51 protein-coding genes and 1 tRNA gene are annotated in these 49666 nt (G+C 58.7%); 28 read left to right on the top strand and 24 right to left on the bottom strand.

Features of this window, described 5'->3' with window-relative positions:
- The 6 genes from BSF79_RS18145 to BSF79_RS18120 all read right to left on the bottom strand — a co-directional run.
- The coding region (locus BSF79_RS18145) for an acetyl-coenzyme A synthetase N-terminal domain-containing protein (protein WP_139246490.1) at positions 1-524 on the bottom strand (524 nt) is incomplete at its 3' end.
- 44 nt (positions 525-568) lie between these two features.
- Positions 569-1324 (bottom strand): ABC transporter ATP-binding protein, encoded by a 756-nt coding sequence (locus BSF79_RS18140; RefSeq protein ID WP_090271251.1) that lies wholly within the window; start codon positions 1322-1324, stop codon positions 569-571.
- Positions 1325-1338: 14 nt separating this feature from the next.
- The gene (locus BSF79_RS18135; protein ID WP_090271250.1) at positions 1339-2094 is read right to left on the bottom strand and encodes an ABC transporter ATP-binding protein; all 756 of its coding nucleotides are present in this window, start codon (positions 2092-2094) and stop codon (positions 1339-1341) included.
- Positions 2095-2106: 12 nt separating this feature from the next.
- A complete protein-coding gene (locus tag BSF79_RS18130; protein ID WP_090271249.1) occupies positions 2107-3303 on the bottom strand; it encodes a branched-chain amino acid ABC transporter permease in 1197 nt (398 codons plus the stop codon).
- A gap of 3 nt (positions 3304-3306) precedes the next feature.
- Complete coding sequence (locus tag BSF79_RS18125) at positions 3307-4338, bottom strand: branched-chain amino acid ABC transporter permease (RefSeq protein ID WP_090271248.1); 1032 nt, start codon at positions 4336-4338, stop codon at positions 3307-3309.
- A 128-nt stretch (positions 4339-4466) separates the two neighbouring features.
- Positions 4467-5813, bottom strand: coding sequence for a substrate-binding protein (locus BSF79_RS18120; RefSeq protein WP_090271247.1), 1347 nt, complete (start codon positions 5811-5813; stop codon positions 4467-4469).
- A gap of 215 nt (positions 5814-6028) precedes the next feature.
- Between BSF79_RS18120 and BSF79_RS18115 the strand changes: the two genes are divergently transcribed.
- The 5 genes from BSF79_RS18115 to BSF79_RS18095 all read left to right on the top strand — a co-directional run bounded on the left by BSF79_RS18115 (position 6029) and on the right by BSF79_RS18095 (position 11947).
- Positions 6029-7336, top strand: coding sequence for a helix-turn-helix transcriptional regulator (locus BSF79_RS18115; RefSeq protein WP_090271246.1), 1308 nt, complete (start codon positions 6029-6031; stop codon positions 7334-7336).
- 68 nt (positions 7337-7404) lie between these two features.
- Positions 7405-7773, top strand: a complete 369-nt coding sequence (locus BSF79_RS18110) for a response regulator transcription factor (protein WP_090271245.1) — start codon at positions 7405-7407, stop codon at positions 7771-7773.
- Positions 7770-8039, top strand: coding sequence for a hypothetical protein (locus tag BSF79_RS18105; protein WP_090271244.1), 270 nt, complete (start codon positions 7770-7772; stop codon positions 8037-8039). The genes BSF79_RS18110 and BSF79_RS18105 overlap by 4 nt, the downstream gene beginning before the upstream one ends.
- Positions 8039-10723 carry an ATP-binding protein gene (locus tag BSF79_RS18100; RefSeq protein ID WP_090271243.1) on the top strand — a complete coding sequence of 895 codons (2685 nt, stop codon included), beginning with the start codon at positions 8039-8041 and terminating at the stop codon, positions 10721-10723. Before BSF79_RS18105 ends, BSF79_RS18100 begins: the two co-directional genes overlap by 1 nt.
- Positions 10724-10810: 87 nt before the next feature.
- Positions 10811-11947 (top strand): FliM/FliN family flagellar motor C-terminal domain-containing protein, encoded by a 1137-nt coding sequence (locus BSF79_RS18095; protein WP_175545374.1) that lies wholly within the window; start codon positions 10811-10813, stop codon positions 11945-11947.
- A gap of 33 nt (positions 11948-11980) precedes the next feature.
- Here the strand turns inward: BSF79_RS18095 and BSF79_RS18090 are convergent, their stop codons facing one another.
- The 4 genes from BSF79_RS18090 to BSF79_RS18075 form a co-directional block, all read right to left on the bottom strand.
- Positions 11981-12400, bottom strand: coding sequence for a protein tyrosine phosphatase family protein (locus tag BSF79_RS18090; RefSeq protein WP_090271241.1), 420 nt, complete (start codon positions 12398-12400; stop codon positions 11981-11983).
- A gap of 9 nt (positions 12401-12409) precedes the next feature.
- Positions 12410-12841, bottom strand: a complete 432-nt coding sequence (locus tag BSF79_RS18085; RefSeq protein WP_090271240.1) for a DUF6691 family protein — start codon at positions 12839-12841, stop codon at positions 12410-12412.
- Positions 12841-13266: a YeeE/YedE family protein gene (locus tag BSF79_RS18080; protein ID WP_090271239.1), complete on the bottom strand. Its 426-nt coding sequence runs from the start codon at positions 13264-13266 to the stop codon at positions 12841-12843. Before BSF79_RS18080 ends, BSF79_RS18085 begins: the two co-directional genes overlap by 1 nt.
- Positions 13267-13366: 100 nt before the next feature.
- Entirely contained in the window at positions 13367-14230 is an 864-nt protein-coding gene (locus BSF79_RS18075) for an MBL fold metallo-hydrolase (protein WP_090271238.1), read from the bottom strand.
- 150 nt (positions 14231-14380) lie between these two features.
- Here BSF79_RS18075 and BSF79_RS18070 point away from each other — a divergent pair, with 150 nt between their 5' ends.
- The 3 genes from BSF79_RS18070 (at position 14381) to BSF79_RS18060 (ending at position 17177) form a co-directional block, all read left to right on the top strand.
- Entirely contained in the window at positions 14381-14707 is a 327-nt protein-coding gene (locus tag BSF79_RS18070; protein ID WP_090271237.1) for a TraR/DksA family transcriptional regulator, read from the top strand.
- A 34-nt stretch (positions 14708-14741) separates the two neighbouring features.
- Positions 14742-14957: a hypothetical protein gene (locus tag BSF79_RS18065; RefSeq protein ID WP_090271236.1), complete on the top strand. Its 216-nt coding sequence runs from the start codon at positions 14742-14744 to the stop codon at positions 14955-14957.
- 111 nt (positions 14958-15068) lie between these two features.
- Positions 15069-17177, top strand: coding sequence for a 3-hydroxyacyl-CoA dehydrogenase NAD-binding domain-containing protein (locus BSF79_RS18060; RefSeq protein WP_090271235.1), 2109 nt, complete (start codon positions 15069-15071; stop codon positions 17175-17177).
- Positions 17178-17198: 21 nt separating this feature from the next.
- Here the strand turns inward: BSF79_RS18060 and BSF79_RS18055 are convergent, their stop codons facing one another.
- On the bottom strand, positions 17199-17414 hold the full coding sequence (locus BSF79_RS18055) for a hypothetical protein (protein WP_090271234.1): 216 nt from the start codon (positions 17412-17414) through the stop codon (positions 17199-17201).
- 139 nt (positions 17415-17553) lie between these two features.
- Here BSF79_RS18055 and BSF79_RS18050 point away from each other — a divergent pair, with 139 nt between their 5' ends.
- On the top strand, positions 17554-17814 hold the full coding sequence (locus BSF79_RS18050) for a DUF2312 domain-containing protein (RefSeq protein WP_090271233.1): 261 nt from the start codon (positions 17554-17556) through the stop codon (positions 17812-17814).
- A 67-nt stretch (positions 17815-17881) separates the two neighbouring features.
- Here the strand turns inward: BSF79_RS18050 and BSF79_RS18045 are convergent, their stop codons facing one another.
- Positions 17882-18757 (bottom strand): hypothetical protein, encoded by an 876-nt coding sequence (locus BSF79_RS18045; RefSeq protein ID WP_090271232.1) that lies wholly within the window; start codon positions 18755-18757, stop codon positions 17882-17884.
- An 87-nt stretch (positions 18758-18844) separates the two neighbouring features.
- On the opposite strand from BSF79_RS18045, the gene BSF79_RS18040 reads away from it, so the two are divergent.
- Together BSF79_RS18040 and BSF79_RS18035 are read left to right on the top strand one after the other, a co-directional pair.
- Positions 18845-20503 (top strand): ABC transporter permease, encoded by a 1659-nt coding sequence (locus BSF79_RS18040; protein ID WP_090271231.1) that lies wholly within the window; start codon positions 18845-18847, stop codon positions 20501-20503.
- A 201-nt stretch (positions 20504-20704) separates the two neighbouring features.
- A complete protein-coding gene (locus tag BSF79_RS18035; protein WP_090271230.1) occupies positions 20705-22309 on the top strand; it encodes an FMN-binding glutamate synthase family protein in 1605 nt (534 codons plus the stop codon).
- Here the strand turns inward: BSF79_RS18035 and BSF79_RS18030 are convergent.
- Positions 22306-22605 (bottom strand): DUF6476 family protein, encoded by a 300-nt coding sequence (locus BSF79_RS18030; RefSeq protein WP_090271229.1) that lies wholly within the window; start codon positions 22603-22605, stop codon positions 22306-22308. The two genes, BSF79_RS18035 and BSF79_RS18030, sit on opposite strands and share 4 nt — an antisense overlap.
- Between BSF79_RS18030 and BSF79_RS18025 the strand changes: the two genes are divergently transcribed.
- From BSF79_RS18025 to BSF79_RS18015, 3 genes are all read left to right on the top strand, one after another.
- The gene (locus tag BSF79_RS18025; protein WP_090271228.1) at positions 22604-23641 is read left to right on the top strand and encodes an RluA family pseudouridine synthase; all 1038 of its coding nucleotides are present in this window, start codon (positions 22604-22606) and stop codon (positions 23639-23641) included. The two genes, BSF79_RS18030 and BSF79_RS18025, sit on opposite strands and share 2 nt — an antisense overlap.
- Before the next feature lie 166 nt (positions 23642-23807).
- Positions 23808-24704, top strand: a complete 897-nt coding sequence (gene rpoH, locus BSF79_RS18020; RefSeq protein ID WP_090271227.1) for an RNA polymerase sigma factor RpoH — start codon at positions 23808-23810, stop codon at positions 24702-24704.
- 55 nt (positions 24705-24759) lie between these two features.
- Positions 24760-25068, top strand: coding sequence for a DUF4389 domain-containing protein (locus BSF79_RS18015; RefSeq protein ID WP_090271226.1), 309 nt, complete (start codon positions 24760-24762; stop codon positions 25066-25068).
- 72 nt (positions 25069-25140) lie between these two features.
- On the opposite strand, the gene BSF79_RS18010 is transcribed toward BSF79_RS18015, so the two are convergent.
- Positions 25141-26316, bottom strand: a complete 1176-nt coding sequence (locus BSF79_RS18010) for a dipeptidase (protein ID WP_090271225.1) — start codon at positions 26314-26316, stop codon at positions 25141-25143.
- 123 nt (positions 26317-26439) lie between these two features.
- Between BSF79_RS18010 and BSF79_RS18005 the strand changes: the two genes are divergently transcribed.
- On the top strand, positions 26440-26709 hold the full coding sequence (locus BSF79_RS18005) for a DksA/TraR family C4-type zinc finger protein (protein ID WP_090271224.1): 270 nt from the start codon (positions 26440-26442) through the stop codon (positions 26707-26709).
- A 209-nt stretch (positions 26710-26918) separates the two neighbouring features.
- Here the strand turns inward: BSF79_RS18005 and BSF79_RS18000 are convergent, their stop codons facing one another.
- A complete protein-coding gene (locus BSF79_RS18000; protein ID WP_090271223.1) occupies positions 26919-28739 on the bottom strand; it encodes a M3 family oligoendopeptidase in 1821 nt (606 codons plus the stop codon).
- 112 nt (positions 28740-28851) lie between these two features.
- On the opposite strand from BSF79_RS18000, the gene BSF79_RS17995 reads away from it, so the two are divergent.
- Positions 28852-29682, top strand: coding sequence for a fumarylacetoacetate hydrolase family protein (locus tag BSF79_RS17995; RefSeq protein ID WP_090271222.1), 831 nt, complete (start codon positions 28852-28854; stop codon positions 29680-29682).
- Between the two features lie 5 nt (positions 29683-29687).
- On the opposite strand, the gene BSF79_RS17990 is transcribed toward BSF79_RS17995, so the two are convergent.
- Positions 29688-30674 (bottom strand): alpha/beta hydrolase, encoded by a 987-nt coding sequence (locus BSF79_RS17990; RefSeq protein ID WP_090271221.1) that lies wholly within the window; start codon positions 30672-30674, stop codon positions 29688-29690.
- 1 nt (position 30675) lies between these two features.
- Complete coding sequence (locus tag BSF79_RS17985) at positions 30676-30966, bottom strand: SCP2 sterol-binding domain-containing protein (RefSeq protein ID WP_090271220.1); 291 nt, start codon at positions 30964-30966, stop codon at positions 30676-30678.
- A 192-nt stretch (positions 30967-31158) separates the two neighbouring features.
- Between BSF79_RS17985 and BSF79_RS17980 the strand changes: the two genes are divergently transcribed.
- The 5 genes from BSF79_RS17980 (at position 31159) to BSF79_RS17960 (ending at position 36067) form a co-directional block, all read left to right on the top strand.
- Complete coding sequence (locus tag BSF79_RS17980) at positions 31159-31617, top strand: tetratricopeptide repeat protein (RefSeq protein ID WP_245776450.1); 459 nt, start codon at positions 31159-31161, stop codon at positions 31615-31617.
- Positions 31618-31631: 14 nt separating this feature from the next.
- On the top strand, positions 31632-34487 hold the full coding sequence (locus BSF79_RS17975; protein WP_090271218.1) for a helicase-related protein: 2856 nt from the start codon (positions 31632-31634) through the stop codon (positions 34485-34487).
- 19 nt (positions 34488-34506) lie between these two features.
- A complete protein-coding gene (locus BSF79_RS17970) occupies positions 34507-34881 on the top strand; it encodes an RNA-binding S4 domain-containing protein (protein WP_090271217.1) in 375 nt (124 codons plus the stop codon).
- Between the two features lie 52 nt (positions 34882-34933).
- The gene (fdxA, locus tag BSF79_RS17965) at positions 34934-35272 is read left to right on the top strand and encodes a ferredoxin FdxA (RefSeq protein WP_090271216.1); all 339 of its coding nucleotides are present in this window, start codon (positions 34934-34936) and stop codon (positions 35270-35272) included.
- 285 nt (positions 35273-35557) lie between these two features.
- On the top strand, positions 35558-36067 hold the full coding sequence (locus tag BSF79_RS17960; RefSeq protein ID WP_090271215.1) for a CarD family transcriptional regulator: 510 nt from the start codon (positions 35558-35560) through the stop codon (positions 36065-36067).
- Between the two features lie 66 nt (positions 36068-36133).
- Here BSF79_RS17960 and cobS read toward each other — a convergent pair whose 3' ends face one another.
- Positions 36134-36898 carry an adenosylcobinamide-GDP ribazoletransferase gene (cobS, locus tag BSF79_RS17955; RefSeq protein ID WP_090271214.1) on the bottom strand — a complete coding sequence of 255 codons (765 nt, stop codon included), beginning with the start codon at positions 36896-36898 and terminating at the stop codon, positions 36134-36136.
- Between the two features lie 81 nt (positions 36899-36979).
- Here cobS and cobT point away from each other — a divergent pair, with 81 nt between their 5' ends.
- On the top strand, positions 36980-37990 hold the full coding sequence (gene cobT / locus BSF79_RS17950; protein ID WP_090271213.1) for a nicotinate-nucleotide--dimethylbenzimidazole phosphoribosyltransferase: 1011 nt from the start codon (positions 36980-36982) through the stop codon (positions 37988-37990).
- 9 nt (positions 37991-37999) lie between these two features.
- Here cobT and BSF79_RS17945 read toward each other — a convergent pair whose 3' ends face one another.
- Together BSF79_RS17945 and BSF79_RS17940 are read right to left on the bottom strand one after the other, a co-directional pair.
- Entirely contained in the window at positions 38000-39880 is a 1881-nt protein-coding gene (locus tag BSF79_RS17945) for a monovalent cation:proton antiporter-2 (CPA2) family protein (RefSeq protein WP_090271212.1), read from the bottom strand.
- A gap of 10 nt (positions 39881-39890) precedes the next feature.
- Positions 39891-40346 (bottom strand): Lrp/AsnC family transcriptional regulator, encoded by a 456-nt coding sequence (locus tag BSF79_RS17940; protein WP_090271211.1) that lies wholly within the window; start codon positions 40344-40346, stop codon positions 39891-39893.
- Positions 40347-40479: 133 nt separating this feature from the next.
- Between BSF79_RS17940 and hppD the strand changes: the two genes are divergently transcribed.
- The gene (gene hppD / locus BSF79_RS17935; protein ID WP_090271210.1) at positions 40480-41574 is read left to right on the top strand and encodes a 4-hydroxyphenylpyruvate dioxygenase; all 1095 of its coding nucleotides are present in this window, start codon (positions 40480-40482) and stop codon (positions 41572-41574) included.
- Between the two features lie 22 nt (positions 41575-41596).
- Here hppD and BSF79_RS17930 read toward each other — a convergent pair whose 3' ends face one another.
- A complete protein-coding gene (locus tag BSF79_RS17930; protein WP_090271209.1) occupies positions 41597-44005 on the bottom strand; it encodes a hypothetical protein in 2409 nt (802 codons plus the stop codon).
- A 160-nt stretch (positions 44006-44165) separates the two neighbouring features.
- Between BSF79_RS17930 and BSF79_RS17925 the strand changes: the two genes are divergently transcribed.
- Positions 44166-44852 carry an SIMPL domain-containing protein gene (locus tag BSF79_RS17925; protein WP_090271208.1) on the top strand — a complete coding sequence of 229 codons (687 nt, stop codon included), beginning with the start codon at positions 44166-44168 and terminating at the stop codon, positions 44850-44852.
- Positions 44853-44918: 66 nt separating this feature from the next.
- Here the strand turns inward: BSF79_RS17925 and BSF79_RS17920 are convergent, their stop codons facing one another.
- A complete protein-coding gene (locus BSF79_RS17920) occupies positions 44919-46214 on the bottom strand; it encodes an O-acetylhomoserine aminocarboxypropyltransferase/cysteine synthase family protein (protein ID WP_090271207.1) in 1296 nt (431 codons plus the stop codon).
- A 99-nt stretch (positions 46215-46313) separates the two neighbouring features.
- On the opposite strand from BSF79_RS17920, the gene BSF79_RS17915 reads away from it, so the two are divergent.
- Both BSF79_RS17915 and BSF79_RS17910 read left to right on the top strand, forming a co-directional pair.
- Positions 46314-46727: a VOC family protein gene (locus BSF79_RS17915; protein WP_090271206.1), complete on the top strand. Its 414-nt coding sequence runs from the start codon at positions 46314-46316 to the stop codon at positions 46725-46727.
- A gap of 87 nt (positions 46728-46814) precedes the next feature.
- Complete coding sequence (locus BSF79_RS17910; protein WP_090271205.1) at positions 46815-47408, top strand: hypothetical protein; 594 nt, start codon at positions 46815-46817, stop codon at positions 47406-47408.
- Positions 47409-47447: 39 nt separating this feature from the next.
- Here the strand turns inward: BSF79_RS17910 and BSF79_RS17905 are convergent, their stop codons facing one another.
- Positions 47448-48452, bottom strand: coding sequence for a hypothetical protein (locus BSF79_RS17905; protein WP_090271204.1), 1005 nt, complete (start codon positions 48450-48452; stop codon positions 47448-47450).
- Positions 48453-48567: 115 nt separating this feature from the next.
- Between BSF79_RS17905 and BSF79_RS17900 the strand changes: the two genes are divergently transcribed.
- Both BSF79_RS17900 and BSF79_RS17895 read left to right on the top strand, forming a co-directional pair.
- Positions 48568-48831, top strand: coding sequence for a hypothetical protein (locus BSF79_RS17900; RefSeq protein ID WP_090271203.1), 264 nt, complete (start codon positions 48568-48570; stop codon positions 48829-48831).
- Between the two features lie 107 nt (positions 48832-48938).
- Positions 48939-49014, top strand: a tRNA-Thr gene (locus tag BSF79_RS17895).
- Between the two features lie 100 nt (positions 49015-49114).
- Here the strand turns inward: BSF79_RS17895 and BSF79_RS17890 are convergent.
- Positions 49115-49510 carry a hypothetical protein gene (locus BSF79_RS17890; RefSeq protein WP_090271202.1) on the bottom strand — a complete coding sequence of 132 codons (396 nt, stop codon included), beginning with the start codon at positions 49508-49510 and terminating at the stop codon, positions 49115-49117.
- Between the last annotated feature and the right edge of the window lie 156 nt (positions 49511-49666).

Here is a 49666-nt window from a genome sequence, read left to right as displayed (position 1 = left end):
ATCCGGTTGGCCAGGGCATCGGGGGAAAACCCCGCAAAAACAATCGAATGCACCGCACCGATCCGGGCGCAGGCCAGCATCGCATAGGCCGCCTCGGGGATCATCGGCAGGTAAATCACCACCCGGTCGCCGCGCATCACGCCCTGCGACAACAGCACATTGGCCATCCGGCAGGTCTTTTCGTGCAGCGTTTTATAGCTGATATGCTGCGCCGGAGTGGCGGGATCGTCGGGCTCGAACAGGATCGCGGTCTGATCGCCGCGCGTCGCCAGATGACGGTCAATGCAATTGGCAGCGACATTCAGAACGCCGTCTTCGTACCATTTGATATCAATCTGACCCGGCGCAAAGGAGGTGTTCTTGACCTTCGTATAGGGCGTGATCCAGTCCAGACGCTTGCCCTGCTCGCCCCAGAACCCCTCAGGATCCGAAACCGACGCCGCATAAAGCGACGCATAACCAGACGCATCAACATGCGCATCACCCGCAAAAGCGGAAGGAACTGCGTGAGTTTTTTCGGACATTGGAAACCTCGGTCTTTGAGTGGCGTGTGGCGCTTTGGCGGAAACTAGATGGCTAGATATTCTTCGCGCAATTCCTTATTTTGCAGCACTTCGGCGGCAGATCCATCAAAAACGATGGTGCCAGTGTCAAGGATAACCGCGCGGTCGGCAAGTTCCAGCGCGCGCACGGCGTTTTGTTCGACAATAACGGTGGTGATGCCTTGTTCCTTGATGGTGCGCAGGGTTCGCTCGATCTCGTCTACAATCACTGGGGCAAGGCCTTCGTAGGGCTCATCCAACAGCAGAACCTTGATGTCGCGCGCCAAGGCACGGGCAATGGCCAGCATCTGCTGTTCACCACCCGAAAGCGTTACGCCCTCTTGGCTGCGCCGCTCGCCCAGACGCGGGAATAGCTCGTACAGGCGCTCGATCGACCAGCCGATGGGCGGGGCAATCTGTGCAAGTTTGAGGTTTTCTTCAACTGTCAGGCCGGGGATTATGCAGCGGTCTTCGGGCACCAGCCCGATGCCCAGTTGTGCCGCCTCATAGGCCCGTTTCAGGTGTAGTGGCTGGTGATCCAGCCAGACCTCGCCCTTGGTAATCTGCGGGTCATCCATCCGGGCGATCGCACGCAGGGTCGAGGTTTTGCCCGCCCCGTTTCGGCCTAGCAGTGCTAGAATTTCGCCCTCGTGCACGTTGAAGCTGACACCCTGAACGATATAGCTTTCGCCGTAATATGCGTGGATATCCCACACAGACAGAAAGGCGGGGGCGGTTTCGGCGAGGTTCTTGCCTTTGGAGAAATCGGGTTTGACGTTCATGTTGGTTTCTCCTGTTACGCGCTTTCGCCCAGATACGCTTCGCGTACCTTGGGATTGCCCTTGATGTTTTCCGGCGCGTCCTCGACCAAGGGCGTGCCCAAGGCCAGAACGGTGATCCGGTCGGCGAGCGAAAACACCACATGCATGTCATGTTCAATGATCGCCATGGTAATGTCACGCTTTGCCTTGATCTCTTTCAGCAGATCGATGGTGTTGTTGGTGTCGGCGCGCGCCATGCCTGCGGTGGGTTCGTCCAACAGCAGGAGTTTTGGTTCCTGTACCAGACACATCGCCATTTCCAGCCGCCGCTTGTCGCCGCGTGACATCGAGGCCGAATGCATGTTTCGCTTGTCTATCATATTGACGTCGATCAGCATTTGTTCGGCTTTTTCGATCAGATCTTTCTGGCCAAGCATATCACCGACGGCGTTCAGCTTGAACGCGCCGTCGCGCTTGGCAAAGCAGGGGATCATCACGTTTTCGAACACCGTCAGGTCGCCGAAAATCTCGGGCGTCTGAAATACCCGCGAAATGCCCATCTGGTTGATCTGATACGGCTTGCGCCCCAGCACAGACTGCCCGTCGAACATCACCGATCCCGTGTCGGGGATCAGCTTGCCCACCAGAACGTTCAGCAGAGTGGATTTGCCCGCACCGTTTGGTCCGATGATGGCGTGGACCGTGTTTTCCTTAACGCTGAGGTTCACATTGCCCAGAGCTTGCAACCCGCCGAAGCGTTTGTTGACGCCTTTGACTTCAAGGATACCCATGATGTGCTCTCCTTATTCCGCAGGTTTGGTTGTGGTGTCGGTCTGGTCGGCTTTGCCGCGGCGAAACAGCCGGGCAATGCGTTGACCACCTTCGACAAGCCCGCCGGGCAGGAAGATCACCACCAGCATGAACAGAATGCCCAGCGTCAGATGCCAGCCTTTGCCGATGAAGGGGTGGAGCACCCCGACAATTAGGTTTTCCAACCCATCAGGCAGCAGGCTGAACCAGCCATGCAGAACGTTGTCGTTGATCTTCGAGAAGATGTTCTCGAAATACTTGATGAAGCCTGCGCCCAGAACCGGACCGATCAGGGTGCCGGCACCGCCGAGGATGGTCATCAGAACGACCTCGCCCGACGCGGTCCATTGCATCCGTTCGGCACCTGCCAGCGGATCCATTGACGCCATCAGGCCACCGGCAAGACCGGCATACATGCCCGAGATCACGAAGGCCGCCAAAGTATAGGGCCGCGGATTCAGGCCGGTATAGTTGACTCGGTGCTGGTTCGATTTGATCGCGCGCAGCATCATGCCGAAGGGCGATCGGAAGATGCGGATCGCCAGATAGAAGGCAAGCAGCAGCATTACAGCACAGAGATAGTAGCCGACATTAAACTGGAACAGCCAGGCCCCCAGATCCATCTGATAGGTCGAGCGCAGCTCGATCCCGAACAGCGAGGTTACGGGGATGCCGCCGGTTTCGGACACCGACTGGCCCAGAACGCGCGGGTCCTGCAGTGTCAGTTGGAGGCCGGTTTCGCCGTTTGTAATGGGCGTCAGCACCGAATAGGCGAGATTGAAGCTCATCTGTGCGAAGGCCAGCGTCAGGATCGAGAAATAGATTCCCGAACGACGCAGGCTGACGAACCCGATCAGCAGAGCGAACAGGCCTGAGACGATGACCGACAGCATGATGGCGGGGATCACGTTCATGCTGAGCAGCTTGAACATCCAGACGGCGGAATAGGAACCGACGCCCAGAAAGGCCGCGTGACCAAAGGAAAGATAGCCCGTCAGGCCAAACAGGATGTTGAAGCCGATGGCAAAGATGCCAAAGATCACAAACCGCTGCATCAAGTCAGGGTAACCCGCGTTGAACTGCGCCATGGCGCTGCCTTCGGGGAAGGGGTTTAGGATAAAGGGCGCGCAGAGCGCCAGAACGGCGACGACCAGCAGCAAAGTGGCGTCTTTTTTGGTGAGACCCAGCATGGATTAGTCCTCCATCACGCCCTTGCGGCCCATCAGGCCACGCGGACGTGTCAGCAGAATGATAATAGCGACGAGGTAGATGATGATCTGGTCAATGCCGGGGAACAGCGATTTGATCTCGTTCATCGAGGAAAAGCTTTCCAGAATACCCAGCATGAAACCGGCCAGAACAGCACCGGGCAGGCTGCCCATGCCGCCGACGACCACCACAACAAAGCTGAGTACGAGGAAATCCATACCCATGTGGTAGTTCGGAGAGTTGATTGGCGCATACATCACCCCCGCAAGTCCCGCGACGGCTGCCGCAAGGCCGAACATGATCGTAAAGCGCTTGTCGATGTTGATACCCAGTAGGCCCACGGTTTCGCGGTCTGCCATGCCTGCGCGCACGACCATGCCGAAGGTGGTGAATTGCAGGAAGGCAAAGACACCGCCGATAATGACCGCAGAGAAGGCAAAATAGACCAGACGCCAGTAGGGATAGATGATCACGTTGGGATCAATCCCCAGAAGGGCGCCGAAATCGAACGAACCACGAAACGCGTCGGGCGCGGGGGTGGGAATAGGGTTGGCCCCATAGAAATACTTGATGACTTCCTGCAGCACGATGGCTAGGCCGAATGTCACGAGGATCTGATCGGCATGAGGGCGCTTGTAGAAGTGCTTGATCAGGCCGCGTTCCATGATGAAACCGATGCTGATCATTATCGGGATCGAAAACAGGATCGACAAAGGCACCGCCCAGTCGATGATCGCTGCCCCGGTTTCCGGGCCGAACCAGCTTTCGATATAGGGAGTTTTGATCTTGGCCGGATTGCCAAGAAAGTCAGTCCTTGTTGGATCGATGGTTTCGAAACTCAGGTTGAGGATTTTCGACAGAGTCACGGCACAGAACGAGCCGATCATGAACAACGCACCGTGGGCGAAGTTCACAACCCCCAATGTGCCGAAGATTAGCGTAAGCCCCAGCGCGATCAGCGCATAGGCTGAGCCCTTGTCGAGCCCGTTCAGGATTTGCAGGATGATTGCGTCCATTGTCCCCACCTTGGGTTTTTATAAATTGGCGACCGCCGTCGCAGACAGGCACACAGACAGAGCGCGCCCTTGGGCACGCTGTCTGAAACGGGGGCGCGCGCAAGGCGCGACCCCGAGTTGGCCGTAGATTAAGCGCCCGGGTTGCAGGCACCCAGCGCGCCGCCCGCGAACATCGGGTGATCAGGGGCGTATTCGACCTGACCGCGCGGTGTCACTTCGACGATTTCCAGCAGGTCATACTCGTTGGCAGGGTTTTCCTTGCCGCGCATCACCAGCACGTCTTTGAAGCACTGGTGGTCTGCACCGCGATAGAAGGTCTTGCCATTGCCCAGACCGTCGAACTCGAAATCTTCCAGAGCCTCGACAACGGCACAGGGGTTGAACGAACCGGCCCGCGCCACAGCATCCGCATAGAGGATGGTCTGTGCATAGCAGGTCTGAGCCGCGTTCGACGGCGGGAAGCCGTATTTAGTGCCGAAGGATTTCACGAACGCTTTGGTGCCCTCATCCTGCAGGGTCCACGACCAGTTGGTCGAGCCAAGGATGCCTTTAATGTTGGCACCAGCGCCTTTTGCCATCAGCTCGGAGTAGAGCGGCACGACGATTTCAAAGTTCTTGCCGTTCACCTGCTTGTCGCGCAGACCGAACTGTACAGCCGCAGTCAGCGAGTTGACCATGTTTCCGCCGTAGTGGTTCAGGACCAGAACATCGGCGCCCGAGTTCAGAACCGGCGCGATATAGGACGAGAAATCGGTCTGAGCCAGCGGGGTCAGCACGTTGTTGACGGTCTGCCATCCCATGGCTTCGGTCGCGGCTGCAATCGATTCCTGCTGGGTCCAGCCCCAAGTGTAGTCGGCCGTCAGGTGATAGGCGCGACGCTCAGAACCGTAGAGTTTCTGCAGCACGGGTGCCAGTGCGGCGCCCGACATGTAGGCGTTGAAGAAGTGGCGGAACCCGTTGGCTTTTTTGTCTTTGCCGGTCGTGTCGTTCGAGTGGGTCAGACCCGCCATGAAAATGATGCCAGCCTCTTGGCAGAGGCCCTGAACAGCCACAGCCACACCGGAGGACGATCCGCCCGAAATCATGATTGCGCCGTCTTTTTCGATCATCGACTTGGCCGATGCGCGCGCAGCATCTGATTTGGTCTGGGTGTCACCGGTCACATATTTGACCTCTTTGCCCATGATGCCGTTGCCTTGCAGCGCTTTCGAGCTGAAGGTGTTCAGCATTCCGCCGTCACCGCCGCCGTTCAGATGTTCGACCGCCAGCTCAAACGCGCGCAGCTCGTCTGCACCTTCGTCTGCATAGGGGCCGGTCTGCGGCACGTTGAAGCCAAGGGTCACTGTGCTACCGGTTGGCGCGTTGGTAAAGCCGCTGTGGCTTGCGGCGCTCAGATACGTTGGCAGCGCCAGACCAGCGCCAGCAACGGCACCGGTTTTGAGCACGCCGCGGCGAGTCAGGTTGGTTTTGGACATGGAATCCTCCCGTTTCGTGAAGTGTGGAGTGCGCCTCCTCTGCGACCCCACGCGCACTATTGTGCAAATTCATTATCACGCCGTAAAAGAAAATTTCGCAACAATGGCTTTTAACGAAACGATTTTTTTGTAAACTAATCCACAATACCGTAGTATGCTGTGTAAAGAAATTTTTCCGCGGTGCAGAAACGCATTGAAATTGATAGGAAAAGAAAATGTCGCAACGTCAGTTGACTGGGTCTCGGATCCGCGAGCGTCGGATCATGCAGGGGCTGAGGCAGGCTGATCTGGCCAGAACGGTCGGTATCTCGGCATCCTACCTGAATCTGATCGAACATAACCGGCGCAGAATCGGTGGAAAGCTGTTGCTGGCGCTGGCATCCGCACTGGGGGTCGAGCCGTCATCATTGACCGAAGGGGCTGAAGCGGCGCTGATTGCGACCCTGCGCGAGGCGCGCGCTGCTGACCCCGGTGCTGCGGCCGAACCGGATGCGCTGGAGGATTTCGCCGGGCGGTTCCCCGGCTGGGCGGTGCTCTTGGCGCGGCGGCATCAACGGGTGCTGGAGCTAGAGCGCACGGTCGAGACGTTGACCGACCGGCTGACTCATGATCCGCATCTGGCGGCTTCGATGCATGAAATGCTGTCGACTGTGACGGCGATCCGCTCGACCGCAGGTATTTTGGCCGAAACTGCCGGGCTGGAACCCGAATGGCGCGATCGCTTTCATCGCAACATAAATGAAGATGCACAGCGGCTGGCGCAAAGCTCTCAGGCATTGGTGGCGTATCTGGACGGTGAAGTTGAAGCCGAGACCAAGCTTGGATCTCCGCAGGAAGAGCTGGAGGCCTTTCTTGTCGAGGCGGAGCATCACTTTGCCGAACTGGAAAAGCCCGGAGGCACACCTGAGGCTGTCGTGCAGGCGGCCGAGGTGCTTCAATCTGCGGCGGGACGGTCTTTAGCGCGGGCGTATCTTGAGCGCTATGTGGAGGATGCGCGGAAAATGCCGCTGGAGCAGGCGCTGAAGGCCCGCGCCGAGTTGGGGCCGGACCCGTCAGCATTGGCGCTTCGGTTTGGGGTTAGCTTGCCGTTAGCGATGCGTCGGCTGGCGGAATTGCCTGCGCGCGACGGCGAGGCGCCCGTGGGGATGGTCAGCTGTGATGCCTCAGGCACGTTGGTGCTGCGCAAGGCGCTGCCAGGCTTTGCGCTGCCACGGTTTGGCGCGGCCTGTCCGCTGTGGCCGCTGTTTCAAGCACTGTCGCGGCCGATGGTGCCAATCCGCCAAGTGGTGCAGCAGGCCGGACGCGGCGGCGGCGTGTTTCGTACCTATGCAATTGCGCAGCCTGCCACCGAAGTCAGCTTCGAGGAGGAGCCGCTGTTCGAGGCCCATATGCTGATCCTGCCGGTTGAGACGCAGGTGCGCTTGCAGGACAGACCCAAAGAGGTCGGTGTCAGTTGCAGGATTTGCCCGCGCGAGGCCTGTGCGGGACGGCGTGAGCCGTCGATCCTGACGGATGGGTTTTGACTTGTCGCCGAAACTTGGCGATAAATAGCCGAAGTAACATGTGACGGACGCTCAGGGGGGACGATGGCATGGGCAAACGTGTCCTTGTGATCGAGGATGAGCCGAACATCATTGAGGCGATCAGTTTTATTCTGTCGCGCGATGGCTGGACGGTGGATACTCATTCAAATGGTCATGACGCAGTGGAGGTGGTGCGCCGCAAGGCGCCCGATCTGGTGATTCTGGATGTGATGCTGCCGGGTAAAAGCGGATATGATATCTTGACCGAGTTGCGTCACGATCCGGTGACGCAGACATTGCCGGTGCTGATGCTGACCGCGCGCGGGCAGATCAAGGATCGCGAGCTGGCCGAGCGGATCGGGGCCAGCCGGTTCATGACCAAACCGTTTTCCAACGCCGAGGTGCTGGAAGTGTTGCGCGAGTTGGTGCCGCAATGAGCAAGAAGCGCCCGACGCTGTTTCTGGAGCGCCGCAGTTATCGGTTGCGCCGGGTGATGGATGCGGCGCGAATGCTGCCGGTGATTGGCGCGATGCTGTGGGGGGTGCCGTTGCTTTGGGCCGCTCCGGGGGGAGACCACGGCGTTTCGACCTCGCGTGCGATGCTCTATGTGTTCGGGGTATGGATCGTGCTGTCGGCGGTGGCGCTGTTCTTGTCTCTTTGGCTGAACGAAGGGGCCGAGGGCGATCCTGCGGAGGGCCCCTAGTGGCAACGCTGAATATCCTTGTTGCAGTCTGCCTAAGCTATGTTGCGCTGCTGTTTGCGGTGGCATTTCTGGCTGAGCGTGCGGCACTGCGCGGGCGCGGCGGGTGGTTGCGCTCGCCGATCGTCTATACGCTGTCGCTATCAATCTACTGCACGGCATGGACGTTTTATGGTGCGGTGGGCTATGCGGCGCGGTCGGGGCTGGAATATCTGACGATCTACATCGGTCCAACACTGGTGATGATCGGCTGGTGGTGGGGACTGCGCAAAATGGTGCGGATCGGGCGCACCCAGAGGATTACCTCGATCGCGGATCTGATTTCCTCGCGGTATGGCAAATCGAACCTGCTGGCGGTCTGTGTGACCTGCGTGGCGGTGATCGGCACCACGCCCTATATCGCGCTGCAACTGCAATCGGTAACACTGTCTTTTGCCAGCTTCGCCCAGTCCGATCCGCAGGTGATGCAATTTGCCGACAGCAAAATCACGGCCCTTTGGGTGGCAGTGGGGTTGGCGCTGTTTACCGTTCTGTTTGGCACGCGCAATCTGGATGCTAACGAGCGTCACCATGGCGTGGTCATGGCTATTGCACTGGAGGCGGTGGTCAAGCTGTTTGCCTTGTTGGCGGTCGGGGTGTTTGTTGTCTGGGGCGTGGGTGGTGGCGTCAGTCAGACCCTTGCGCGGATCGATGCATCGGACATTGGTCAGTGGCAGGTACAGGGGGGACGCTGGACCGCGCTGATTTTCCTGTCTGCAGCGGCGTTCCTGACCCTGCCGCGGATGTTTCAGGTGCTGGTGGTGGAGAATGAGGATGAAAACCACCTGCGCACGGCCAGTTGGGCCTTTCCAACATATCTGATGCTGATGAGTCTGTTTGTGGTGCCGATCGCGGTGATGGGGCTCGAATTGATGCCTGAAGGCGCCAATCCGGATCAGTTCGTGCTGACCGTCCCGCTTAGCCAAGGGCAGGATGGTTTGGCGATGCTGTCGTTCCTGGGCGGGTTTTCCTCGGCCACGTCAATGGTCATCGTGGCGGCGATTGCGCTGTCGACGATGGTATCGAACCATGTCGTGATGCCGATCTGGCTGGGCCTGACCGGTGGCGGGGCGATGATCTCGGGCGATGTGCGCCATGTAGTGTTGCTGGCGCGGCGACTGTCGATCGCGGGGGTTCTGGCGCTTGGGTATTCCTATTACCGGTTTTCCGGTGGGGGCGAGGCGCTCGCCGCCATCGGGCTGATTTCCTTTGCTGGGGTGGCGCAGTTTTTGCCTGCGCTTCTGGGCGGCATTTTCTGGCGCGGGGCCACGCGGATCGGTGCATTAGCCGGGTTGGGGGTTGGGTTTTCCGTCTGGGTTTACAGCTTGTTTTTGCCCAGTTTCGGCGCGGATGTGTTTCTAAGTACCGGCTTGATGCAGCAAGGCCCGATGGGGTTGGGGTGGCTGCGGCCGCAGGCGTTGTTTGGCATTGCCGGGTTGGACCCGGTGGTGCACGCGGTGCTGTGGTCGATGTCGCTGAACGCGGGGACGTTTATCCTGATGTCGCTACTGAGTTTTCCCGAACCGCTGGAGCGATTACAGGGCGCGCAGTTCGTCAACGTGTTCCAGCATTCCGGAAATCCGCAGGGCTGGTCCGGTGGCGTGGCACAGTCCGAAGATCTGATGGTGATGGCGCAGCGCATCCTCGGTCCGGTCGAGGCGCAAAGCCTGTTCCAGCGTGAGGCCGAGGCGCAGGGGCTGGTCGGGTATTTGCCAGAACCGACGCCCGATTTCCTGCAAACTCTGGAGCGTGAGCTGTCCGGATCGGTCGGGGCGGCGACGGCGCATGCAATGGTGGCGCAGATCATGGGGCGGGCGACTGTATCGGTTGAGGATCTGCTGGCAGTGGCTGACGAAACCGCGCAGATGATGGAGTATTCCAGCCAACTTGAGGTAAAATCGACCGAGTTGACCCGCACTGCGCGGCAACTGCGGGCGGCAAATGAAAAGCTGACGCAATTGTCGGTGCAGAAAGATGCGTTCCTAAGCCAGATCAGTCATGAGTTGCGTACGCCGATGACCTCGATCCGGGCATTTTCGGAAATCCTGCGCGATGCCGACGGGTTGAGCGAGGCTGAACTGACCAAATACGCCTCGATCATTCATAGCGAGGCGATCCGTCTTACCAGGCTGTTGGATGATTTGCTGGACCTGAGTGTGCTGGAGAATGGTCAGGTCAGCCTGAATATCCAGCGTGGGGTGTTGTCAGAGGTGCTGGATCATGCGGCGTCGGCGACTGGAGCGGAAAGCAGCAGTTTGCGGATCATTCGTAAAAGAGGCAGCGAGGCCGTGCAGATGCAGACCGACCTTGACCGTTTGAGCCAAGTGTTCATCAACCTGATTGCCAATGCCCAGAAATATTGCGACGCAGATAGGCCCGAACTAACGATCCGTGTGCTGGAGCGCGATGGCTATCTGATCATCGACTTCGTCGACAATGGCACGGGTATTCCGTCGCAGGCTCAGGGATTGATTTTCGAAAAGTTTAGCCGCGTCAGCGACCAGAAGGCTGGGGGTGCGGGGCTTGGCTTGGCGATCTGCCGTGAAATCATGGCGCGCTTGGGTGGGGCAATCACCTATCTTCCGGGGCAGGGAGGGGCTGCATTTAGGGTCAGCCTGCCAATGAAAGTCAGCCTTGCAGCGCAATAAACCTGTGACTGTAAAGACTGTGGTAACTTCTGTCGTCCTAGAGTGGCCTGAAGGATCCGCAGAAGCGGTGCAGAGGTCATGGGTAGCATGCGTTCAGATACAGTTCTGCGCCGCAAGACGGCGGCCTCGAAAGAGTGGCATGAGGCGCGCGTCATGTCTCCACGTCGGGCCTTGCGGTTGGCACTGTGCCGCACTGCCGAAGTGGGGCTGTCGCTGCCGCTGGCAGTTTCTGGGGTAGAACGGTTTCGGACCGACCACGGCTCACTGATGGCGATGCTCGACGAAAGCGGGTTGATGGTCTGTGTTGAGGCTCCGGGGCAGGTGCGCGGGGTTATGGTGCTGGACCTTCAGATTCTGACCGCGTTGATTGAAACCCAGACCATCGGGTATATTATTTCACGCTCGGCGCAAATGCGTCCGACGACACGGACTGACGCGGCGATTTCGATGCCGCTGGTCGATGGCACGCTGCGCGAGTTCGAGGCGGAGCTTGCCCGTCAAGAAGATGCCTCTTGGACCAAAGGCTTTCGCTTTGCCAGTTGGGTCGAGGAAAAGCGCGCTTTGGGTGTAGCCTTGACCGCGACCACGTTTGAGACGTTTCACCTGACGCTTGATATTGGTGACGGAGATCGGAAGGGCGAGGTTCTTTTGGCCTTGCCGCGCCCCGATCCAGTATTCCAACCCGCGCCTGAGAGCAAAGTCGATGCACAAGATGCGGGGCTGGGGCGCGGTCTGATGGAGGCAAAGGCGAAGCTGGACGCGGTGCTGCTGCGGCGGGCGATGTCGCTGGAAGAGGTTGGGCAGCTACGGGTTGGGGATGTGTTGATGATTCCACCGCGCGCATTGGCCGAGGTGCAGTTGGAAGGCGTTGGCCGACAAGTGGTGGCCTCGGGCAGTCTGGGACAGATCAACGGGAACCGGGCGTTGCGATTGACAGCATTGGGGGCACCAAACTCCGCTGAACAGGCCCCGGAGGGTGAAGCTTCTGAGCAGGTTTCGGTCGATCTGGCAGATGCTGGGCTAATCGAGCAAAAGAAAAAACCACGGATGGCGCGGCCTGCAGACGTGCCGATGGCTGCGACGGAGATACCGCTTTTGGGCGACGGTGCCGAAGAAGGGGCTTCTCTGACACAGGACACAGAGGCCTTGTTGTCCGAGCTAGGGCTTGATCTTCTCGAAGAGCACGAACAGGGACTCTATCCCGCGCCCGCGCTGCAGTCATGAAGCATGTATGCGAACGATCAGACCAAGCTGCGTTCAGCCTTGATTTTCCAGTCGGGGGCGCAGCTGATCAAGCATATACCCCGCCGCAGCGGTCATGCTTAGGATCTCATCCGCCGAACGGTGTCCTGCCTGCGACAAAGCCCAGATCACCGAGCAGCGTGTGCCTGAAGCGCAATAGGCCAGAACAGGCCCATCGGCTGTATCAATCGCACCGGATTGTTGCGCCACACGCTCAGGTGTCATGGTCTGATGTGTGAGGGGCAGGATCACGAAATCCAGCCCGGCATCTTGTGCGGCGGCGGCGATGGCCGCCGCCTGATGTGAGGCTGGAACCTCTTCATCCGGGCGGTTGCAGATCACGCGGGCAAACCCGGCCGCCTTGATCGCAGGCAGATCCTCTGCACTGATTTGCGGCGACACGGAATAGCGGGGCGTGATCTGACGGATATCCATACGGCAGCTTTATTCTGCGGGCAGGGCCCTGTCCAGCCTCAGCCGCAACATCGGCGCAAGATACATCCCTGCCAACATTGCCGCGACAAACACCCAGTGCCCCGGGCCGCCATAGGAAAGCGATGCAATGGATGGCCCCGGGCACAGGCCCGCCAACCCCCAGCCGAAGCCGAACAGGACCGAACCCAGCACCAGATCGCGGCCGATCTTGGGTTCGGGCGGGGTCGGAAAATCGCCTCCGACCAAAGGCTTACGCCCCGGAACGAAAGCCCAGGCGATGGCCATGGGAATGATCGCCCCGCCCATGACAAAGGCCAGCGTTGGGTCCCAGTCCCCAAATACATCCAGCCAACCCTGCACCTTAGCCGTGTCCGTCATGCCAGAGATAAACAGGCCCGCCCCAAACAGGCCCCCCGCGATGAACGCATAGATCAGACGCATCAGACAATCCCCAGAAGATGACGGAACAGGATGACGGCAATGCCGCCAGCCCCGATATAGAATACAGTGGCCACGATTCCGCGCAGTGAAAAGCGCGAGATTCCGCAGACGCCGTGTCCAGAGGTGCAGCCATTGGCAAAGCGCGTTCCGATCCCCACAAGGAGGCCTGCCGCAACGATCACGGCGAAATTGCTGGTGATATGTGTGTCAACGGCCCGGTAGAGAGGATAAAGTGGTATCGGCAGCAGGAACACCCCTGCCAAAAAGGCCGCGCGCTCTTTCCAGCTGTCCCAGCCGCTGCGATCCACGAGGCCACCAAGAATACCGCTGGCCCCCATGATGCGGCCATTAGCCAGAAGGTATACTGCCCCTCCTGAGCCGATCAGCAAACCGCCAATCAAACCCCAGATCCAATCTTCCTGCATTGTGATGTTTCCTGTTATCGTCCGTGAGTGGTGGAAAAGACCGCGTCTGTGTTCGCCCCAGCGCGGCCTTGGTGAGAGTGGCCCGGCAGGCGGGCCGGAGTTACAATTTGTTGATCGGCACCTTGAGGAACACATCCCCTTTTTCATCCGCAGGCGGCATTTGACCCGCGCGCATGTTGACCTGAAGGGATGGAATGATCAGCTTCGGCATCGCAAGAGTTGCATCGCGAGCGTCACGCATCTTAACAAATGCGTTTTGATCCTTGCCTGCGCCCACATGGATATTGCGGGCCTTCTGTTCGCCGACAGTGGTTTCCCAAGCATACTCATCGCGACCGGGTGCCTTGTAGTCATGACCGACGAAAATCCGGGTTTCATCCGGCAGGGCCAGAATTTTTTGGATCGAAGCAAAAAGCGTTTCGGACGATCCGCCAGGGAAATCACACCTCGCGGTGCCGAAGTCCGGCATGAAGAGCGTATCACCGACAAATGCGGCATCGCCGATTACATAGGTCAAGCATGCAGGGGTGTGGCCGGGAGTGTGCAGCACATCACCACGCAGCTGGCCAATATGAAAGCTGTCGCCCTCGACAAACAGCTGGTCGAATTGCGAGCCATCGCGCTGAAACTCGGTGCCTTCGTTGAAGACCTTGCCGAACGTATCCTGCACGATACGGATATTGTCGCCAATTCCGATCTTGCCGCCAACCCGTTCCTGAATATAGGGCGCTGCAGAAAGGTGATCGGCGTGTACATGACTTTCAAGCAGCCATTGCACATCCAGATTTTCTGCGCGGACATAGTCGACGATTGCATCGGCGGATTTGGTATCAGTGCGCCCTGAAGAGTAGTCGAAATCCAGCACGGAATCGATCACAGCACAGGCGCTGCCTGAAGGGTCGCGCACGACATAGGAGATGGTGTTTGTCGCCTCGTCAAAGAAGGCGGTAACGACTGGGTTCATGTTGCGTCCTCCGTTTAATTTAACATATAAGCTTTTCTGCATGTGAGGCAAGCCCAGTTTGAAATTCGAGCCCTGTGCGGGAATTGATGTGTATCAAAGCGGGTCAGTAACGGCTGTGCGAGTTTTCGGTGGTAACAGGAGAACCGCGAAATGACACTTATCGAACAACGCCGCGCCGCGCTATTGGCCCGATTGGCAGAATTGGACAGCCGTCTTCACGCGATTGAAGCCGAGCTTGAGGTGCCGCATGCCAAAGACTGGGATGAGCAGGCCGTTGAGCGCGAAGGCGAAGAGGTTCTTGAGCAACTGGGGCAGGCTGGACAAGACGAAATTCGTCGCATTCGGGCAGCGTTGCACCGTATTCGCGTCGGTGAGTATGGAGTTTGTGTTCAGTGCGGCGAGCAGATTTCTGCTGAGCGACTGGACGTTCTGCCCGCGACGCCATTGTGTAAGAGCTGCGCCGCCCAACGCGATTGAAACTTAGCGGCAACCCCGAGGAGGGAATGACGAGATGGACGAGAAACTATACCTGAACAAAATCAAAATGTTGGAGGCCAATATTGCCGCTGCAGACGACGCGGGTAAGCTGGCCTTTCAGTCCGAACTGCACAAGGTGATCGCAGAGATGCGCATCGCGGGGGTCGCAGTGCCTCTACACCTGCAAGAGCTGGACGAACAGCTCACAGATGAAGCCACGGAATCGCGCTTCGACAACCTGCCAATCTGAAACAATAGTACCTCAAGCCGCAGAAAAGATTGCCTTTCCGCCTCGGCATTTTGCACATACTCTTAAGAGTATTGATGATGCTGTGGCGGGTGTGCTGCGCAAGGAGGTCTGGTGTCGGCGTTGGTTGGATACGAGTTGCACGATGGTATTGCCTGTCTGCGGCTAAATAATGGGCCTCAGAACCTGCTGTCTCAAGCGCTCAGACAGGCGCTGTTGCAGCAATTGCAAACCTGTGCCGATGATGGGCAAGTGCGCGCGGTCGTGCTGTCTGCGAATGGCGCAATGTTTTCTGCCGGTCTTGAAATGCGGGAACTTGAGCACCCTGAAGAGGTGCCGACTTTGTCAGACTTGTGCTTGACGGTTGAACGGATGGACAAGCCGGTCGTCGCCGCGCTGCGTGGGGTTGTGCTGGGCGGCGGGTTGGAGTTGGCGCTGGCCGCCCATGCGAGAGTGGTTGATCCGCGGACGCGGATCGGAATTACCTGCCTTCCGCTGGGGTTGCTCCCGTCGGCAGGGGCCACGCAGCGCGCTGCGCGTTTATTGGGAGCGGGGCGAGCGTTGGGAGTTTTACTGTCAGCGCGGGGCGTGATTGTAGGGTCCGAAGCGGCGCGCGGTTTCGCAGATGAGATCGCTCAGGATACACCCGAAGCAGCAGCGATTGCGATGGCCCTGCGGCTGCTGGAGCGGCCCGAAGAGTGGGTGCGTGGCCGCGAGAGCGAAGAGGGCTTTGCCGATCCGATTGCGTATCAGACGCAGATCGCCGAATGTCGGGCCCGGTTTGGCAATAAGCTTCCGCCTGTCGAGAAAAAGCTTGTGGACTGCGTAGAGGCTGCCATCCTGCTACCGTTCGAGGCGGGGTTGGCCTTTGAGGAGGCTGCGGCGGAGGAATGCCGCCTCTCGGAATACTCTGCCGGAATGCGACACGCGTTTTTTGCACAGCGACGGGCGGCGAATATCCCTGAACGGCAAGCCGCGAAGGCATTTCCGGTCAATGTTGTCGGGATTGTCGGGGGCGGTCCTCCGGGGGCGGCAATCACAGTGACCTGCCTATTGCATGGGCGAAAGGTGATCTTGTTCGAGCGCAACGCCGAGGCTGTTGCTGCGGCAAAGCAACGTGTTGACGCTGCATTTGGAGAGTTGGTCCTGTCCCGCAAGGTGAGCGCAGAGAGCCGTGTGGATCAGTCGAACCGGCTGGAATTTGTCACCGATCTTGTCCGGCTGGCCGAGGCTGATCTGTTGATCGAAACGGTGTCTGACAACATGAAGACCAAACAGCAGGTCTTTGCCGCATTGGGACGTGTAGCCAGGCCAGGTGCGGTGATGGTTAGCAACTCTGCTTTGCTGTCCGTGTCGGATATTGCGGCCGCCTCGGAGCGGCCCGACGATGTTCTGGGGCTGCATTTTCACGGTCCCGCGCATCAGGCTCCGCTGGTTCAGCTTATTCCTTCCGCCCGAACAAGTGCTCAGGCGCTGGTGACGGCGGCGGATTTCTCGGGGGATCTGGGCAAGGTGGTGGTGCGCACCGGCACAGGTGGCGGGACGATGGGGGAGTCCCTCATGTGGGCGCTACGCGAAGCGGCCTTTGGTATGATGGTGCAGGGTGTCGCCCCCACAAGGATTGATGCCGCACTGGCGGAATTCGGTATGGTGCATGGTGTTTTTCAGGCGCTGGACCGGGCCGGGCTGGACGTGACCCTGTCGCGGATGGCCTTGCTTCATGGACATAATGATCTGCCCGGTGAGCACATGGCGCTACTGTCCACGCTGGTCGGGGCAGGGCGTATTGGGCAACGGGCAGGGCACGGGGTTTATCGGTGGTCGGACGCCGGAGAACCTCACGAAGATCCGGTGCTGAGCAGGTTTTTCCCCGCGCTTGCGCAGTCCCCCCTGCAGATAGACGATGATGCGATCGTGCTGCGCTGCATCGCCGCGATGGCCAATCAGGGCGCAAAGCTGCTGCGCGCAGGGGGCGCGCTGCGACCGTCAGATATCGATGCGGTGATGGTTCTGGCGCACGGCTTTCCCAGACACCGCGGCGGGCCGATGAAATCGGCCGATATGGCGGGGCTGTTCACTGTGCTGCAAGAACTGAAGCGGCAGGCTCCAACAGCCCCCGATTTGTTTGCGCCAGACCCCGGTTTTGCCGCGTTGGTGCGCAATGGCGAGGCATTTGATGTGCTGAATCGGTTAGGGCGCAACCGGCGGCGTATACCAGGTTAAGCGACCCCGATTGCGATGCTATCAGTCGAGAAAAACGCCAACCACAACCATCATCAGTCCGATTACCGACAGAAACAGCGCGCCAAGATTGACCGGTACTACTTTTTGTACGGCGGCGCGCAGAGCCTCGTCGCTCAGTCCAGCGCGCTTGGCAGCGGCGATCTTGAAGATACACCAGATCAGCCCCGCCAGCCCGGTGACTGAAACCAATGCCCCGATCCAGATCAACCCTTCCATAGTCCATTCTCCCACGCTGTTTCATGCTGCGGGTACCCGATTGCCGTCGCAATGGCAACGCGACGCAATTTCGCAGATGCCACCTTGCAGGCTGGACGGGGGAAGGTTAGGGAAATGAAAAACCGGATGGAGGCAGCCCATGGACGAGACCACATTGCAAGATAGCTACAAGGTGACTGCTGATGAGCTGCGCCAGTTCATCGAGCGGTTCGAGCGGCTGGAAGCCGAGAAGAAAGACATTGCCGACGCGCAAAAAGAGGTGATGGCCGAGGCCAAGGGGCGCGGTTACGACACAAAGGTAATGCGCAAAGTAATTGCCCTGCGCAAGCGCGACCAGAACGACATTGCCGAGGAAGAGGCCGTTCTGGAAATGTACAAAGAAGCACTTGGCATGAGCTAACTCTGGATCGGGGTTCGCTGGGGGCAAGGAACGGGGCGGTTCTGTCAGGGGGGCTGAACGCCCTGCATTATGTCGCGATCATCTGCACCCCGGGAATGCGCGAAATCTGGAAAACATCATCGTCGTAAAATTCGGTGAGGTCCTCAATCAGCTCATCTGTCCAGCCGGGCAGATCGACCTCTTGCTCGATCTCGTTCTCCAGCGCGAACTTGTCCAGAAAGGCTGCGATCACCCTTCGCTTCTGGATTTCATTCATCACCGGATGTGTTTTGAGGTAGGCGCGAAAGCGTTTCATGCCTTCTTTACTCATAATCTCGCTTAGCAGGTCAAACCCGCCAGAGATCTTGGCGTTCGGCTCCAGCCCGGCCATGTCACGGATCAACTGAGCCCAAAGCAACGGTGTGTCCTCATTGCACCAGATCGTCATCTGCACCGAAGGGACGGCCTCGCGTAGGCGCAGGATCAGTTCGCTCCACCGTATATAGCGCGGATCGGTTCCGCCCATGAAATCCATGAAATCGCCGCCCGGAGATTGCGAGAAGACTGCGGGTAGAAAGGTGGCCGGATTGCGGATGGCCATGAATAACTCCACCTGATCCGCAGCAAACAGCTCGCAAAATCGTGCCAGCTTTTCCTCGGCCCCAGGATAGATAACGCCCTTGTTGATGGCGGATTTGGGGACAGAAAAGAAATTTTCGTTCGATAGCACCAGCCGATCGGGTGGATCGCTTTCGAGGATCGCATCCAAAAGCAGAGCACGGGCGTCCGGGGCGGGCGGGGCCTTGCCCATCGCCTGAAGCGTGTCCCGGATTAGGCGACGATACCGCGAAGGGCCGGGCACCACGATGCCCTGTTCGCTCAATGCACCACTGTTCTTCAGAAGGCATTTGATCAGCCTGTCTTCATCTGTGTTATGTGCACCTGCGTGAAGAACGACCTGCATGCTTCTCCTGTGGCGTGGCTATCGTTAACTGTCGCCAGTATAAGCTGTTTTCTGGACAGTTAAACCGGATTCAGGCAAGGAAGCCGCATGAGTGACACAACGCCAAATGTGCAACGCATCAAAGCGGGCCACCACCGCGTAAGCCTGTGGTCTGTCGGAGCCATTGTGATTGCCGCTATTGTCATGCTGCCGATCGCCGCTGTGGTGTGGATAGCGCTGACGCCGGGCGACAATATCTGGCCACACCTGTTGTCGACGACCCTTCCACGGTATCTGCGCACGACAGTGGTACTGATGTTGTCTGTGGGCATGTTGGCGGGGGCGGCGGGCACCGGGGCCGCATGGATGATTACACGCTATCGTTTTCCGTTGTCGCGCTGGTTAGAATGGCTGCTGCTGCTTCCGCTAGCGATCCCTGCCTATATCGGAGCATATGCGTTGGTGGATCTTCTGGAGTATGCCGGGCCGGTGCAGACAGGGCTGCGTGCTTTGATGGGCTGGGAGTCTGCGCGTGACTACTGGTTCCCGCAGATCCGCTCTCTGGGGGCGGCGGTGATTGTGCTGGCGGCGGCACTTTATCCTTATGTCTATCTTCTGGCACGCGCCGCGTTCAGAGAACAATCCGGCGCATCTGAGGAAGTGGCCAAGTCGCTGGGAGCCGGTGGATTCGAGCGGTTCCGCAGGGTGGGGCTGCCACTGGCGCGGCCTGCGATTGCGGCGGGCATGGCGATCGTGATGATGGAAACGGTCAATGATTTTGGCACGGTGGATTATTTTGCGGTGCAAACACTGACCACCGGAATTTTCAGTGTCTGGCTGGAAAGTAACAATGCCGGGGGGGCGGCGCAGATCGCCTGCGTTGTGCTGGTACTGGTGGTTTTTCTTGTTACGCTGGAGAAAATCAGCCGTCGCAGGATCCGGTTCTTCAGCCTGTCCAACAGTCATCGGGCTGCCAACAAGACCGATCTCAAAGGAATGGCTGGCTGGCTGGCGACGCTGGCCTGCCTGATCCCGTTCGGAATGGGCTTTGCGCTGCCTGCCGTGGAAATCTTGCATCATGCTATGCTGAATACTGAGCGATGGTCGGATCCGGGGCTGTTGCGCGCGTTGATCAATACTTTGACGGTTGGGGGGACCGCAGCCGTTCTGACCGTGCTTGCCGCAGTGTTCATGGTGTACGGTGTGCGCCTGTCGGGACGGGCGCTGCCACGTCTGTTGCTGCCTCTGACAACCATCGGGTATGCCGCGCCGGGGGCCGTGCTGGGGGTGGGTATTCTGATCCCACTGGCTGCGCTGGACAACACGCTGGCCGATGCTGTCGAGGCGCTGACGGGATTTGATATCGGGCTGGTTTTGACCGGGTCGGCGCTGGCGCTGGTCTTGGCATACGGGGTGCGATTTTTCGCGATTGCTCAGGGTGCTGCTGATGCGGCAATGGATCGGGTGTCGCCTAGTTTGCCAATGGCGGCGCGGTCGCTGGGGCGCACGCAGGGGCAGGTCTTGGGGCAGATCTATTATCCGCTGATCCGGGGCTCGATTGGATCAGCGCTGTTGCTGGTCTTCGTCGATTGCGTCAAGGAACTGCCTGCAACGCTGTTGTTGCGGCCTTTCAATTTCAACACGCTGGCGACGCGCGTGCATGATCAGGCCTCGCTTGAAAATCTTGGGAACGCGGCCCCGGCGGCGATATTGGTGATCGGTGTCGGGCTGGTTGCGGTGGCAATGCTGGCGCGCGCCTCTCGCTGAGGGCAGGATTCGCGGGCAGGGAGGCTCCGCGCGCATTCTTTTGAAATGAAGGGGTTTTAGTCATTCTGTCACAGAGCTAGGGTTAACTTCATGGCAAGACGTATGCCGTAGCCCTGAGCGTGTCAGGCACGCGCCACGCGACGGCGCGAGCCCGGTTCCGGACCAGTCGCACGAGGCAGAGCAACGCAGAAGGACCGTTCAATGGAAAGATATGCCGTCTTTGCCGGGGTTGTGGGGCTGACGCTCCTTTCGGCGCTTGGCCTGATATGGAGCGCTTGGTATCTGCTGCCGCTGGCCGCGTTTGGTGCACTGGCATGGTTGGGGCTGCGTGACGTCACGCAAACGCGCCATTCCATTTTGCGCAACTATCCAGTCGTCGGACATTTGCGGTTTTTGTTCGAAGAAATCCGCCCGGAAATTCGACAATATCTGATCGAGAGTGATCAGGATGAGGAGCCGTTTTCGCGTGATGGCCGCTCGTTAATCTATCAGCGTGCAAAAGGTGTCGAAGATAAACGGCCTTTTGGAACCAAGCTGCGGGTTTACGATTCGGGCTATCAGTGGCTGACCCATTCGGTTGTGCCCAAGCATATCACCGATCATGATTTTCGCGTGCGTATCGGCGGGCCTGATTGCAAGCAGCCTTATGATGCGTCAATCTATAATATTTCTGCGATGAGTTTCGGTGCGCTGTCGGCAAATGCGATTCTGTCGCTGAACAACGGCGCTAAAAAGGGCAACTTCGCCCACGATACGGGCGAAGGCGGGATCAGCCGCTATCACCGTGCAGGGGGCGGCGACCTGATCTATGAAATAGGCTCGGGCTACTTTGGCTGCCGCACAGAAGATGGTCGGTTCGATCCCGAGAAATTCCGCGAACAAGCGGCGTCGCCACAGGTCAGGATGGTTGAACTGAAGCTGAGCCAGGGGGCTAAACCTGGTCATGGCGGGATGTTGCCAGCCTCAAAAATTTCGCCCGAGATCGCTGAGGCGCGGGGGATCCCGATGGGGATAGATTGTATCTCCCCGGCGTCGCACCCGGAGTTTTCGACTCCGATTGAGTTGATGGAGTTCATCGGCCGCATGCGCGAGCTATCAGATGGGAAACCTGTCGGCTTCAAGCTGTGCATCGGTCACAGACGCGAATTCATGTGCATCGTGCGCGCCATGCTTGAAACTGGAATCGTGCCGGATTTTATTGTCATTGACGGGAAAGAGGGCGGCACTGGGGCGGCACCGCTGGAATTTGCCAACCATATGGGCATGCCCTTGGTCGAGGGATTGACGTTCGCGCACAACACTCTGCGCGGTGTCGGGTTGCGCGACCGGATCAAACTGGGCGCATCGGGCAAACTGGTGACGTCGTTCGATATTGCCAAAACACTTGCGCTTGGTGCGGATTGGGCCAATTCGGCGCGTGGTTTCATGTTCGCGGTGGGCTGTATTCAGGCGCAGGCCTGTCACACCAACCATTGCCCAGTGGGCGTGGCCACGCAGGATCCGCTGCGCCAGCGGGCGCTGAACGTGGCCGACAAATCCGAGCGGGTCTATCGTTTTCATGATAATACACTAAAGGCACTGGCCGAGATGACCGGGGCGGCGGGACTGGATCACCCAGGTAAATTTTTACCTCACCATATGCTGATGCGTGAAAAGGACCGGGATATGGTTACCGGCGAGCAGGTTTACCCATATCTGCCCGAGGGTTTTTTGCTGCGCGGAGAGCAGGATAAGTTCGGTTATCTTGAACGCTGGCAACGTTCCAGTTCAGAGAAGTTTGAACCGATCGACACTCGATACGTTTAGTCTCGACTAATTTGAATCTCGCGCATCAGCGTGCCAGTGGCGCGGCTGAAGACCAGAATACGATCATCCTCGGTGACGACCGCGTACCATCGCCCGGTTTGGGTGAAGGCCAAAGCCTCTGTACCGTTTGGCAGGACAAGGCTGTTGGGTAAATCCGGGCCGGGATCTCGGAAACGGATGACAATCAGTGTGATGATCACTAGAAGGCCAGCAATCATAGTGCCAGTCAGTCCCGTGACCAACAGGCGCAGAAACCTGAGATTTGCCGCATTGACCGGCTGAGGGGAATTTTCCATGGGCACTATCCGCCTGTCCATCCGGATCCATGCTGATCCGCCTGCGCGCCTTGATAAAGCGCTTTCACGTGATGTGCCAGAAGATGCGTCGCTGTCGCGGACTCGTTTGGCGCGGCTGATCGCCGATGGCCACGTGTTACACAACAGGCAGGTGGTCACCGACGCTAAAGTGCGGGTCAAAGAGGGCGACATCATCGACATAACGGTGCCGCAGGCCGAGGACAGCCACATCGGTCCCGAAGACATCCCGCTTGAGGTGATTTTCGAGGATGACGACCTGATCGTGATCAACAAACCCGTGGGCATGGTTGTGCATCCGGCACCTGGCACACCGACGGGCACATTGGTGAATGCGCTGCTGCATCATTGCGGTGATACGCTGTCGGGGGTGGGGGGCGAAAAGCGCCCGGGTATCGTGCACCGGATCGACAAGGATACCAGCGGGCTTTTAGTGGTCGCAAAATCTGATCGCGCCCATCATGGGCTGGCCAAGCAGTTCGAGAAACACACGGTTGAGCGGTATTATCAGGCTGTCTGCTATGGCGTGCCTGATGCCAATGACCCGCGCTTGCGCGGCGTGCGCGGTATCAGTTTTGAGGCTGGCAATATTATGAGGGTAACCACGCAGCTGGCCAGGCACAAGACTGACCGGCAAAGACAGGCTGTGCTGTTTACCGGCGGGCGCCATGCGGTAACGCGGGTGCGGATTGTGGAGCCTTTCGGGGCGCCTCCGGTTGCTTGTCTCGTGGAATGCTGGCTGGAAACCGGGCGCACCCACCAGATCCGGGTGCATATGGCACACGCAGGTCATTCGCTGATTGGCGATCAGACCTATGGCGGTCGACGCAAGCTGGCGGAAAAGGCAATTGGTGCTGCGGGCCTTGCCGCTGCACGCGATTTTCCGCGCCAAGCGCTTCATGCGTCGGTTCTGGGGTTTGTCCATCCGGTGACGCAAGACGTGCTGCGGTTTGAGGCCCCTTTGCCAGATGATATGACACAGCTGATTGCGGCGCTGCGGCTTGTTACTCAGGGCTGAAATACAGATACACCTGCGCGTGAGTGCACTGATATACTGATTTTCCTGCGACGGATGTGCGCGTATATAACGTATTAGACGTTATAATGGCCCTTGAACGTCGTGTTTCGGGTGCCTATGTGGATGTTAAGCTCTTAAACATTGATGCGAGAGGAACAGGGATATCATGAGCAACTATGCAAATCTTCCGGCACCGACCCCCGAAGGCGGACTGAATCGCTATCTTCAGGAAATCCGCAAATTTCCACTGCTGGAGCCAGAAGAGGAATATATGTTGGCCAAGCGCTGGGTCGAAGAGCAGGATACTGCCTCGGCTCACAAAATGGTCACGAGTCACCTGCGCTTGGCGGCCAAGATCGCCATGGGCTATCGCGGCTATGGTCTGCCGCAGGCCGAGGTGATTTCTGAGGCTAATGTTGGCCTGATGCAGGCCGTAAAACGGTTCGACCCGGAACGCGGCTTTCGTCTGGCGACCTATGCGATGTGGTGGATCCGCGCCTCGATTCAGGAGTATATTCTGCGATCATGGTCGTTGGTGAAACTGGGCACGACCTCGGCGCAGAAAAAGCTGTTTTTCAATCTGCGTAAGGCCAAAGCCAAGATTGGCGCGCTTGAAGAAGGTGATCTGCGTCCTGAAAACGTTAAACGGATTGCCACCGACTTGGGTGTCACCGAGGCTGAGGTGATCAGTATGAACCGGCGTATGTCCGGGGGCGATGCTTCGCTGAACGCGACGGTCGGCTCTGAGGGCGAGGGGACAATGCAATGGCAGGACTGGCTGGAAGATGAAGACGCGGACCAAGCCGCCGATTACGAAGCGCGTGATGAACTGGATACGCGCCGGGAAATGTTGACCCAAGCCATGGACGTGCTCAATGATCGGGAACGCGATATTCTGGTGCAACGTCGGCTGACTGATAAGACTGTAACGCTTGAGGATCTGAGCACACAGTACAGCGTAAGCCGGGAACGTATTCGTCAGATCGAAGTGCGCGCCTTTGAGAAACTTCAATCTCGGATGCGCGAACTGGCAGCGGAAAAAGGCCTGATGGCCGAAGCCTGAGTCTTGTTCCACCCCGCCATATTGGCGGGGTGGTCCCCCAAACCTGGAGAGTGTCATGACTGAAGATACCGAAGCCCTGACTGACCCCGTCACACCGGAAGAGCCTGTTCGCCAGCCGGACCCCGAGAAAAACGCCATCTGGATGCGGTTGCTCTATATGGTTATTCTTGCAGTGCTGTTCGGTGTTGCCGAAACGGTGCTGCTCGTGGCTGCGATTCTGCAATTCGGCTGGTTATTGTTCACCAAGAAAAGGAACGCCCAGATCGCTGAATTCGGTTCCAAGCTCGGGTCTTGGATGCAGGCCGTCGCCCGGTTTCAGACCGCCTCGACCGAGGATAAACCCTTTCCTTGGGCTCGCTGGTAAGCTCTGTTCAGCTTTCACCGAACCAAAAACACGCGTGCGCAGGCATCCCGCATAGGCCACCTGCGCATTTGTTCAGTTAAGACGCGCGCGCAATACGCGTAGCATGTTTTCGCCCATCACCTTGCGGATTTGAGCCTCTGACAGGCCTGCATCCAACAGCGCCTGCGTAAGCGCGGGCAGCTCCGAGGTATCAAAGGCGGTTTCCACGGACCCATCGAAATCCGATCCTAGAGAGACATGGTCTTCGCCTACGGCCGCGATGGCCGCAGTGATCATTTTTGCGATGCCGGTAGGCGTGATTTCGTCGCAGGCGACCTCGGCCCAGTATCCCATGCCGATCACCCCGCCAGTGGCGGCGATTTGTTGCATCAGATCATCGGGGAAATTGCGTTTCACCGGGCAGTGGGAATGCAGCCCCGTATGCGACAGCACGATTGGAATATCGGTCATGGCCAGTACGTCGCGCGTTACTTGTTCGCTGGAATGGGCGACGTCAAGGATCATGCCGCGTTTGGCAACTTCAGCCACGACGCTGCGACCAAATTTGGTTAGGCCGTGGTTGCCTTGGCCGTGCAGCGACCCGCCAAGTTCGTTGTCAAAGAAATGCTGCAAGCCGATCAACCGATACCCGGAGTCCTCGAGCTTGTCGAGATTTTCAAGCTTGCCCTCCAGCGGATGAGCCCCTTCGATCCCCAGAAGCCCGGCGGTTACGGGCGCGCCAGCAGCGCGGGCTTGGATGACCGCGTCCAACTCGGCGCGCGTCGTGACGATTTTCAGATACTCCGGAGCGGCGCGTTCGAACCGGTGTAGCTTCTGGGCCTGATACAGCGCGCGTTGCAGCAGGCTTTGCCACGTGCGGACCGGCCAGAGCTGACCAAAGGCCAGAAGGGTGATATTGTCAAACGCATCATCCGAATTTTCCTCGTAGTTCAGCCCGGCGGGGCTTTTGGTGACGGCGGTAAAGACCTGTATCGCCACCCCGCCTTCACGCAGGCGGGGTAGGTCCACTTGTCCATAGTCCCCCCGTTCGGTCAGGTCACGGTTCCATAGCAGGCTGTCGGCGTGCCAGTCACCCACGACTAGTGTGTCGTGCAATCCCTGCGCCTCCTGCGAGACCGGATAGGGTTCATGCGCGATCACTGTGTTTTTGGATTGCTCCACCAAAGCGGGTGCAAAGACCCAAAAACCCACTAGCCCGATCAGCGCCAACAGCAAAAGCCGCCCCAGCCATTTTCCGAATGTGCGCATTACGCCTCTCCCTTGTTTCGCAGCATGATAGGCGCAGATCTGTGATTCACCCAAGCGTGACGTGGCCCCCACTTGCGCTAAAGCCGCGCACGGCCCATTTTGGTATAAAACGGAGGGATTGCCATGGCTGGTGGATGGGCGCGCGACGGTGCAGTGAACGAACAGATCGAAGCCTCGATCAAGGATGAACTGGCTCGGATGGAGGCCAGAAAAGGGCCTGTGGGGCAAAGTCTGGCCCATTGCGCCGAATGCGAAGAGCCGATCCCGGAGCCACGCCGCGCAGCGCTGTCGGGGGTGAAGCTGTGCATCGAGTGCCAGCGGGACCGCGACATCACCTTCAAACAGCGTGGCGGTATCAACCGGCGCGGGTCAAAGGACAGTCAGTTGAAGTGAGAGGGCAGGCGGCGACACGAGTATGCAAAGATCAATGGGCATCTCGAAATGATCTTTCATCGTGATCGAGTGCCTGAGCGCGCACGAGCCCTTTGTTGTTTGCGGCAAGACCAAAAGTTGGCCCTGCCGGATGAGGTTCGTTCCATAGCGTCAGCGGGCCAAAACGCTTGCTATGCAGCTGTCGCCCGACAGCTGGACTGCGGTAAGGGTTATCCCTCCATGGCTTCCAACTCGTCAATCATGCCTGAGATCATGCTGAGGCCCTTGTCCCAGAATCTCGGATCAGTGGCGTCCAGCCCGAACGGCGCCAACAGCTCTTTATGGTGCTTCGATCCGCCCGCTTTTAGCATGTCGAAATATTTCTCTTGAAAGCCATCTGGGTTTTCCTCGAACACCGCATACAGAGCGTTCACCAGCCCGTCGCCGAAGGCATAGGCATAGACGTAGAAGGGCGAATGGATGAAATGCGGGATATAGGCCCAGAAGGTTTCATACCCGTCCATGAAGTCAAACACCGGCCCAAGGCTTTCGGCCTGCACTGACATCCACAGATCGTTGATGTCTTCCGGCGTGAGTTCTCCGTTGCGGCGGGCGGCGTGGAGTTTGCACTCAAAGTCGTAAAACGCGATCTGGCGCACAACAGTGTTTATCATGTCCTCGACCTTGCCCGCGAGCAGCACTTTGCGCTCGGCCTGAGTCGTGGCCTTTTCCAACATCTTGCGGAAGGTCAGCATTTCGCCAAACACGCTGGCCGTTTCCGCCAACGTCAGCGGGGTCGAGGACAGCATTTCGCCCTGACCTGCGGCCAAGACCTGATGCACGCCATGCCCCAACTCGTGTGCCAGTGTCATCACGTCGCGTGGTTTACCAAGATAGTTCAGCATCACATAGGGGTGCACCTCGGTCACGGTCGGATGAGCGAAGGCCCCCGGCGCTTTACCGGGCTTCACACCGGCATCGATCCAGCCTTTGGTGAAGAACGGCTCGGCAATTTCGGCCATGCGCGGGTCAAAGGCGCCATAGGCCTCCATCACGATACCTTCCGCGGAGGGCCAATCGACGATCTTCGTCGTCTCCATCGGCAAGGGCGCGTTGCGGTCCCAGACCTGCATCCGGTCGAGGCCCAGCCATTTTGCTTTCAGTGCATAATACCGATGGCTGAGCTTGGGATAGGCGGAGACCACAGCGTTGCGCAATGCCTCGACAACTTCGGGCTCCACGTCGTTGGACAGGTGACGCCCGGTTTGCGCCGTGGGCATTCCGCGCCAGCGATCCAGAATTTCCTTTTCCTTGGCTTGGGTGTTGTGAACACGGGCGAAGGTCTTGACGTTCTTGCCAAACACTTCTGCCAATTCGCGCGCTGCGGACTCGCGCGTGGCGCGGTCCTGTTCGGTCAGCAGGTTTAGCGTGCCTTCGATGCCCAGGTCTTCGCCGTCCACCTCGAATTCAAGCCCGGCGATGGTTTCGTCGAACAGTTTTTCCCACGCATCACCGACAACCCCCAGATCATGCAGGAATTTTTCCATCTCATCCGAAAGCTGGTAGGGCTTCATTGCGCGGATGCGGTCGAAGACAGGCTTGTAGCGTGCCAGATCAGCGTTCTGTGCCAACAGGTCGGCAAGGTGCGCGTCCTCAATCCGGTTCAGCTCCAGTGTGAAAAACACCAAAGGCGTGGTGAACTTGGTGATCTTTTCCTGCATATCCGACATGAACTTGGCCCGGTCGCCATCAATCGTCAGCTGGTAATAGCGCAAACCAGCGAAGGACATGATCCGCCCCGCAATGGTGCTGATCCGTTCGTTGCGCATAACACAGTCAAGAAATCCGGCGGCATCCAGTGCGGCCAGCTTACCTTCGTAATCGGTGGCAAAGCTGGCGCAGGCCTGCTCCAGCCAGTCCAGATCGCGCTTCAACTCAGGTGCGTCCTCTGAGGTGTACAGATCGCTGAGGTCCCATTCTGGCAAATCCCCCAATCCTTTGGCGCCGGAACCGGCATTGGCATCGCGGACGGGGAAGGGCAGGTGGAACATCGGGAAACCTTTCAGAATGTCTGGACAACAGACATAGGCTGCGCGCGCTGATGGCTCAAGTGCTTGTGCCCACGCAAACCGCCGCTAAAGTGCCGAAAAACGGAGGATGATCATGCGCTTTGTCAGATATGGAGAGTTCGGAGAAGAAAAGCCCGGTGTGCTGGATGCGGCGGGGCGGGTGCGTGACCTGTCCGGCGTGGTGGGCGACTTGGCGGGCACCGTATTGGGGGCCTTACCGCGGGTGGATCCCGAAACGCTGCCGCTGGTGGCGGGCAACCCCCGTTTGGGCGTGCCAGTAGCAGGAATCGGTAAGTTTATTGGCATCGGGTTGAACTATTCCGATCATGCTGCCGAGGCGGGAATGGAAGAGCCAGCGATGCCCATCGTGTTCATGAAGGCCACCAGCAGCATCAGCGGGCCGAATGATCCAGTTTATCTGCCGCGCGGATCGGAGAAATCGGATTGGGAGGTCGAACTGGGCGTGGTGATCGGAAAAACTGCGAAATATGTCACTGAGGCTGAGGCACTGAACCATGTTGCGGGCTATTGCGTGGTCAACGACGTGTCCGAACGCGCGTTTCAGATTGAGCGGGTGGGGCAGTGGACCAAGGGTAAAAGTTGCGACACGTTCGGGCCGATTGGGCCTTGGCTTGTGACGCCAGATCAGGTCGGCGACCCGCAGGCGCTGGCGATGTCGCTGGATGTAAATGGCAAGCGGATGCAAACGGGGACCAGTTCGGCGATGATTTTTAGTGTGGCACAAATCATCGCGCATCTAAGCGAAATGATGAGCCTTCAGCCGGGCGATGTGATCGCCACGGGTACTCCGCCGGGAGTTGGGATGGGGATGAAGCCGCCGGTCTATCTGACCGAAGGTGATGTGATGGAACTGGAGATCGAGGGACTGGGGCGTCAGCGACAACAGGTGCGGCGCGACGCCTGATCTGATCAGGCCGTGCGGCGTTCAGACCCATCGGGGGTTGAAGGCTGCGCGGTGGTGCCGTGGGTGGCGAAGAAGCCTATGATTTCGGCCATGACCTGATTGCGGATGGCGGGCGTTTCCATCAGAACTTCGTGTTCTGCTCCAGGCACTTCGATCAGGTTCCCGTCCGGCCAAGCGGCCATGCGGTCGCGAATACGGGCGGCATCGACGATGCGCTCGTTGCCGCCCAGATAGGTCAGGCACGGCAGCGCGGGAGAGGGGCGTTGCGCTATCGAACGGGTGTCCAGAAGTGCCTCATGCAGCCAATTCATGCTGGGGCCGCCGAGCGACAGTTCAGGATGGCGGTTCAGTTGTTCTTGCATGAAAGCATACATTGTCGGGTCGGTTGTCAGTGTATTGTCTTCAAACGGCTCCGAAGTCACATACGCCGTACCGCGCGTGCCAGGGGACAGGGTGGCACCAATGCCCAGCATGCGGCTGACGCGGGTCAGGGTCCAGGCAACGGGACGCAGCCCGCCTGCAAGCAGGATGCCCCACATTGGCCCGGTAAAGACGCAGCCCCTGACCGGAAGCCCTTCCTGCAGCGAACGCAGCCCGATACCACCGCCCATGGAGTGCGCGATCAGAAACCAGGGCTGCGGCAGGTCCATATCCTGTGCAGCGCGCAGGGCTGCGGCGACATCGTGTTGGTAATCTCTGAACTGCGCCACATGGCCGATCATTGGGTCATCAATCAGCCGGTCGGCCAAGCCCTGACCGCGCCAATCAATGGCCAGCGTGGCATACCCCGCTTCGGAAAGGTCAGCGGCGGCATGGGCGTATTTTTCAATATATTCCGTGCGGCCAGGGAACAGCAGAACCGTTCCTTTGCCTGCCTGAGCATTCCACACCCCCACCCGGATTTTCACCTGATCGTCCGTGGTCAACCAAAAGGCGCGTCCATCGGGAGCGCCATTGGCGATGTCGGAAAGAAAGGGGGCTTCATGCTGCATATCAGGCGATGATCGCACCCAGCTTCATGGCCATGCCCATGTCGCCGTCCAGTGTCAGTTTGCCGCTCATGAAGGCCGCTGTGGGGTTCAGGTCGCCGGCCATCATTGCTTCGAATGTGTCGGCATCGGCGGTCAGGGTCACGTCGGTGTCTTCGTCGCTCGCGCGCGCACCGGTCGAATCCACCACGATCGAGCCTTCGCCTTCAATCACGAACTTGGCTGATCCATCGAAATCGGCGCCGACGACTTTCTCGCTCAGCGCAGCTACGGCTGCAGTAATCTTGTCGCTCATTTCTGTCTTCCCCAATATTTGATACCGCCGGGTCTGTCTTTTCCCGGAAAGCGCGTTACAGTTAATTCTGTTATGAGCGCGCAGATACATACAAACAAACTTATCGTTGCGGCACTTGGGCTGATAGTCACGTTTTCCATACCTTTACAGGGGCGGGCAAACGGGAACGGCACGGGTGATTCTGTGCCACTGATGCTTGAGCAGTTGCGTCAGGCCGATCCGACCGACGCGGCGCGGCTAGACCGTGCAATTCAGATGCAGTGGCGGCAATCGGGTTCAGCTGCGATGGATCTGCTGCTTAAACGCGGCAAACAGGCTCTGGAGCGTGGCGATACGGTGACGGCGCTGGAGCATCTGACGGCGCTGATCGATCATGCGCCTGATTTCGCCGAGGGTTGGCATTTGCGCGCCAGCGCCTGGCACAAGGCCGCCGAGCCGGGGCTGGCCATCGCGGATCTGGAGCAGGTTCTGCGCCTGAACCCGGACCACTACGAAGCGCTGTTTGGTCTGGCCGTCATCATGGAGCAACTGGAGCGTCCGCAACTGGCATATCGGGCCTATGCGCTTGTTCTGACGATCCACCCGCAATATCACGCGGCTGCGGATGCGATTGCGCGTCTCGAACCGCTGGTCGAGGGCTTGGAGCTCTAGTCGGGGAAATGGCAATGGCCCAGAATTCGCGGATTACGGCGGTCCTTGGACCGACGAATACCGGCAAAACGCACTATGCCATCGAACGAATGTTGGGGCACAGGACGGGCATAATCGGCTTGCCGCTGCGTCTGTTGGCGCGCGAAGTTTACGACAAGATCGTCGCGCTGCGCGGACCGTCTGTTGTGGCGCTGGTGACGGGCGAAGAGCGGATCGTGCCCCCGCGCACCCAATATTGGGTCTGCACAGTCGAGGCGATGCCCGAGGGAATGGGCTGTGACTTCCTAGCGGTGGATGAGATTCAGATTTGCGCCGACCCTGAGCGCGGTCATGTTTTCACCGATCGATTGCTGCGGTCACGCGGTTTGCACGAAACGCTGTTTCTTGGCTCGGACACGATGCGCCAGACGATTGCGGCGCTGGTGCCTCAGGCGCAATTCATGCGGCGTGAGCGATTGTCGCAACTGGTTTATTCCGGCTCGAAGAAAATCAGCAGGATGCAGCCGCGCAGTGCGATCGTCGGGTTCTCGGTGGACAACGTCTATGCCATTGCCGAGCTGTTGCGGCGTCAAAAGGGTGGGGCGGCAGTGGTGATGGGCGCACTCAGCCCGCGCACCCGAAACGCGCAGGTCGAACTCTACCAGAACGGTGATGTGGATTATCTGGTGGCGACGGATGCAATCGGGATGGGGTTGAACCTGGATATCAACCATGTGGCGTTTTCGTCGCTGGCCAAGTTTGATGGGCGGCGGATGCGGATGCTTATGCCGAACGAGCTGGCCCAGATCGCCGGACGCGCCGGGCGTGGAATGTCCGACGGCACCTTTGGCGTGACCGGCGACGCCGCCCCACTTGAAGATGGCGTGGCGCAAGCGATCATGGATCATCGCTTCGCCCCGATTCGAAAGCTGAATTGGCGCAATCCGATGCTGCAATTCGGCACGGTTGAAGCGCTGATCAACTCACTGGAAACAAGTCCTGATGATGAATTACTGCTGAAATCGCGCGAGGCTGACGACCTGATGGCGCTGAAAACTCTCAGTCAGGTGGCGGAAATCCGCGCGCGCGCTAGTGACGGTGCGTCGGTAAAGCTGCTGTGGGATGTGTGCCGCATTCCCGATTTTCGCGGCATCAGCCATGCTGAACACGCGGGTCTTCTGGAAGTGATTTTTAACTATCTGCACCAGCGCGGGCAGGTACCGAATGATTGGATGGCGCGACAGATCAAGCGGATCGACCGGACCGATGGCGATATTGACACATTGTCGAAACGTCTGGCTTTTATTCGCACATGGACCTATGTCGCGCAAAGATCGGGCTGGGTTGATGACGAAAGTCATTGGCGCGGAGCGACACGCGCTGTAGAAGACCGACTGTCGGATGCGCTGCACGAGCGTTTGACCCAAAGATTTGTGGACCGGCGCACATCCGTGCTTTTGCGCCGGCTCAAGCAGAAGGAGGCCCTTTTGGCCGATGTGAATGATAAGGGTGAAGTGACCGTCGAAGGCGAATTCGTCGGTCGTTTGGAAGGGTTCCGATTCCGTCAGGATAAGGATGCGACAGGGCAGGAGGCCAAGACCTTGCGGCAGGCCAGCCTCGCGGCGCTGACCCCGCATTTCCATCTGCGTGCGGATCGCTTCTATAACGCGCCCGATACCGAGATCGATTACACCGAACAGGGCGGCCTCATGTGGGGCGATCAGGCGGTGGGTAAATTGGTGGCTGGCGCTGATCCGCTTAAGCCGCAGATCACTGCTTTTGTCGATGACGAAGCCGGGCACGACGTGGTCCAGAAGGTCCAGCGTCGGTTGCAGCATTTCATCGACCGCAAGATCGCAGCGCTGTTTGAGCCGCTTCTGGCGCTGTCGCGCGACGAAACGCTGAACGGCTTGGCGCGTGGCTTTGCTTTCCGCATGGTCGAAAATATGGGCGTGATCCCGCGCAGCGAGATCGCCGATGAGGTCAAGGCGCTGGATCAGGAGGCCCGCGGCGCATTGCGCAAGCATGGCATCCGGTTCGGCCAGTTCACCATCTTTATGCCGTTGCTGCTGAAGCCTGCGCCGACGCGTTTGCGCCTGGTGCTGTGGTCGCTGTCCAACGGCTTGCAAGAATTCCCCGAAGCGCCGCCGCCAGGTCTGGTGACGGTGCCATCGGGCAAGGATGCGCCGCAGGGGTATCACACCATGGCGGGGTATCGTGCTGCAGGTGATCGGGCGATCCGGATCGATATGCTGGAACGCTTGGCTGACATGCTGCGCGGTGAAGACAGCCGCGCGGGCTTCGAGGCCAAGGCCGATATGCTGTCAATTACTGGCATGACGCTGGAACAGTTCGCGGATCTGATGCAGGGGCTTGGGTATGCTGCCGAAAAAGGCGAGCGGGCCAAGGCCAAGGTGACCCCGGCGGCCACCGCTGCGTCGGCTGAAGCGGTTGAAACGCCTGCCGAGGGTGACAGCTCGGCTGCTGAGGGCGCCGTCGTTGCGGCGCCGGTCGAGGCCGAGCCGGTTGATGTCGTGCCCGCCGAAGCGCAGGTGGAGGTCGCACCTGCCGAAGTGGCAGAGGCAAAGCCCGCCGAGGCAGAAGCGCCCGAGTTGGAGACGTTTTATACCTTCACATGGGGGCGGCGCCCGCAGGGCGCAGGCAAGCCACGTGGGCGGGGACAACCCCGCACCGGAGAGCAAGCGCAGGAGCGCCCGCAAGGCGCCAAAGGTAAACCGCGTGGAAAAGGTGGAAAGCCGCGCCGCGACGGTCAGGGTCGTGCACCTCAAGGTGCCAAGGCTTTTGAGGCGCGCCCCCCCCGCAAGGAGAAGGCAATTGACCCCGATAACCCTTTCGCCGCCGCGCTTATGGGACTGAAGGATAAATCCTGATCCGGGGCTGGGCTAGACGGTGAGTGATCCCGTGCCCAAACTCCGGCTCGACAAATGGCTCTGGCACGCGCGGTTTGTCAAAACCCGTGGGCTGGCGGCCAGTCTGGTTGTCGGCGGACATGTGCGCGTCAATAGCGCAAAAGCCGCCAAACCGGCGCATATGGTTGGGCCGGGTGATGTTCTGACCTTTCCACAGGGCGACAATATTCGGGTGGTGCGGATTCTGGCCATTGGCCTGCGCCGCGGTCCGGCCCCTGAGGCGCAAATGCTTTATGCCGATTTGAGCGAGGTCAAGGACGATGTCCCGCGCGCCCCGCGATATGAGGGCAAAGGGCGCCCGACCAAGCGCGAAAGGCGAAAACTCGATCTTGATCGCGCGCAGGAGCTTGAATGATCGGGAACGCTGTTCTAGCTAGTCCGGTAAGAACGAAAGATGAGAGACAGATATGACTTACGTCGTGCTCGACAACTGCATTGCCTGCAAATACACTGATTGTGTCGAAGTTTGCCCCGTGGATTGTTTCTATGAGGGTGAAAACATGCTGGTGATCCACCCGGATGAATGCATTGACTGCGGCGTGTGCGAACCTGAATGTCCAGCCGACGCAATCCGTCCCGATACCGAGCCGGATATGGAAAAGTGGGTCGAGTTCAACCGGAAATATTCAGAAATGTGGCCGGTCATCATCACTAAAAAAGACCCGTTGCCCGAGTCCGAAGAGCGCGACGGAGAAGCTGATAAGCTGACCAAATACTTTTCCGAGGCTCCCGGCGAGGGGGGCTGATTCGGGGCTACTTCGGTCTCAAAACGGAAAATGATCAAAAGGATGAAAGGAAACTTGGCCATATTTTGCTGAGTTTTATCGCGGTTCTGTTGTGTGGCGCTTTCGGATGCCGGAATTTTGTGGTATATGTCAAAAACATGACGAAGACCGCCTGATCCCGTCCACATGCGCTGCTGCCCATGGACGGTTTAATTCGCGCAAATTTCTGTAGTGACGAGTGTATGAATGTACCTCGCCATTTTAAGTGTTGCCGATGATCAGGTCGTCCTTGCGAGGAAGGATTGCATGAGCAAAACGAAGAAGTCCGAATTCAGCCCGAACGAATATGTGGTGTATCCCGCCCATGGCGTCGGTCAGATCATTTCGATCGAAGAGCAGGAAATTGCCGGTCTCACGCTGGAACTGTTCGTCATCTCGTTCGAGAAAGACAAGATGACCCTACGAGTGCCGACCAACAAGGCTACTGAAATTGGGATGCGGTCACTGTCGAGCCCCGATGTCGTGTCCAAGGCGATGACGACGCTGAAGGGCAAGGCCAAGGTCAAGCGGGCCATGTGGTCGCGCCGGGCCCAGGAATATGAGCAAAAGATCAACTCGGGCGATCTGATTGCCATAGCCGAGGTGGTTCGTGACCTGCATCGCACCGACGATCAGCGCGAGCAGAGCTACTCCGAGCGTCAGCTTTATGAAGCGGCCCTTGAGCGTCTGACCCGCGAAGTGGCCGCCGTTTCGGGCAGCGACGAAGTCGACGCTGCCAAAAAGGTGGACGAGGTTTTGGTGTCGCGCGCAGCGTGACGCCATTGCTAAAGATAAAAATGGAAAAAACCGCGCTTTCTGGTGCGGTTTTTTCATGCCAAGCGTTCAGGCCGTCAGGCTCAGAAGCAGAATAATCTCGGCGATCTGTTGGCTCGCGCCCAGAATATCTCCGGTTTGTCCGCCGATTTTTGCTTTGGCGAGCCAACCGAACCCTGTGACAGCAAGCGTTGCCAGAATGATCGGCGTCAGAATCGCTGTGCCCGAGCAGACCAGCCCGATCATCAGCGCCGCTGCAAAAGCCAAAGCCGCAGTGCCTGCCGCAGGACGGCCTACACTGTGCGATAGGCCGTCGGCGCGTGCGTGGGGTAGGGCGGCCATAAGCGCGGGCATCCCGGCGCGCGACAGCGCGGCCACGGCGATCAACGGCGCCCAGACTGCGCCGCCCGCGTCGAGCAGCAGCGACAACGCCCACCAGCGCGCCAGCAGCGAAAGCACCAGCGCAATCACACCATAGGTGCCGATGTGGCTGTCCTTCATGATCGCCAACCGTCGGGCTTTGTCCCAGCCGCCCCAAAACCCATCGGCGGTATCGGCCAGCCCGTCCTCGTGCATGGCGCCGCTGGTGATCGCAAAACAGCCTAGCACCAGCAATGCTGCTACAGGCGCAGACATCCCAAGCGCTAGCGCGACCGTCCCGACCAGCCCGGCAATCGCCCCCAGAATGGCGCCGACGAGCGGATAGGCCCAGCCCGCTCTCGCGCTACGTGCATACGCCGCTTCGGGCAGATGCGGCAGAGGCAGGCGGCTGAGCAGGCTCAACGCGACAGCCGCATCGAGTGGTCGGATCAGGGAAGTGTCGTTTTCGCGCATGGAACCGGCCCATTGTGTCCTTGCCCCCCGATAGCATTGCGGTAAACACGCAGGCAACAGACGACAGACGAAAGAGTTGCCATGACCGCCTTTTCTTCGCTCGATGATTTCCGTGACCAGTTGGCGCAGGCCCCTACGGCGGATCTTTCGGCCCGCAAAGAGGCCGAAGCCCGCAATGGCCAGTTGACCAAGCCGCCTGGTGCCTTGGGGCGTCTGGAGGACTTAGCGATCTGGTATGCGGGCTGGCGGGGGACCGGACGGCCTGAACTGACTGCGCCCCAAGTGATTGTCTTTGCAGGAAATCATGGCGTAACGGCTCAGGGCGTGTCGGCCTTTCCGGCAGAAGTCACCGAACAGATGGTGCTGAATTTTGAGCACAGCGGAGCGGCGATCAACCAGTTGGCCAAGGCATTCGGGGCAAAAATGGATGTTCATGCGTTGGTACTGGATCGTCCCACTGCCGATTTCACTCAAAGTCCGGCAATGAGTGACGGCGAGTTTCTTGAGGCGCTGACGACGGGCTGGAACGCCGTCGATGTGGGGGCGGATCTGCTGGTGACTGGCGAAATGGGTATCGGGAACACCACCTGTGCTGCCGCCATCGCGCTGGCACTCTATGGTGGCGTGGCCACCGACTGGACCGGGCGCGGCACCGGTTTGGATGATGCAGGTGTAGCCAACAAGGCGCGTGTGGTGGCTGAAGGGGTTGCTCTGCACGGCGACAAGGGCGACGGGCTTGAGGTGCTGCGGCGTCTGGGCGGACGCGAGCTGGTGGCGATGGCCGGGGCGATTGCGCGCGCGCGCAACCTGCGCATTCCGGTTCTGCTGGACGGGTTCATCTGCTGTGCCGCTGCCGCCTGCTTGGAGGCCGCGCAAGCGGGCGCGCTGGATCACTGCCTCGCAGGTCATGTTAGTGCCGAGGCGGCGCACCCGCAGCTGTTGCAGCGGCTGGACAAGGAACCACTACTGTCGCTTGGGCTGCGTCTGGGGGAAGGCTCGGGCGCCGCGTTGGCGATCGGGATCCTCAAGGGAGCCGTTGCCTGTCATTCCGGCATGGCTACCTTTGCCGAAGCCGGTGTTTCTGACGGCTAGGCGCGCGGCCTAGCTTTCTTTCGCCTCTCGCAATTCCAGCTGTGCAAGAAGGGCGGCCTCCAGCTCTTTTTCCAATTCACGCGCGCGCGCAACATAGGCGGCGTTCTGCGATGATGGCACTTTGGGATCCCAGACCTCGGCCAGTTCGCGGATCGCTTCGCGGTCGTGATGATAGAATACGCGCTCGGCCTCGGCTGCCTCGTATTCGCTGAGGCCAATGTTTTCCAGCACATACCGCCCGGCGCGCAGCGAGCTGTCGAACAGCTCGCGGACGATATCATTGGCGCCAGCCTGATAGAGTTGAAACACGTGGGTGCGATCGCGGGCGCGGGCGATGATGTGCAGGTCGGGTCGTTCGCGCCGGGCCAATGTCACAAGTCGCGTTGCAGCTGCGGCATCGTCCAGCGCGACAACAAGAACGCGCGCTTCTTTTAGCCCAGCAGCGTGCAGCAGCTCTGGCCGGGTCGGATCACCGAAAAAACCCTTGAAGCCAAACTTCCGCATAAGTCTGATCGTTTCCATATCGTGGTCCAGAACCACGGTCTTAAAACCGCTCGATTGTACCAAACGGTTGACGATCTGACCGAACCGGCCGATGCCCGCAATGATCACCGGACCTTGTTCATTGATTTCGTCGGGTTCGTGTGTGTCGCTCTCGGTCATCCGGCGGGACAGCACGTCATAGAGGATAAACAACAGGGGCGTCAGCAGCATCGACAGCGCCACCACCAGCGAGAGTTTATCGGCCAGCGCAGGGGGTAGAACGTGTTGCTGGCGTGAAAATGACAGAAGGACAAAGCCAAATTCCCCAGCCTGAGCCAACGACAGGGTGAACAGCCAGCGGTTGCGCCCTTTCAGGCGGAATATCCGACCCAGACCATACAGCAGCGCGCCCTTGATCAACAGTACGGCAACCGTCAGCCCGAGCAAATCCAAAGGTGCTGCAAACAGGATCGAGAAGTTGATTCCGGCACCTACGGTGATGAAAAACAGCCCCAGAAGCAGGCCTTTAAAAGGTTCGATATCGCTTTCCAACTCGTGACGGAATTCGCTGTTGGCCAGAACGACCCCGGCCAGAAATGTGCCAAGTGCAGGCGACAGGCCGACAGACGTCATCACGAATGCAATGCCCAGAACGATCAGCAGTGCCAGCGCTGTATACATCTCGGGTAGGCGTGCGTGATGGATAAAGCGGAACACCGGGCGGGTCAGGTAAATGCCGGCAAGGATTACCACCAAAACAGCGCCCAGTGTCACCAACGTAACCCCCCAGCCTGGCAGGCCCTCGACCAAAGACAGGTTGGCGCCATGCTCTCCGGCGGTTTTGACTTCGGACGCGCGCGCGATAGATCCATCCGCGCGCAGCATCGCGGTGGGCGCATGGGCGAGAAGCGGCATTAGCGCCAGCATCGGGATCACGGCAATGTCCTGCGTCAGCAGGACAGAAAACGCCGAGCGCCCGCCGTTGGTCTGCATTAGCCCCTTTTCCGACAGGGTTTGCAGCACGATTGCGGTCGATGACAGTGAGAAGATCATGCCGATGGCCAGCGCTGGCTCCCACTCTTGCCCCAACGCCATCGCCAGCCCCATCATTGCCAGCGCGGTCAGTATCACCTGTGCCCCGCCCAGCCCGATCAATCTGTGGCGCATATCCCAAAGCGCGCGCGGCTCTAGTTCCAGCCCGATCAGAAACAGCATCATCACCACGCCGAATTCGGCGAAATGCTGCAGATCCTGAATGTCGGTGGCCACCAACCCTAGCACGGGCCCGATCACGATGCCCGCAGTCAGGTAGCCCAGAACCGAGCCTAGCCCCAGTCTGGCGGCCAGCGGCACCGCAATCACGGCGGCGGCGAGAAAAATCGAGGCAGAAAACAGAAATTCTTGCATGAAAGGTCTTTCAGGTGGGCAGGGGGGCGTCTTGTTTGAATTGGTCCATCACGATCTGGCTTTGCACACGTGACACTGCCGGATGGGGCAACAGGGTCTCGTGGATGAGGTGGTTGAGCGACGACAAATCCTCGCAAAAAACCCGTAGCAGATAGTCGGCTTCGCCGGTCAGCGTCCAAGCTGAGATCACTTCGGGCCGCAATGAGACCAAGCGCGCAAAGCTGCGCGACTGATCTGGTCCGTGGGTGCCAAGTTGCACCTGCACAAAGGCCTGCACCCCCAAGCCCAGCCGCGCCGGGTCCAGCTTGGCGGCATAGCAGGTGATATACCCCTCGGTTTCCAAACGTTGCCGCCGCCGCCCGGCTTGACTGGGCGACAGGTTGAGCATCTCGCTCAGCTCCTGAGCCGTCAGATGCGCGTTTTTCTGTAGGGCGGCCAGAAGCCGTTTGTCGATATGATCAAGCATGTGCGTATTTTCCGCGTGTATTGTCAAAGTAGCGCAATAGTTACGCATGGCAATGCGGTTTCGGTTGTCATTATGCGCAAATTTTCGGCGATCCCGAGCGTATTCTTTTCGCAGAACAACAGGAGGAACGCAGATGGGACCTTTCCCGCATCAGGCCCCCAAGGCCCGGATTACCCCGCAAAACCCAGCCGGCACCGACGGGTTTGAATTTGTTGAATTCGCCCACTCTGACCCCGATCAGCTGCGCACGCTGTTTGCGTGCATGGGGTATGGCCTCGTGGCCCGGCACAAGCGCAAGGATATCGAACTGTGGCAGCAGGGCGATATCACCTATGTTTTGAACGCCGAGCCTGACAGCTTTGCCGCGCGGTTTGCCGACGCGCATGGCCCCTGCGCGGCGTCCATGGCATGGCGGGTGGTAGATGCGCAGGCGGCGTTCGCTCACGCGGTTTCCAAAGGTGCTGAGCCTTACGAAGGGAACGACAAGACCATGGACGTGCCCGCGATCAAGGGCATTGGTGGCTCGCTGTTGTATTTCGTCGACCAGTATCATGACACTAGCCCCTACAACGCCGAGTTTGACTGGCTAGCGCAGTCAAAGCCGAAAGGGGTGGGGTTTTACTATCTCGATCACCTGACGCACAACGTGTTCAAGGGCAATATGGACAAGTGGTTCCGGTTTTACGCTGACCTGTTCAATTTCCGAGAAATCCGGTTCTTTGACATCGAAGGGAAATTCACCGGGTTGTTTAGCCGGGCTCTGACCTCGCCCTGCGGCCGTATCCGTATCCCGATAAATGAAGATCGCGGTGAGACCGGGCAGATTGTCTCGTACCTGAAGAAATACAATGGTGAGGGGATTCAACATATCGCGGTCGGGACCGAGAATATCTATGACGCTACTGATGCGATTTCCGTCAATGGCATTCAGTTCATGCCCGCTCCGCCTCAGGCCTATTATGCGCTCAGCAAAAACCGTGTTGTCGGTCATGATGAACCGCTGGATCGGATGGAGAAACACGGTATTCTGATCGACGGCGAAGGCGTGGTTGATGGCGGCGAGACGAAAATATTGCTGCAAATCTTTTCGAAAACCGTGGTGGGGCCGATCTTTTTTGAATTCATTCAGCGCAAGGGCGACGATGGATTTGGCGAGGGAAATTTCAAGGCGTTGTTCGAGTCGATCGAACAGGAACAGATCAACGCGGGTGAGCTTGCAGTGGACTAGAACACCACGAACAAGGCCCGGTTTAGCCGCGCGGCATGGTCAGAACGATACTGCGGCCTGATTTGACATAGCGAAGCTCGGTCTCGCCAATTGCTGCGACTTTTCCGCCGTCGATGGAATCGCCGATCTGCACCTTTTTGTAGCGCCCGTTGGACAGGCGCACCAAGGCACGGCGACTGGCGGGTTTGCCATAAACCCCAATCAGATTGACCTTGCGCAGGTTCAGCGCATTCGTGACCGTGGCCTGCCGCGCGACCGAGGCTGAAGAGGGAATCGAGGGTTTGACCGAGCGGGGCGCCAGGGTGGCCGCAGCCTGTGTGACTTCTGCCTTTTCGGCCCGTTTTACGATCTGCTCGAAATTTCCGGGGCGAGCCTTAGGTTTGATCGATGCGGCTACGGCTTGCTCGGTCGGGGTTTCATCGGCCTCAGCAGCTTGTTTTTCAGTCTCGGGGCGCAGGCGCGGGCGCAGCTTGGCCAGTTCGAGGCGGGACCGTCCTCCCAGTTGAGTACGTTCGGTCTGTTCGATCAGATCACCGGGGCGGGGCTTGGGCCTGAATGCTGCCAGCCGGGCACGTTCCGGGGCGGATTGCGGTGTTTCAGCAAAGCGCGTGGGCGTGGGGGGCGGAAGCAAGGCAGGTTTCCCAGCATACACAATCACGCCTTCGGGGGTAACCGCGCCCTCGGGCGTTGCCTTGACCAGTCCGCGCTGGTCGGTATCAAACACCGTGCCCACCGCAACTGGCGAGGTTTGCCCACGCGGTGGCGCATCGCTGAGTGCCGCACGGGGATCGGGCAGGGCGACCGCATCGACAGCCAGAACCGGATGATCAATTGAGGCTACATAGAGATCATCCAGCCCGGTCTGATCCGGTGGAGATGGCTGATCAGGTGCCATTTGCCAGATGCCCGTCGCAGCATATCGCGCTTCGACCTCCTCAGCGGTAAGGGGCGGGGCAAGCTGCGGTTGGGCAAGTACCTCGGGTGGCGCACTGGTCTCCGCAGGGTCACTGGCGTCACTGTCGAGCGCAAGCGAGGCCATCTGCACCTCGTCTTCTGGAACGGCGGCAGCGTCGGCTTCTTCGGCGAGTTCTTCGGATGTGGGATCACGCAGGTCGCTGACAGCAACGGTGTCGCGATGCTGGAAAAGCCCAGCCAGTCCATCCTGAGAAAACATTGCAGCCCATGCCGCAACAGCGGCAAGAAACAGCAACAAAGCCGCCGTCAGGATCAGCCCCAGAAAGCGCGGTTTCCCTCCGACCAGCGCCGCATCCGCGTCGGGCGTGCGCGCGCCAAAAATCGTCATACGCTGACGCTCGCTCTGAACTGCGGGTACTCGTGCGGCGGCGGATTGTGCAGGCACAGCCGGGGAGGCGGCGTTGCGTTGCGCTCGCGAGAAGAACGAGGTGCGCTCCGGCACCACTGCTTCGCCGCTGGGGTCGTCGGGGCGCAGGCTGGCGGCGCTTTTTAGCAGGACGTCAGCATGGGCGTCATGACCGCTTTCCGCTATTGCCGTCTCAGAACCTAGGGTCGGGGAGGGGGGCGACGGCGAGGTTGCCAAAGGTTGAGGTGTTTCAACCGGAATTTTGGGCGCGCTAGGCGTATCGGAGTAGCGCGCGGCCCCGGTCAGGTGCTTCTTTCTGCCGCGTTTATCGCTGTTTTTGGTCCCCCGAGTGGCACGGACGGACGAAAAGGCGGGGGCCGCCGGAGGATCGGCTGGCGGAGCCACGATCACAATGGGTTTTGCTGTTGAAGGCGAGGCGTCCGGATGCTGTCCTGCCTCGGATGCGTTAAGTATATCCGGCGCGCCTGAAATGTCGGGATTGGATGCTGACCCCGGTGCTGGCGCAGCGGGGAGTTCGGGCGCAGGCTCGGGTGGTATTTCCGCAGTACCAATCACGCGAATCGGCTGAAGGTCCCGCAGGATTGCCCCTGAGGAATCAGCTTCCATTTCGGCACAGGGCGCGGTGCCAAAAAAGGGCTCGCCCAGAAAACTACCTGCGTCGGGGGTTGCAACAAAGCTGACGGGGTTGAACCGGTGGTCGCGGGCAAACGCCTCGGCTTCGAGCAAGGTTTCACGGGCGACGGCGGCAATCAACAATTGCCCATCCTCGACGGACCAATCATAGGCCAGATCCCCGACCGCATAGGGCGTAGCCCCGTCTAGCGCCTGCTGTGCTTGCACTTCTTGCTGGGCAGGGTCAGAGGATTGCACCGTAACGCTGAGATATTTGATCTGCTCGTTTGGAATAACAACTTTACTGATCACGCCCTTCGGTTCCAGCCGCAGCGCGAAACCATACAGCTCTGCCAAAATGGTCGTTAGATCTGGCGCGCCAAAGCCAACCTTGCCCACAACATGCCATCCCGACGGCACACGGTGCAGCAGGCCAATGCCTTCAGCAGACAGAGTCAACGCGAAATTCGGCTTCATGTTACCTGCAATATCATCCCCAGAAACGCGACGGGAGTCCCGTTCCACTCCAAAGGAATTTTATAGCAGCTTCCTGCCGAGGGAAAGAAAAACTGCACCTTCCCTCTTGCTTAGCGGCCCGTAACGCGCAGGTTGGCAGAGTAAACCGAGGAGGATCCCGATGAAAACGCTTGCACCGATTTTGGCTTTGGCCCTGTCCGTCACCCCTGTTATTGCGCAGGAAACCGTACCACGGCAAATTAGCGTGACTGGCGAAGGTCGGGTGGATTTGGCACCGGATATGGCGGTAATCACCCTTGGTGTCACCCAGCAAGACCGCTCGGCCCAAATCGCGATGGATCGTACGTCGCAGGCGAGTGCAGCGGTGCTGGCGCGTCTGACGGAACTTGGGCTGGCCCCACGTGATGTGCAGACCAGCGATCTGTCGCTGTATCCGCAGCAAGATCACAGTGGGTCTGGGCCTGCCAAGATTACCGGCTTTGTTGCCTCTAATACGATCCGCATTCGGGTGCGCGATCTGGATCAGCTGGGCGCGCTGCTCGGGGCGGTGCTGGAGGATGGCGCAAACCGGTTCGAGGGGCTGGCATTTACCTTGCAAAATCCGCGCCCGTCACAGGATGAGGCCCGCAAGCTTGCGGTCGCGGATGCGCTGCGCAAGGCGGCGCTTTTGGCTGGCGCTGCTGGGGTTGAACTGGGCGAGGTGCTGAGCATTTCCGAGGGTGGTGGCGGAACTGCGCCCAAGATGATGATGCGCGGCGCCGCAGCCGAGATAAGCAGCGATGTCCCCGTGGCGGGGGGCGAGGTATCTGTCACCCAGCAGGTCAATGTGGTGATTTCGTTGCGCTAAGGTGGCATAAGGCTGAAACGAAACAGGGCCGCCAAAGTGGCGGCCCCTTGCTGTGTTTTTTGGGGCTTAGCCATTGTTGGCGGCGGTCAAAGCCTGATCCAAATCGGCGATCAGGTCTTTGGCATCCTCGATCCCGATCGAGATCCGCACCACATCTGGCCCTGCACCTGCTGCGACCTGCTGTGCTTCGGCCAGTTGCCGGTGCGTGGTTGAGGCGGGGTGGATGACCAAGCTGCGCGTATCGCCAAGGTTCGCGACATGAGAGAAAATCTCTAGCGATTCAACGAATTTCACACAGGCCGCGTAGCCGCCCTTTAGCCCAACGGTGAACAACCCGCCGGTGCCTTTGGGATAAAGCGCCTTGGCCCGCGCGTGATAGGGCGAGGACGCCAGCCCGGCATAGGTGACACGATCCACCGCCGGATGGTTTTCCAGCCATTCGGCAACCGTTTGCGCGTTCTCGCAGTGGCGCTGCATCCGCAGTGACAGCGTTTCGATCCCCATCAGCGTATAGTGCGCCGCTTGTGGGTTCAGGGTCATCCCCAGATCACGCAGGCCGATGGCAATGCCGTGGAAGGTGAAGGCCAGAGGTCCGAAGGTCTCGTGAAACTTTAGGCCGTGATAGGCAGGCTCGGGCTGCGACAGGGACGGGAATTTGTCACTGGCAGACCAGTCAAACTTCCCGCTGTCCACCACTACGCCGCCGGTCACAGTTCCGTTGCCGGTCAGGTATTTTGTCATCGAATGCACGACCAACGTTGCGCCCTGGGCAATCGGGTTGCACAGATATGGTGTCGCGCTCGTGTTATCTACGATCAACGGCAGGCCCGCTGCATCAGCAACCGTTGCAACCGCCGGAATATCGGTCACATAGCCGCCGGGGTTGGCCACAGATTCGCAGAACACTGCGCGGGTGTCGTCATCGATCGCTGCCGTAATCGCATCCAGATCGTCGAAATCGACGAATTTCGCCGACCAGCCAAAGCGAGTGATCGTCTGGCTGAACTGGGTGATAGACCCGCCATAAAGCCGGGTGGACACAACGATATTGCGCCCCGGCGCCATCAGCGGGAACAGCGCCATGATCTGCGCCGCGTGGCCTGACGAACAGCAGACCGCGCCAACACCGCCCTCAAGCGTGGCAATGCGTTCTTGCAGAACGGCAACCGTCGGGTTGGTTAGGCGGGAGTAGATATATCCAACCTCTTGCAGGTTGAATAGCGCGGCGGCGTGGTCGGCATCGCGGAACACATAGGCCGTGGTCTGATATATCGGCGTTTGACGCGCGCCGGTGGCCGGATCGGGCCGGGCGCCGGCATGAATTTGCAGCGTGTCAAAGCCATAGTTGGGCGTATCGGACATAATGGGTCTCCTCCTGAAACTGACTTGCACAAAGGGATAGGTCATCCGATCCTGCCAGACAACTGCCTGCCACTTCCCGTCTGCGCGAAAGGACAAAACATGCGCTCTGCCTTCCATCTTGCCTATCACGTCCGCGATCTGGATCAGGCGCGGGATTTTTATTCCGGCCTGTTGGGTGCGCACGAAGGTCGCAGCACCGAAACCTGGGTCGATTTTGATTTCTTTGGCCACCAGATCAGCCTGCATCTGGGCGAGCCGTTCGAGACGACTGACACCGGAAAAGTCGGCGAACACATGGTGCCGATGCCGCATCTGGGCGTGGTGTTGGAAATGCCTGACTGGGAGGCGATGGCGGCACGGCTGCAGGCGGCGGGCGTGGCATTTGTGATCCCGCCTTCGGCTCGGTTTCAGGGCCAGCCCGGCGAGCAGTGGACTATGTTTTTTCGTGACCCCAGCGGGAACCCGATCGAGGTCAAAGGCTTTGCCGATTTCGACTTGGTGTTTGCAACATAAGATCGTGAAAGCATACTGTATCTTTATGTTGACGGATTCTCGATTTGGGCATACTGGTGCAGTATGTTGAGGTTAGGAGTTCCAATCATGGACACCAAAAAAAAAGCTATCAAAAAGACCACCAAACCCGTTGCCAAAGCTGCGCAGGTCAAACCGGTAAACAAGCGTCAGCAGCGATTGAACCGCTTGGCCAATGCCAACAAGGTCACCTTCTCGCTTGAGCCAGAAGTGCGGGATCTGTGCGCCGCTGAAGCAACAAAAGCGGGCATGGATGTGGGGCACTTCCTGCAACGGCTGGTGGAAAATCACCTACTGGATCACGCCGAGCCCGGTGATCTTCTGGCCGAGCGTTTGCGGGCCAAGCGTGCCGTGATCGACAAGACCGTCGAGCTGGCACAGAAGCTTGACCAGGACGGCAAATTTGACGAGCATTTTATCCTGACCGTGATGAAGACCGCCACTCAGGATGCCGATTACGTCACGCTCTATGAAGCCGCGACGGGGGCGGTGCTCAATGATAATCCCGAAAAAGCGAAGCGCCCACTGAATCAGCAGCTTGGCCGCCTGATCAAAAAGGCTGTTGGCGCCAAAAGTAAGAAAAATATTGCTGGAACTATCGCGCGCGCCCAGACCGAAGGCGAGGTGATTTCGACTTATACATTGCTGGAAAAAACCGCCTGAGGTCGAACCGCTTGAAAACGAGCAGGGGGCGCCGCCCCCTTATCGCATCCAGTAGCCGTTTTTCTTAATTGTATTGCGTATGGCCTGCTCCTTGCGGGGCAGGTCATTGCGGTCAAACAAGTCGCGCACTTTCTGGCCACGCCCCTGATAGATCATTCGCTTGATCGGCTCGTATTGCTTGAGTACCTTCTTGATGCGGTTCGGCTGGGCCACCCGCTCCAATACCTCCACTGCGCGGTCGCTTTCTCGTGCGTACAGCAGTGGCAGCAGGCGATAATGGCACGATACTTCGCCATCCAGTAAACCTTGCGGCAGAATTGTGCGCCCTCCGCCGAAGCTGTGGATCACAAGCGGTAGTGCGACTTGATCCAGCCACGGATTCATCTGCTGACAGACCAGCTCGCTCGGCGGATTGTTTTTGATTTCAACTGCGTATTCGGTGAACCTCTGGCCGAACAGCTTGGGACATTTATAGTAGAAGAGTCCGGCGTTGAAGTAGAGATAGCGCCGCCAGTATTCGTCCGGCTGACTGAGATCCAGGCTGCTGTCGAAATCCAGCCCGAATTTGTCGTATAGCGACTTCCATATCTCTGTGTATCCAGGCCCATATAGCTCGATTTGCGGCCAGGTGCCTTCGACCTTGAGCGACGCTGTCGGCCGGTCAAAATCGAATGGCACGCGCGCTAGATCATCTAGAATCAGAGTGTCGGTATCAAAAAACACAAACGGCTCACCCTCTGGCAGGGCGCTGAGTGCCTCGATCTTGTTGCCATATGGGTATGACTGGCCGAAATGTCGGTTTTCAAACGGTAGAATTTCAACGCCCAACTGTTCTAGGAGTTCCTGTATCTGCGCATTGCGGATACTGGGATCATCCTGCCAAAGTGGGCCAGGTTGTGGCACAGCGACGAACAAGCGGCCTTTGAAGCCGGGGTTGGTGTCACGCAACGAAGCGGCGAACAGGATTGCCTCGTACTGCAGGCGGTTGACCTGACCGACGATGACAATGTTGAAAGGTTGGATTTCCGCTGCCTGTTTGGCCATCTTTGTGACTGTCCTGACCCAATTTTGGCTTACTATAGGCGCAACGTCTTGTTTTCAGAAGGGGCTACGAGGATTGAATTGAAGGGAAAAAGGAATTTCCCCGATCAATACATTTATGTTTATCACTGCGCTGGCAGCGCATATCGGCAGTCAGGCTTGTTCCGATGTCTTCGACGAGCGCCAATGCTTCAATAATCCGATGCGTGGGAGTGCGATCACCGAGTATCCAAGCGCCCTGCAATTAGATGCAAATGTAGGGAAGTTCGGGCCTTGGTGCACGAAACCGCCACTTGCCGAACCGGCGAACTCGGAATTGCCAGTATTTCGCGAGAAGAAAGTGGGAATTAGGGGGCTTGCATCGGAAATACACCTCGACTAAAGAAACAGCGCACGCCGCTGAGGCCCGCGACGACCTACTGAATTGTGATCGCTTAGCGTTCAGTCACAGCCTTGGATGGTGCAAGTTTCCAAGCGTATATAGCGCTTGCCCCTATAGCTCAGCTGGTAGAGCAACTGATTTGTAATCAGTAGGTCCGCGGTTCGAGTCCGTGTGGGGGCACCATTTAAATCAATATATATCAAGTTGATAGCGGCGTTTTGACGCCGATGATGTGACTGGGGTTCAGCCGTTTTGCAATTACTTTTGCAATTGGATTCGGAGCTTAATCTTCACGCTCAGCTAGCCGCCTGTTCTGATCAATCTCAGTCATTGGCGCTTCCAACCCTTTGTAATAAAGGGACTTGATCGTTCCGACGCTCTCTTTCCCAGTTAGCCACTCAACGATGTACCGCCCGTAGTATTCATCCATGCCTTGTTCGCCACGCTCTGATTGCGCGTCTTTCCGCCGCCAGTTCGATATGGTCGATGCGATCTCCAGCATGTCGAACGTCGACTTGCTTGGCTTAACCTTCTTGTCTGGGTGAAATTTCAGAGCTTGTGCTAACCTATCGCTTGGGGAGTTCGCGTCATGCTCCATCAAGCGTTCAGCGGCGAATCTCAGGTAAGCTAAAGCCCAGCCCGGTAGCGGTGCACCATCATCTATGCATTGCGCGATCATCGCCCATGCCTGATTGGCATCGCCCTCTTCATTTATCCCTTCTTCGGCAAGCGAGTTGAGGGGTAATCGCCGCTAAATTTAGTGGTGTTCAAAAGTAGAATTTTCTCGGCACTATATCTGAGGAGATTTTTGATGAAGACAGCACGATATAGCGAC

Origin of the sequence: Thalassovita taeanensis (genome assembly GCF_900110775.1) — a bacterium.
Taxonomy (GTDB): domain Bacteria; phylum Pseudomonadota; class Alphaproteobacteria; order Rhodobacterales; family Rhodobacteraceae; genus Litorimicrobium; species Litorimicrobium taeanense.
Note: the sequence above shows the minus strand (reverse complement) of the source record. Positions and strands in the feature narration are given on the sequence as shown.

What these genes read in the sequence shown, in the direction of transcription:
- BSF79_RS18140 (WP_090271251.1), bottom strand. Translation starts at nt 1,324, where the DNA reads ATGAACGTCAAACCCGATTTCTCCAAAGGCAAGAACCTCGCCGAAACC.
- BSF79_RS18135 (WP_090271250.1), bottom strand. Translation starts at nt 2,094, where the DNA reads ATGGGTATCCTTGAAGTCAAAGGCGTCAACAAACGCTTCGGCGGGTTG.
- BSF79_RS18130 (WP_090271249.1), bottom strand. Translation starts at nt 3,303, where the DNA reads ATGCTGGGTCTCACCAAAAAAGACGCCACTTTGCTGCTGGTCGTCGCC.
- BSF79_RS18125 (WP_090271248.1), bottom strand. Translation starts at nt 4,338, where the DNA reads ATGGACGCAATCATCCTGCAAATCCTGAACGGGCTCGACAAGGGCTCA.
- BSF79_RS18120 (WP_090271247.1), bottom strand. Translation starts at nt 5,813, where the DNA reads ATGTCCAAAACCAACCTGACTCGCCGCGGCGTGCTCAAAACCGGTGCC.
- BSF79_RS18115 (WP_090271246.1), top strand. Translation starts at nt 6,029, where the DNA reads ATGTCGCAACGTCAGTTGACTGGGTCTCGGATCCGCGAGCGTCGGATC.
- BSF79_RS18110 (WP_090271245.1), top strand. Translation starts at nt 7,405, where the DNA reads ATGGGCAAACGTGTCCTTGTGATCGAGGATGAGCCGAACATCATTGAG.
- BSF79_RS18105 (WP_090271244.1), top strand. Translation starts at nt 7,770, where the DNA reads ATGAGCAAGAAGCGCCCGACGCTGTTTCTGGAGCGCCGCAGTTATCGG.
- BSF79_RS18095 (WP_175545374.1), top strand. Translation starts at nt 10,811, where the DNA reads ATGCGTTCAGATACAGTTCTGCGCCGCAAGACGGCGGCCTCGAAAGAG.
- BSF79_RS18090 (WP_090271241.1), bottom strand. Translation starts at nt 12,400, where the DNA reads ATGGATATCCGTCAGATCACGCCCCGCTATTCCGTGTCGCCGCAAATC.
- BSF79_RS18085 (WP_090271240.1), bottom strand. Translation starts at nt 12,841, where the DNA reads ATGCGTCTGATCTATGCGTTCATCGCGGGGGGCCTGTTTGGGGCGGGC.
- BSF79_RS18080 (WP_090271239.1), bottom strand. Translation starts at nt 13,266, where the DNA reads ATGCAGGAAGATTGGATCTGGGGTTTGATTGGCGGTTTGCTGATCGGC.
- BSF79_RS18075 (WP_090271238.1), bottom strand. Translation starts at nt 14,230, where the DNA reads ATGAACCCAGTCGTTACCGCCTTCTTTGACGAGGCGACAAACACCATC.
- BSF79_RS18070 (WP_090271237.1), top strand. Translation starts at nt 14,381, where the DNA reads ATGACACTTATCGAACAACGCCGCGCCGCGCTATTGGCCCGATTGGCA.
- BSF79_RS18065 (WP_090271236.1), top strand. Translation starts at nt 14,742, where the DNA reads ATGGACGAGAAACTATACCTGAACAAAATCAAAATGTTGGAGGCCAAT.
- BSF79_RS18055 (WP_090271234.1), bottom strand. Translation starts at nt 17,414, where the DNA reads ATGGAAGGGTTGATCTGGATCGGGGCATTGGTTTCAGTCACCGGGCTG.
- BSF79_RS18050 (WP_090271233.1), top strand. Translation starts at nt 17,554, where the DNA reads ATGGACGAGACCACATTGCAAGATAGCTACAAGGTGACTGCTGATGAG.
- BSF79_RS18045 (WP_090271232.1), bottom strand. Translation starts at nt 18,757, where the DNA reads ATGCAGGTCGTTCTTCACGCAGGTGCACATAACACAGATGAAGACAGG.
- BSF79_RS18040 (WP_090271231.1), top strand. Translation starts at nt 18,845, where the DNA reads ATGAGTGACACAACGCCAAATGTGCAACGCATCAAAGCGGGCCACCAC.
- BSF79_RS18035 (WP_090271230.1), top strand. Translation starts at nt 20,705, where the DNA reads ATGGAAAGATATGCCGTCTTTGCCGGGGTTGTGGGGCTGACGCTCCTT.
- BSF79_RS18025 (WP_090271228.1), top strand. Translation starts at nt 22,604, where the DNA reads ATGGGCACTATCCGCCTGTCCATCCGGATCCATGCTGATCCGCCTGCG.
- BSF79_RS18030 (WP_090271229.1), bottom strand. Translation starts at nt 22,605, where the DNA reads ATGGAAAATTCCCCTCAGCCGGTCAATGCGGCAAATCTCAGGTTTCTG.
- rpoH (WP_090271227.1), top strand. Translation starts at nt 23,808, where the DNA reads ATGAGCAACTATGCAAATCTTCCGGCACCGACCCCCGAAGGCGGACTG.
- BSF79_RS18015 (WP_090271226.1), top strand. Translation starts at nt 24,760, where the DNA reads ATGACTGAAGATACCGAAGCCCTGACTGACCCCGTCACACCGGAAGAG.
- BSF79_RS18010 (WP_090271225.1), bottom strand. Translation starts at nt 26,316, where the DNA reads ATGCGCACATTCGGAAAATGGCTGGGGCGGCTTTTGCTGTTGGCGCTG.
- BSF79_RS18005 (WP_090271224.1), top strand. Translation starts at nt 26,440, where the DNA reads ATGGCTGGTGGATGGGCGCGCGACGGTGCAGTGAACGAACAGATCGAA.
- BSF79_RS18000 (WP_090271223.1), bottom strand. Translation starts at nt 28,739, where the DNA reads ATGTTCCACCTGCCCTTCCCCGTCCGCGATGCCAATGCCGGTTCCGGC.
- BSF79_RS17995 (WP_090271222.1), top strand. Translation starts at nt 28,852, where the DNA reads ATGCGCTTTGTCAGATATGGAGAGTTCGGAGAAGAAAAGCCCGGTGTG.
- BSF79_RS17990 (WP_090271221.1), bottom strand. Translation starts at nt 30,674, where the DNA reads ATGCAGCATGAAGCCCCCTTTCTTTCCGACATCGCCAATGGCGCTCCC.
- BSF79_RS17985 (WP_090271220.1), bottom strand. Translation starts at nt 30,966, where the DNA reads ATGAGCGACAAGATTACTGCAGCCGTAGCTGCGCTGAGCGAGAAAGTC.
- BSF79_RS17980 (WP_245776450.1), top strand. Translation starts at nt 31,159, where the DNA reads ATGCTTGAGCAGTTGCGTCAGGCCGATCCGACCGACGCGGCGCGGCTA.
- BSF79_RS17975 (WP_090271218.1), top strand. Translation starts at nt 31,632, where the DNA reads ATGGCCCAGAATTCGCGGATTACGGCGGTCCTTGGACCGACGAATACC.
- fdxA (WP_090271216.1), top strand. Translation starts at nt 34,934, where the DNA reads ATGACTTACGTCGTGCTCGACAACTGCATTGCCTGCAAATACACTGAT.
- BSF79_RS17960 (WP_090271215.1), top strand. Translation starts at nt 35,558, where the DNA reads ATGAGCAAAACGAAGAAGTCCGAATTCAGCCCGAACGAATATGTGGTG.
- cobS (WP_090271214.1), bottom strand. Translation starts at nt 36,898, where the DNA reads ATGCGCGAAAACGACACTTCCCTGATCCGACCACTCGATGCGGCTGTC.
- cobT (WP_090271213.1), top strand. Translation starts at nt 36,980, where the DNA reads ATGACCGCCTTTTCTTCGCTCGATGATTTCCGTGACCAGTTGGCGCAG.
- BSF79_RS17945 (WP_090271212.1), bottom strand. Translation starts at nt 39,880, where the DNA reads ATGCAAGAATTTCTGTTTTCTGCCTCGATTTTTCTCGCCGCCGCCGTG.
- BSF79_RS17940 (WP_090271211.1), bottom strand. Translation starts at nt 40,346, where the DNA reads ATGCTTGATCATATCGACAAACGGCTTCTGGCCGCCCTACAGAAAAAC.
- hppD (WP_090271210.1), top strand. Translation starts at nt 40,480, where the DNA reads ATGGGACCTTTCCCGCATCAGGCCCCCAAGGCCCGGATTACCCCGCAA.
- BSF79_RS17930 (WP_090271209.1), bottom strand. Translation starts at nt 44,005, where the DNA reads ATGAAGCCGAATTTCGCGTTGACTCTGTCTGCTGAAGGCATTGGCCTG.
- BSF79_RS17925 (WP_090271208.1), top strand. Translation starts at nt 44,166, where the DNA reads ATGAAAACGCTTGCACCGATTTTGGCTTTGGCCCTGTCCGTCACCCCT.
- BSF79_RS17920 (WP_090271207.1), bottom strand. Translation starts at nt 46,214, where the DNA reads ATGTCCGATACGCCCAACTATGGCTTTGACACGCTGCAAATTCATGCC.
- BSF79_RS17915 (WP_090271206.1), top strand. Translation starts at nt 46,314, where the DNA reads ATGCGCTCTGCCTTCCATCTTGCCTATCACGTCCGCGATCTGGATCAG.
- BSF79_RS17910 (WP_090271205.1), top strand. Translation starts at nt 46,815, where the DNA reads ATGGACACCAAAAAAAAAGCTATCAAAAAGACCACCAAACCCGTTGCC.
- BSF79_RS17905 (WP_090271204.1), bottom strand. Translation starts at nt 48,452, where the DNA reads ATGGCCAAACAGGCAGCGGAAATCCAACCTTTCAACATTGTCATCGTC.
- BSF79_RS17900 (WP_090271203.1), top strand. Translation starts at nt 48,568, where the DNA reads ATGTTTATCACTGCGCTGGCAGCGCATATCGGCAGTCAGGCTTGTTCC.
- BSF79_RS17890 (WP_090271202.1), bottom strand. Translation starts at nt 49,510, where the DNA reads ATGATCGCGCAATGCATAGATGATGGTGCACCGCTACCGGGCTGGGCT.